The sequence below is a fragment of the Sphingomonas sp. GW821-FHT03E12 genome, from assembly GCF_059420685.1.
In genome coordinates, this window is record NZ_JBWKUF010000005.1 from 221339 (window position 1) to 276883 (window position 55545).

Here is a 55545-nt window from a genome sequence, read left to right on the forward strand (position 1 = left end):
CCGCACCAGCGCGGAGTTGGAGCGGACCGCGACGGTAGCCGGTGCCGGAGCCGGGTTCCCGCTGAGCAGCGGGCGGCCCTCGGCCTTCCACTTGGCCAGCCCGCCGTCGAGGATCGCGGCCTCGATCCCGAAGCTGCGAAGCATCCACCAGGCGCGCGTCGCGGTATGATGCGGGGCGTTATCGTAGAGCACGACCTGGTTCCCGGTCGCGACGCCGAGCGCACCCAGCTGCGCGGCGAACTGTTCCGCCGACGGCAGCATCGTCGGGAGCGGACTCGTCTGGTCGGCGATCGCGTTGATGTCGAAGAAGACCGCGCCCTGGATATGCCCCGCCACGAATTCCGCATGTGCGTCGCGGCCCTCGGCGGGCAGGAACCATGTGGCGTCGAGAATGCGGAGATCGGGGGCGGAGAGCTCGCCTGCGAGCCATTGCGTGGTAACCAGAGCGTCCATTTCCCCTTGGTAATCCGCCGTCTTTGCCGCGTCGAGTGGGGTAGGCGGGTCCCGCGGCCGGTTCGGCTTTGCCGAACCCGCCTCAAATCCCTAAATGGCGCGCATGAACCCCAAGCATCTAGGCCAGCAGAGCGCGCTCCCCGCTTCTCCCGAGGAAGCCGCGCTCGACTATGTCCCCAATCCGCGCACGGGCACCGACTATCTGGTGCGCTTCGCCGCGCCCGAATTCACCTCGCTCTGCCCGATCACCGGTGCGCCCGATTTCGCGCATCTGGTGATCGACTATGTGCCGGGCGAGACGATCGTCGAATCCAAGTCGCTCAAGCTGTTCCTCGGCAGCTTCCGCAACCACGGCGCCTTCCATGAGGATTGCACCGTCGGCATCGGTCAGCGGCTGTTCGACGAGATGAAGCCCAAATGGCTGCGCATCGGCGGATACTGGTATCCGCGCGGCGGCATCCCGATCGACGTGTTCTGGCAGTCCGGACCGGCACCTGAGGGTGTGTGGATCCCCGCGCAAGACGTGCCGGGCTACCGCGGACGCGGCTGAACGTTCGATCAGTCCGGTTCATCGCCGACTCGTCACGTTGCATTGCAACATGACTGCAACCATATTGAAATCCTGACGTTGGGGAGAACAGACAGGCGCCACCCGCGCCTATCCAATGTTGCTCATGCGAAGGATTTTGGGATGGCATCAGGCACGGACCTGCCGGCTCGAATCGATCACGTCGCGCTCATTGGTAACTTCCTTCCTCGCAAATGCGGCATCGCCACCTACACGACCGATACTCATGCCGCGCTCAGGGCGCGCTTTCCCGGTCTCAAGGTCGATGTCTGGGCGATGGACGATCATCCCGGCCGCTATGCCTATCCGCCGGAGGTCACCGGATCGATCCCCCAGCATGAGCGCAGCGCATATCTCGACGCGGCGGGCAAGATCGAGGATTCGGGCGCTCAAGCGATCTGGGTCCAGCATGAATACGGTATCTATGGCGGCGCGGCGGGTGAGCATCTGATCACCTTGCTCGATCGGACGACGCTGCCCGTCATCGTCACGCTCCACACCGTGCTCGAGACTCCTGACGACGATCAGCGCCGGGTGATGGATGCACTGCTGCGCCGCGCCGCGCGGATCATCGTGATGGCGGGCAAGGGGCACGAGATCCTGCGCCGCGTGCACGAAGTCGATCCGCGCAAGGTGGCGATGATCCCGCATGGCGTGCCCGACCGGCCGTTTGCTGCCCCTGCCGCGCTCAAGCCGCGCTTCGGCTGGGAGGGGCGCGAGGTGATCCTGACCTTTGGCCTGCTTGCGCCCAGCAAGGGGATTGAGACGGTAATCGCCGCGATGCCCGTGATCGTCGCGCGGCACCCGGACGCACTCTACGTCGTGCTCGGCGCGACCCACCCCAATCTCGTCGAGCGTGAGGGCGAGGCTTATCGCGACCGGCTTCATGCCCTCGCCGCGGAGTTGGGCGTCGAGCGCAATGTGGCCTTTATCGACGGTTTTGTCGCGCAGGAGGATCTGCTCGACTATCTCCAGGCAGCTGACATCTACGTCACGCCCTATCCCAATCTGGCGCAGATCACGTCGGGCACGCTGTCCTATGCGATCGCAGTGGGCAAACCGGTGGTCTCGACCCCCTATGTCCATGCGACCGAAATCCTTGCCGACGACCACGGCGTGCTGGTCGCGGCAGGCGACAGCGCGGGTTTCGCTCAGGCGATTACCGGCTTGCTCGACGACGATGACCGGCGCGGTTCGCTCGCCCGCCGCGCCTATGCGCGGGGCCGGACGATGATCTGGCCACGGCTTGTCGAAGCGGCGGTGGAGCAGATCGCCGGAGCCCTGCTCGCCCGGCCGAAGCGGATTGCCGCGGTCACCCCCGCGCCCGTCTTCGAGCAGCTCAAGCCCGATTTCCGCGCGGTCGAGCGGATGAGCGACACGACGGGGATGTTCCAGCATTCGATCCTGTCGGTGCCCGACCGGCATCATGGCTATTGCATCGACGACAATGTGCGCGCGCTGATCCTGATGCATCGCATCGACCCGCTCGACGCGAACCGGCGCGATTATTGGACCAGCGTCTATGCCGCCTTCGTCCAATATGCCTGGAACCCCGAGCGGCGGCGCTTCCGCAACTTCATGACCTTCGAGCGCAGCTGGTGCGAGGAAGCGGGGTCGGAGGATTCGAACGGCCGGACGCTCTGGGCGCTGGGCGTCACCGCGTCCGAGGCGCGCGAGGCGAAGTATCGCGAGTGGGCGCGGATGCTGTTCGATCAGGCCGCGGCGATCAGCTTCGAATTCGGCAGCCCGCGCGCACTCGCCTTTGCGATGCTCGGCGCCGCGGCGATGCTGGAGGCGCATCCCGGGCACACGCTGTCACGCGAGATTCTCGACCGGTTCGGCGGCGAGCTGATGGCGTTGCTTGCCGACTCGCGCCGCCCCGAATGGGAATGGTTCGAAATCGTGCTCGCCTATGACAATGCCCGGCTGCCCGAGGCGCTGATCCGCGGGGGGCAGGCGGTCGGCCGCAAGGACCTGTTGGCGTGCGGGCTCAGGACGCTCGAGTGGATCAACGCGCGCCAGACCGCGCCCGATGGCGCGTTCCGCGCGGTCGGTACCGACAGTTTCGGCCGGGCCTATGCCGACCCGCTGCCGTTCGACCAGCAGCCGCTGGAGGCACAGGCGACGATCGACGCCTGTATCGCCGCATGGGAAGCGACCGGGGCACAGCGCTGGGCGGACGCCGCGCTACGCGCCTATCGCTGGTATCTGGGGCAGAACGACCTTGGCCTGCCGCTTGCCACTGCGCGCGACGGCGGCTGTTTCGACGGGCTGACGCCGGGCGGGCTCAACCGCAATCAGGGGGCTGAGTCGATCCTGGCGCTCCAGCTGGCCAATTGCGCCATTTGCGCACTTTCAAAGCGCGCTGAAATCGTGGCAGGACCGCAAAAGGCAGTCGCGTAAGGACTGACGCGGCGCGTTTGAGCCGGGGGAACGATGCTCGACCTGTTCCAACACCCGTTACGGCTTCATGCGGACCCTTCGCGCGTGGTGGTGCGTCCCTTCCACATCGCCTGGGCTGCCGCGGCGAACGGCGCGCCGAGCCGGACCGAACGGCTGGTGAAGGCCGTGCTCGACATGTCGCCGGGCGAGGCGCGCGCGCAGCTGGAGACGGTGCTCAAGGATTTCGAGGCGCGCCACTGGCAGACGCGGCGCGTGTTCATGACCCGCTATGACGAGGTGGAAGTGCAGCTGGGGCTCGATGGCAGCACCATCGGGGACGAGAAGCGCCAGTTGATCGGCGCCTATTTCTGCCACGAATACAGCTATGCCGCCGCCGCGCTGATGAACCCCAGCGCGGTGCCGCACCACGATCAGAGCGGCATGCCCAAGGGGGCCTTGCGCATCCTGATGAGCCTGCGTGCGGTGGGGGAGGGGCATATCTCCTCGGTCGCGTTCCGCGAGGGGATCATCACCGACCGCAACGAGCTGACGCTGGCGCCCGAGCCGCCATTCTGCACCGCCGCCGATGCCGAGGGCGACGAGTTCGAGATGCCCGAAGGACAGGTGACCGTCTATCGCCACCGCGACTCGACATTGTCCGGCACATTGCTGTTCCCAATCACCCGCGCGCAATCGAACGGGCTGGAGGATATGCGGCTGACGCATTTCCGGCACGACGACGGCAGCGAGGAGTGGCTGGGCACCTATACCGCCTATAACGGGTCGCAGATCCAGTCGGAGATGCTGCGTACCCGCGACTGGCGCGAATTCGACCTGGTGCCGATGACCGGCAGCGCCGCGCGCAACAAGGGCATGGGCCTGTTTCCGCGCAAGGTCGGCGGCCGCTACATGATGATCGGCCGGCAGGACGGCGAGAATATCTATCTGATCGAGTCGGACCGGCTGACCCATTGGGACGGGGGGGAGAAGCTGATTACCCCCAAATATCCCTGGGAGCTGGTGCAGATGGGCAATTGCGGCCCGCCGATCGAGCTGGATGAGGGCTGGCTGATGCTGACCCATGGCGTCGGCGCGATGCGCAAATATTCGATCGGCGCGGCGCTGCTCGACAAGGACGATCCGTCAAAGGTGATCGGGCGGACGCGCGAGCCGATCCTGGCCGCGGCCGACCAGGATCGCGAGGGCTATGTCCCCAATGTCGTCTATTCGTGCGGCGCGCTGCGGCACGGGGACAGGATCTTCATCCCCTATGGCGTCGCGGACAGCTCGGTCGCCTTCGCGTTCGTGCCGATCAAGTCGTTGCTGGCAGTGATGTAGGCTGCCGTCATCCCGGCCCTGTGCCGGGATTCACGGTTTCGCATCGTCTGCGATCGAGCCTCTTGCGCAGCGCCCGCGTCCCGGTGGACCCCGGCACAAGGCCGGGGCTGACGACGATTTCGATTGTGCCGGTTACCCCTTGAACAGCCCGCCCAAGATCCCCCGCACGATTCCGCCGACGATGCCCGCGCCGGCGCCCGACTTCTTGCCGAAGATCGCCTTCGACACCTCGCCCGCGACGGCGCGGCCGGCGGCGGTGGAGGCGGACTGGGTGGCGGACTTGATTGCGCGGTTCCACGGATTGTTCGCTGCCTCGCGCTCGGCCGCACGCTGCGCCTGCGCGTCGAGCCGGGCCTGGCGATCGGCGTCGCGCTGCGCGGCGAGGCGCGCGCGTTCAGCCTCCTTGGCGAGGCGGGCGTCCTCCTTGGCCTGCGCCGCGGCGGCCTTTTCGGCATCGGTGGTCGCCTTGGCTTCGGCAGCAGCGGCGGCGGCTTCGCTCGCCTTGGCGGTCAGCAGCTCGTGCGCGGATTCGCGGTTGAGGAGCGTGTCATACTTGCTGCCGACGATGTCGGTATCGATCAGCACCTTGCGCTCTTCCGGCGTGACCGGGCCGACGCGCGAGCAGGGCGGCTTGATCAGCGTGCGCTCGACCGGCGAGGGCGCGCCGTCGGCCATGAGCAGCGAGACCAAGGCTTCGCCGACCTTCAATTCGGTGATCGCGGTCTCGACATTGACCCCCGGGTTGGCACGGAAGGTTTCGGCGGCGGACTTGATCGCCTTCTGCTCGCGCGGGGTGAAGGCGCGCAGCGCATGCTGGACGCGGTTGCCGAGCTGGCCGGCGACGTCCTCGGGAATGTCGATCGGGTTCTGGGTGACGAAATAGACACCGACGCCCTTGGAGCGGATCAGGCGGACGACCTGTTCGACCTTGTCGAGCAGCGCCTTGGGGGCCTCCTCGAACAGCAGATGCGCCTCGTCGAAGAAGAAGACGAGCTTGGGCTTGTCGGGGTCGCCGACCTCGGGAAGCGTCTCGAACAGCTCGGACAGCAGCCAGAGCAGGAAGGTGGCGTAGAGCCGCGGCGAGGCCATCAGCTTGTCCGCGGCGAGCACGTTGACCACGCCATGGCCATTGTCGTCGAGCTTGATGAAGTCGTTGATGTCGAGTGCGGGCTCGCCGAAGAAATGCGTGGCGCCTTCGCTGCGCAGCTGGAGCAGCTGCCGCTGGATCGCACCGACCGAGGTCTTGGCGACATTGCCGTATTTCGCGGTCAGCTCGTCCGCGCGTTCGGCGCAATGGACCAGCATCGACTGGAGATCGTCGAGGTCGAGCAGCAGCAGGCCGTCGTCATCGGCGACCTGGAAGGCGATGGCGAGCACGCCTTCCTGCGTGTCGTTGAGGCCCATCAGGCGCGACAGCAGCAGCGGCCCCATTTCGGAGACGGTGGTACGGACCGGATGGCCCTGCTCGCCGAACAGGTCCCAGAACTGGACCGGGGCGGCGGCGTATTTCCATTCGGTGTCGCCGATCTCGGCGGCGCGGGCGGCGAACGCCTCGTGCGGCTTGGCGGTAGCGGAACCGGCCATGCCGAGGCCGGAGAGGTCGCCCTTCACATCGGCGGCGAAGACCGGGACGCCGGCGCGACTGAAGCTTTCGGCCAGGCCCTGAAGGGTCACCGTCTTGCCGGTGCCGGTCGCACCCGCGATCAGCCCGTGGCGATTGGCCCGCTTGAGCACGAGCGACTGGCGCTGCCCGCCGCCCGCACCGGCTCCGATGAAAAGCTCCGTCTCACCCGTCATGCCGAACTCCCGAATTTCAGGAACCCAGCATAACGGGCAGAGACGCGCAGGTCAGCGCAAAATCAGTTAGAAATATCCACGGTAACATAACCACCGGCACCGCCGCGGCGGGTGACGTAGAGCAGCACCTGCGCGGCGCGCGACGTCTTGGCCTGACCGACGGCGGCGTTGAATTCCGCCGGGGTCGTCACTGGGGTGCGGTTGACCGATACGATCACATCGGCGCGCCGCACCTTCTGCGCCGCGTCGCTCGCCGGATCGACGCCGACGATCACGACGCCCTTGGTCGCCGGATCAACGCCGATGCTGCGTGCGATCTGCGGGGTCAGCGCAGTGACGTTGATGCCGGTCGAGGCAGCAGCGCTCTGCGTGCCCTGATCGTTGCCCTGCGCGCCGCCTTCTTCCGCATCCGGATCGAAGCCAGCGAGCTGCTCTTCAGGCGGACGGGTGCCGACGGTGAGCTGGACGGTCATCGGCTTGCCGTCACGCACCAGCTCGACCGGCACGCGGGTGCCCGGCCGCACGTTCGCCGCCAGGTACGACAGCGTCGTGTCCGGCGTGACGTCCTTGCCGTCGACCTTGGTGATGATATCGCCCTGCTTGATGCCTGCCTTGGCGGCGGCTTCACCGGGCTCGACGCGGGAGATCAGCTCGCCCTTGCCCTTGGGCACGCCGAACGACTTGGCGAGATCCTCGTCGAGCGGCTGGATGCCGACGCCGAGATAGCCGCGCTGGACGGTCGCGCCCTTCATCAGCGTATCGATGATCGGCTTCGCCTCGGTCGCGGGGATCGCGAAGCCGATGCCGACATTGCCGCCGGTGGGCGAGAGGATCTGCGAGTTGATGCCGATCACGTTGCCGTTGAGATCGAACATCGGGCCGCCCGAATTGCCGCGGTTGATCGAGGCGTCGGTCTGGATGAAGCGGTCGAGCGGGCCGCCCTGGCCGGTCACGCGATGCATCGCCGAGATGATGCCCGCGGTCACCGATCCGCCAAGGCCGAACGGGTTGCCGATCGCGACCACCCAGTCGCCGACGCGCGCGCGGTCCGAATCGCCGAACTTGACGAAGGGCAGGTTGCTCCCCTCGATCTTGAGCACGGCGAGGTCGGTCGCGGGATCGCGGCCGATCAGCTTGGCAGTGAATTCGCGGCGGTCGGGCAGCGTCACCTTGATCGATTCGACCACGGCGCCGCGCTGGCCGGCCGAGATCACATGGTTGTTGGTGACGACATAGCCGTCGGCCGAGACGATGAAGCCCGAGCCGAGCGATTCGGCCTGGCGCGTCACCGGACGGCCGCCCTGCTGACCGCCGAACAGCTCGCCGAACGGTGTCCCTGCGAACGGGTTGGTCTGCACCTGTACCCGCTGGGTGGTCGAGATGTTCACGACCGCGGGCTGGAGCTTGGATACCATCTCCGCGAAGCTCATCGGCGCACCACCGCGGGGTGCCGCGGCCTGGATCGCGCCCGGCTCGTTCTGCGCGGTCTGCGCGCCTGCAGGGTTCTGCAGGACGAGTGCCGCGCTCGCGCCGCCGATCAGCAGCGCGGAGGTGATCGCATATGCGTAGCGCACGGGGGAGGTTCCTTTGATTTTGCTTGGGGTCATCGGGCCTTTGCCGGGCTGGAGGTCAGTCATGTGTGTTACTCGCCTAGAATAGCTGAACGGCGATTGAATATGAACGAACCGAAAGGCGCCGGGGTCCATGGGATCCCGGCGCCTTCAGATTTCAGCGGCTGCGCCCTCGGAACTCGCGCAGATAGTCATTGTCGGGCGACAGGATGATCGAGGTTTCACCCTGTTTCTGGCGGGGATCGCCGATGAATGTCGTGCGGTACGACTGCATCGCGCGCCAGAAATCGTAGAATTGCGGATCCTTGTTGAAGCTCGCCGCGTAGATCTGCGCGGCGCGGGCATCGGACTCGGCGCGGATGATCTGGGCGTCCTTCTGCCCGTTGGCGCGGATCGTCGTCGCTTCCTGCTCGCGCGCGGTGCGCATCCGCGCAAGCGCCGAGTCGAGCGGGCTCCCGCTGGGAAGATCGGCATGCTTGATGCGCACGTCGACGATCTGGACGCCATATTGGCTGGCATAGCGCTGAAGGCCGACCTGGATATTGTCCATCACCGCGGTCCGCTCAGGGCTGAGCAGCGATGCGAAGGTCCGCTTGCCGAGTTCGGCGCGCAGTGCCGAGCTGAACAGCGGCTCGAGCTGATCAGCGACACGGGTTTCGGTGCCTGCGGTCACGACCATGCGCAGCGGATCGACGACGCGGAAGCGGGCGAAGGCGTCCACTTCGAGCCGCAGCTGGTCGGTCGAAAGCACCGGCTGGTTCTCAAGCTCGATGTCGAGCACGCGCTTGTCGACCCAGACGATGCGTTCCATCAGCGGCCAGCGGGCGATCAGCCCCGCGCCGGTGGTGCGGCCGAACTGCTCGCCCGGCTGCCACTGATTGATGGTCCGCACCGGCTGTTCGAAGCGCAGGATCACCGCCTGTTTGGTCTCGGGCACGATCGCGACCGTGCTGAGCAGCAGGAAGAGAATGACGAGGGCAAGGCCGCCGAGCAGGACGGGCCGGTTCAGGACACCGTTCATTGGGCGCCTCCCTGCTGCTGGGCTTGCTGGGCCGGCTGCTGAACCTGCGGCTGGGGAGTGCCGGCGCGCGCGGCGGGAAGTGGCAGATAGGGGGTCACGCCCTGCGCCTCGACGATGGTCTTGTTCGACTTGGCCAGCACGGCCTCCATGGTTTCATAGTAAAGGCGCCGGCGTGTGACTTCGGGCGCTACCTTGTACTGCTCGTAGATCTTGTCGAACTGTGCGGCTTCACCCTGCGCCAGCGCGATGATCTGCTGCGCATAGGCACGGGCCTGGTTACGCGCGCCTTCGGATTCCTGTTGCGCGGCGGTGACCTGCTTGAACGCTTCGTCGACCGCGCTCGGCGCGGCGGCGCCGCGGATCGAGACGCCCTGGATCCGGATGCCCGAATTATATTCGTCGAGGATCGCCTGGGTCGCCTGCTGCACGCGCGCCTCGATCACGGTACGGCCCGGGCCGATCGCGTCGTTGAGCGTCACCCCGGCGACCGCCGCACGCATCGCACTTTCGGCGGTGGCGCGCACGGTCTGTTCCGGCTTGGCGATCTGGAAGACATAGTCTTCGGGATTCTGGATGTCCCAGCGCACCGAATAGGCCAGATCGACGATGTTCTGATCCTGAGTCAGCATGAGATTCTCGCCGCTGGTTGCGGGGAAATTCTCGGTGCGGATCTGCTGGACGTTGAGCTTTCGCACGCTCGCGATCGGCGCGGGGAGGGTGAAACGAACACCGGGTTCGAGCGTCGAGGAATATTTGCCGAAGAAGGCGACCACGCCGCGCTGTTCGGGTGCGATGACGTGGAAACTGGTGAAGGCGATCCACAGCAGGAACAGGATGGCGATTCCGCCAAAGATCACCGGCTTGCCCGGCACGCCGCCGGGGAAGCCGCCGCCACGGCCGCCGCCACCGCCCTTGCGGGCGCGCTTCAGGAAATCGTCGAGGCTGGTGACGCTGCCGCGTCCGCCGCGCTTGCCCTCGGGCGGGAAGGCCCAGGGGTTGCGCGGACCGCCGCCGGCATCGTCGCCGCCGCCGCTTCCGCCGCCCTTGCCGGCGTCGCCGCCGTCATTGCCGCCCTTGCCACCGCCCCACGGACCCTGGGGGCCTTTGCTCTCGTTCGACAGCACACCCCAAAGGCCAGGGGCGCGCGCGATCCAACCGATCAGTTTCGCCATGACAGTCTTTATAAGGGCCGATCCGCGGATTTACAGTGGCAGGAAGCTTGTTTGATGCGGAATCGGCACCAGCCAGTGTGGGGTGAACAGCGCCCCGCGCTGTTCAGGCCATGCCGGGGGGCATGGCTGACCCCAACACTCCCCACCCGGCCTCCCAAAGCATATCCTGACTGGGTGGCCGGGTGGGGGAGCGGGCTGGTGCGGCTTTCGTTCGCCGCAAACTCGCCCTATCTGCGCGGCCATGACCGAAAAAGCCGAGCTTGAAGCCGTCCTTGCCCCCGTCGCCGCCGGGCGCGCCACCGTCAGGGTGGAGGGCGCGCGGGCGAGCATCATCCTCGACGTGACCGGGCTGCCCGAAGGTGCGCAGGATGCGCTCGAGGCGGATATCCGCAAGGCGGCGGCACTGCCGGGGATCGACGAGGTGCGAATCGCGCGGACTGCGCAGCGGCTGAATCGCAAGCTGATCGCGGTGGCGAGCGGCAAGGGCGGGGTGGGCAAGTCCACCGTCTCGGCCAACCTTGCGATCGGCCTCGCACGGCTGGGGCGGCGCGTGGGGCTGGTCGATGCGGACATCTATGGCCCCTCCCAGCCCAAGATCATGGGGATTGAGGGCCGCAAGCCCGAAGCGCACGACAAGAAGCTGGTGCCGCTCGCGACCCCCTTTGGCGTGCCGATGCTGTCGATGGGCGGGCTGGTGGCCGACGGCCAGGCGATCGCCTGGCGCGGGCCGATGATCGCTGGCGCGCTGACCCAGCTGGTCGATGCCAATTGGGGTGCGGCGGAGGCGCTGCTGATCGACCTGCCGCCGGGTACCGGCGACGTGCAGCTGACGATGATCCAGAAGCACCGGCCCGCGGGCGCGGTGATCGTCTCGACCCCGCAGGACCTTGCGCTGATCGACGCGACGCGCGCGATCGACCTGTTCGCCAAGGCCGGAATCCCGGTGATCGGCCTGATCGAGAATATGGCGGGCTATGCCTGCCCGCATTGTGGCGAGGTTTCCGATCCCTTCGGGCAGGGCGGCGCCGAGGCGGCGGCGGCGAAGCTGGGTGTGCCGTTCCTGGGGCGCATTCCGCTCGACATCGCGATCCGCACCGCGTCGGATGCGGGCACGCCACCGGTAGCGGGGAACGGCCCGGAGGCGGCGGCGTTCACTGAAATAGCCGGCCGGGTGAATGACTGGCTTGGCGCCAATAGTTGAAACGGCACCGGCCCGCTCCCCCACCCGGCCACCCATAGGATGCTGGCGCTGGGTGGCCGGGTGGGGGAGCGGGCCGGTGCCGGAACCGATGGAGACTGAACATGCCGCTCACGCGCGACGAGGATATCAAGGCGCTGCTCGAAGGCGCGCGGACGATCGCAATGGTCGGCGCCTCCGACCGGCCCGACCGGCCGAGTTATGGCGTGATGAAGTTCCTGCAGGGGCGCGGATACCGGGTGATCCCGGTCAACCCGCAGATCGTTGGCGAGCATATCCACGGCGAATATGTGTTCGGCGCGCTGGCCGATATCGGCGAGCCGATCGACATCGTCGATATCTTCCGCCGGCCACTGGCTGCGGGCGAAGCCGTGGACGAGGCGATCGCTGCCGGCGCCAAGGCGGTGTGGATGCAGCTCCAGATCGTCAATGAGGAGGCGGCCGAGCGCGCCGAGGCGGCGGGGCTCAAGGTGGTGATGAACCGCTGCCCCGCGATCGAGATTCCGCGGCTAGGCGTCGCCAAGGTCGGCTAGCACGCCGAGCAGCCGCTTCACGTCGCGTTCGTCGTGATAGAGGCCGAAGCCGATGCGCAGCACGTCGCCGCGGACGTCGGTGACGATGTCGTGGCCCTCGAGCGCGGCCTTCCATGCCGACGCCCTGGGTGAGCGCAGCGCGAGGAAGCGGGCGCGGGGATCACCGCCGGGGTTGAGCAATTGGGCCTCTGACAAGGGCGTGGCGGCGAGGCCGGCGATCAGTTGCTCCCGCAGCGGCGCGATATGCGCGTTGACGGTGGCGGTCGTGATTCCTTCGGCGGCGAGCATGTCGCGCACCGCGACGAAACGGTAGAGGCCGGAGGGGTCGAAGGTCGAGCCCATGAAGCGCATCGCGTCGGCCGAATAGCCGATCCTGCCCGGCGCCTTTTCCAGATCGGCGAACTCGGCATACCAGCCGGTGATCTCGGGCCGCGGGCCGAAGCCGGGCGGACAGTGGAGGAAGGCGGCGCCTTCGCCTGCCATCGCATATTTATAGCCGCCGGCGACATAGAAGAGGCGGTCGGCGACCGCGGACAGGTCGTTCTCGATCGCCATGAAGCCGTGATAGCCGTCGATCACCACCCAGGGGCCGTCGGGGCGGGCGAGCGCGGCGAGCTCGGAGAGGGCGGTGAAGACGGCGCCAGTCTCGAACATCACCTGGCTGACGAAGATCAGGCCGTGGTTGCCGGCGCGCGCGGCGGCGAGGAAACGGCCAGCGAAATCCGGGCCGTTCGGGACGATGTCGAGGACCACGCGCCCCGATTCGAGCCAGCGCTGCGACTGGCGGCGGAAGCTGTGGAACTCGCCGTCGCTGGTGAGGATGCGGACCGGATGTTCCGTGCGAGCGGAGATGATGCGGAGCAGCAGATCGTGCGTGTTGCCCGCAAAGACGATCGTAGAGGGATCGGGCAGGCGAAGCTCGGCGGCGGCCTCAGCCTGTGCGGCGGGGTAGATCTCGCCCATCACCCGGCCCCATTTATGGTCGGCGAGGCGCGCGGCGTCTTCCCACGCCGCCTGATGGCCGAGCCACGAGGCGTCGGGCCACAGGCTGTGGCTGTGCGCGGCGAAGTGAAGCCGGTCGGGCGCGGCGGCCAGCGCGCGCTGGAAGAGGTGTTTGTAGGTCACAGAAGCGTCCGCAAGCTCCACAGCTCGGGGAAGGCGCGCTTGGCCACCGTGGACTGAAGGTAAGGCACGCCGGGGGTGCCGCCGGTGCCGGGCTTCATCCCGATCACGCGGCTGACGGTGAGGACATGCTTGTGCCGCCAGGTGGCGAGCGCGTCGTCGATATCGACCAGCTTCTCGGCAAGCTGGTAGAGTTCCCACCAGCGATGCGGGTCGCGATAGACCTCTGCCCAGGCGGCCTCGACCTCAGGGCTTGGCTGATAGGGTTTCGACCAGTCGCGGGCGAGCGCGCTTTCGGGCAGGTTGAACCCGGCGCGGGCGAGTGCGGCATTGGCCTCGTCCCACAGGCTGGGGATTGCGCCGAATTGGGTGGTGAGCGGTCCCGGCACCCCGCCGCCGCGCAGGCCGAGCAGGGTTTCGACCGCGCGAAACTGGTCCGACTGGAAGCCGCTGGACGAACCGAGCACGTTGCGGAAGGCGCTATAGTCGCTCGGCGTCATCGTGGTCAGCACCTCCCACGACAGCGTCATCACCGCCTGGATCCGGCTGACGCGGGCGAGGCCCTTATAGGCTTCGACCAGCTTGTCGTTGCGGACGAGATCGAGTGCGATCTGAAGCTCGGCGATGGCCTGTTTCAGCCACAGCTCCTTGGTCTGGTGGATGACGATGAACAGCAGCTCGTCATGCTCGTCCGAGATCGGGTGCTGCGCAGTGAGCAACTGGTCGAGCGCGAGGTAGCGCCCATAGGTCATGTCATCGCTCATCGGACACCTCGCGGTGAAAAGTCCCAAAAGTCACATTGCCACGCGCGCGAGGCGTGGAACTGGCGGGATCGAAAGAAGGGCTGCATGCGGCGACCTTAGAGCCGCATTTTCATATTGGAAAGTTTCCTTGGCGATGATTTTCGGCGGATCGCCGGTGGGGAGACCAGCGATCCGCCGAGTGCCGAGCCGGCTAGACCGTGACGACGATCTTCCCGATCTGGCCGTTCGCTTCGAGATGGCGGTGCGCATCGGCGATCTGCGCGAAGGGAAAGATGCGGTCGATGCGCGGGCGCAGCGTGCCGCTGGCGAGGCCGTCGAGGACGAACGCCTTGGCGGTTGCGAGCTTTGCATCGTCCTGGGTCGCTTCGTAGATCAGATAGCCGCGGACGGTGAGGCTGCGGCCGAGGACGTCGCCGACGGGCAGCGGGGTCGCGCGCGGATCGAGCGCGCCATAGACGATGAGTGTGCCGCGTTCGGCGGTGACGGCGGCGAGCTTTGCGAAATCCGGGCCGCCCACCGGATCGAACACGACGCGCGCGCCGGTGCCTGCGGTAATGCGGCGGACTTCGCTCGCGAGATCGGTTGTGTCCGTGACGATGACATGGGCGGCGCCGGCTTCGCGCAGCAGATCTGCCTTGGCGGCGGTGCGGGTGAGCGCGACCGGGACGGCGCCGATGGCGTTGGCGACCTGGATCGCGGCGAGGCCGACGCTGCTCGAGGCGGCGGGGATCAGGACGGTCTCACCCGCCTTGAGCCCTGCGGTGTCGATCAGCGCGCCCCAGGCGGTGACATAGGCCATCCACACCGCCGCCGCGTCGGTCCAGCTCAGGTCATCGGGCAGCTTTACCGTGGCGCGGGCGGGGGCGAGGACGAGGTCGCCGTAGAGGCCATAATCGTGATAGCTGAACGCCGGGACCACCGCCACGCGATCCCCCGGGGCGAGGCCGGTGACGTCGGGACCGACCGCATCGATCACCCCTGCAGCCTCCGACCCGAGCCGGGCGGGGAAGATGGGGTCGATGATGTAGCTGCCCGAGCGGTACATGCTCTCCGCCCGGTTGAGGCCGAGCGCCTTGACCGCGATGCGGACTTCACCGGGCCCGGGCGCGGGGACATCGACCTCGACAATCTGCAGGACTTCGGGGCCGCCGACCCGATCGAACCGAATTTGTTTCGCCATCTTCCACTCCATGATGAATGCCGGGCCGGAGATCGGCGCGGCGGGAGCGGGGGAGATGTGGGCGGGCGCGGAATTGAAAATACGGTAATCGGATTCACATAGTGAACCGGATGTAACCACCCCGGGAACCGAGATGCAGAAGCTGCAGGATTACGATTTGGTGCCGGGTTGCACCCTCTATGCCGCGCTCAACCTGATCAGCGGCAAGTGGAAGGGGATGATCCTCTATCACCTGTTGCGCGGCGAGCGGCGGTTCAACGCGCTGCAGCGCGAGCTCAAGGGCTGCTCGCAACGGATGCTGATCAAGCAACTGCGCGAACTGGAGGAGGACGGGCTGGTCGAGCGGACCGTCTTTGCGGTGGTTCCGCCGCGGGTCGATTATGCGATCACCGAAGAGGGCCGCGCGCTGGAGCCGATCCTGCTCGCCCTGCGCGACTGGGGCCATGACTGGCTGAACCGACGCGGCCTGACCCAGCGCGACGATCATCTGGCGGCCTGACCGGTCAGGCGATCCGGCTGCAGGCCATCATCTGCCGCGCCAGCGCCTGTGCGGGGCAGGGTGCGGTACCGCCGAGCCACAGGCGCAGCATCGCGATCTGGGCCGCGGCGATCGCGGCGGCCCGCATCGCGGCCGGGACGGGCGCGTCGTCGAGGCCTGTGGCGATCATGCCGGCGAGGTGGTGCTGGAGCTTCGCGCCGGCGGATGACGCGAGGAGGATCCGGCCGACGAAGCGCTGCTGCCAGACATGATCGAGCGTGGCGCGCAGATGCGCCTCGACCGGGCGGCCGAGCGCGGCGCGCGCCATCGGATCAAGGATCGGCTCCATCGCCGCGAGCAGCACATCGTCCTTGCCGCGGAAATGCTCGTAAAAGGTGGCGCGGCCGATCCCCGCGGCGGCGATCAGGTCGGTGACGCGGATCGTGTCGTAGCGGCGTTCGAGCGCGAGCTGGCGAAATGCTGCCAGGATCGCCTCGCGCGTGCGGCCGGTTCGCGGGTCTTCCATGTGCGGAGACTAGCCCGGCGTCGGCGCGGCGGGGAGACGGGATTCGCCGCGCGGTTCCGGACATGTCGGGGCGCCTGTCCGGAAACGGGTGTCCCACGCGCTTTGCCTCTCGCCCGGACCGCCAAAGCTGCGCATGACGGTGCCGGACAAGGAGTGAGACGATGAGCGAAGACCATCGCGTCGTGGCGATCGTGCCGAGCAGCGACCTCGACGCCAGCGAGGCCTTTTACCGGCGGCTAGGGTTCGAGCCGGTCAGCGACTGGGGGCATTACCGCATCCTCGCCGACGGGCGCGGCTGGCATCTGCACCTCAACCGCATGCCCGGCTGGCCGAAGCGGATCGAGGACAATCCGTTCGGCCTGTACCTCTATGTCGAGGATGTCGACGCCATCGCCGATCGCGTGCGCGATCTGATCATCGAGCCGGGCACGCCGAGCCTCAAGCCCTGGGGCTGCTACGAGTTCGCGGTGAGCGACCCGAGCGGGGTGCTGGTGCGGATCGGGCGCATCGCCCAAGGTTAGTCGCGCAGCAGCTCGTTGATGCCGGTCTTGCTGCGGGTCTGGGCGTCGACGGTCTTGACGATCACCGCGCAATAGAGGCCGGGGCCGCCGTCCTTGCCCGGCAGCGTGCCGGGTACGACGACGGAGTAGGGCGGGACGAAGCCGCGATGGATTTCGCCGGTCGCGCGGTCGACGATCTTGGTGCTGGCGCCGAGATAGACGCCCATCGACAGCACCGCACCCTCGCCGACACGGACGCCCTCCGCCACCTCGGCACGCGCGCCGATAAAGGCGCCGTCGCCGATGATGACGGGATCGGCCTGGAGCGGTTCGAGCACGCCGCCGATGCCGACGCCGCCCGAAAGGTGGACGTTCTTGCCGATCTGCGCGCAGCTGCCGACGGTGGCCCAGCCATCGACCATCGAGCCTTCACCAACATAGGCGCCGATGTTCACGAAGCTGGGCATCAGCACGACATTCTTGGAGATGTGCGCGCCGTGGCGGACGACGCTGCCCGGCACCTGGCGGAAGCCCGCGGCGCGGAAGCGCGCCTCGTCCCAGCCGGCGGTCTTGAGCGGCACCTTGTCGAAGCCCCAGTCGCCATTTTCGGTGCCGATCACGGCGTTGTCGTTGAGGCGGAAGGAGAGGAGCACCGCCTTCTTCAGCCACTGGTTGACCTGCCAGCCGTCTGCCACCGGCTCCGCCACGCGGGCTTCACCGCTGTCGAGCAGGTTGAGCGCCTCGGCCACCGCTTCGCGCACCGCGCCGGTGGTGGCAAGGGAGATGTTCGCGCGGTCTTCCCAGGCGGCGTCGATCGTGGCGGCGAGGTCGGTCATGCGTGCTCCAGGATGGTTTCGAGCCAGTGGCTGATGTCGTGGGTGGTGTGGTCGATATAGCTGCGATCGGAATCGGGCGCCTGTTCGGAGCCGTTGTCGACCCAGATGGTGGTCATGCCGATCGCCTTGGCCGGGGCGAGGTTGCGGGCCATGTCCTCGACGAACGCGGCGGTCGCGGGATCGATGTTCCACGCCTCGCACACGCTGCGATAGGCGTCGGGATGCGGCTTGGGCGCATAGTTGCTGGCGTGGACGTCATGGATCGCCTCGAAGCTCTCGGCGAGGCCGAGGCGGCCGAGCACTTTCTGCGCATAGGGCGCGTCGGCGTTGGTGAAGACGATCTTGCGGCCCGGCAGCTTGGCGATCGCGGCGGCGAGCGGGGCGTTATGCTCAAGCACGTCCATTTCGATATCGTGGACGTCCGCCAGATATGCGTGCGGGTCGACGCCATGCTCGGCCATCAGGCCCGCAAGCGTGGTGCCGTGCGAGATGAACCACTCCTTCTGCACGCGGCGCGCCTCTACGGAATCGAGGTTCAGCAGCCGCGCGACATAGGCGCCGATCCGCGCGTCGATCCGGGTGAACAGGTCCGCGCTCTTGGGATAGAGCGTGTTGTCGAGATCGAACAACCAGGCGTCGATATGGGCGAGATCGGGGCGCATCGTGCAGCGGCGTTTAGGAGGGAAGCGCGCGGAGGGGAAGGATAGGATTGCTTTGCGGGTATTCATTCCTCCCCCAGCTTGCTGGGGGAGGGGGACCGCCGAAGGCGGTGGAGGGGCCGCCCCGAAGAGAGCGGTATGCGAGGTGAGGTTTCCGCCGTCTGCGCGGCGGTCCCTCCGTCATCGCTTCGCGATGCCACCTCCCCTGCGAGCAGGGGAGGAATTGGTTTTCTGAACTCAAGCCATCCTTGCCTAGCGGCGGCGCGGATGGCTTCCCATCTGGCCGGGCATGACAGCCTATTCCCTGCTCGATCTCGTCCCGATCCTTGAGGGCGGCAACGCCAGCCGGTCCTTCGCCAACGCCGCCGATCTGGCGCAGCATGCGGAGGCGGAGGGCTTCAGCCGATATTGGGTGGCCGAGCATCACGGCATGCCGGGGATCGCGAGCGCGGCGACGTCGGTGGTGATCGCGCATGTCGGGGCGGCGACCTCGACGATCCGGGTCGGCGCGGGCGGGATCATGCTGCCCAACCATGCGCCGTTGGTGATCGCCGAGCAGTTCGGCACACTCGACGCGCTGTTTCCGGGGCGGATCGACCTGGGCCTCGGCCGCGCGCCGGGGAGCGACCAGCGCGTGGCGCGGGCGATGCGGCGAAACCTCGAGACCAGTTCGGACGCCTTCCCGCAGGACATCGTCGAGCTGCAGAGCTATTTCGCCGACGACGGCCAGACCGGCATCCATGCGGTGCCGGGCGGCGGGGCGCGGCCCGAGCTGTGGATCCTGGGGTCGAGCCTCTATGGCGCGCAACTCGCCGCGGCGCTTGGGCTGCCCTACGCCTTTGCCTCGCACTTCGCGCCGGGATCGCTCGACGAGGCGCTCGATGTCTATCGCCGGCACTTCCGGCCCTCGGCGGTGCTCGACAAGCCGCACGCAATGGCGGGTTTCAACGTGTTCGCGGCGGACACTGACGATGAGGCCGCGCTGCTCGCCACCTCGATGCAGCAGGCGTTTGTCGCGCTGCGCACCACCGGCACCGGGATCAAGCTGCCGCCGCCGGTGCCGGGCTATCTCGACACGATCCCGGGGCAGGCGCGCGCGATGCTCGACCATGTCCTGTCGTGCACCGCGATCGGCGGGCCGGAGGCGGTGCGTGAGGGACTCGCGAAGTTCATCGCGCGGACGGGCGTGGATGAGGTGATGCTGGTCAGTTCGATCTATGATCACCAGGCGCGCAAGAAGAGCCTTTCGATCGCGGCGGAGGCGATGCGCGGGCTTTGAATTCGCCATTTCGGGTTGGTGCCGCATTCTATCAAATGCTTGCCCGAAAGCTGCCTTGATCGAGGGGCACCAACCACGCTGACAGGGACCGTTCAGGGGGCTGAACGAGGAGCAGACAGCGATGTCAGCGCCAATGGCTGCCACGAAGAAGGTCGGAATCCGCTGCCATATCGGCGTCCACCGGCCCCGTCGCCGCGATCGCCCCGGCCGCGGCGAGTTCGAGACCAAATGCCGCGATTGCGGCTGCGATCTGGTGCTGAGTCCGGTGACGGGACGGTGGCGCTTTTCCGGCGTGATGGGGTAGATCGGCCCGATATTCCGCCCATGCGCGCCTGGACGGAGTATCGAGCCGATCTACGCGCCTAGCCCGCCACCAATTCTTCCGTCATGCTGAACTTGTTTCAGCATCCACCGTGCAACCAGCGGCTCAGTCGCCTGCGGAGAAATGGACCCTGAAACAAGTTCAGGGTGACGGCGAAGGGGAAGGGTGTTTGGCGTATCAGCCCGCCGCCGGCAGTCTGAGCCTCACCAGCAACCCACCCAGATCCTCGCTCTCCTCAAGCGTGACCGTGCCGTCATAGATCTCCGCCACGTCGCGGACGATGGCGAGGCCGAGGCCGGTGCCAGGCTTGCCGGTGTCGAGCCGGACGCCGCGATCGAAGATGCGGATGCGGTCCGCCTCGGGGATGCCGGCTCCGTCATCCTCGATCATGATCTCGACGAAGCCGGCCTGCACGCTCACCGTGATGAAGACGCTGCCGCCGCCGTACTTGGCGGCATTCTCGACCAGATTGCCCATGATCTCGTCGAGGTCCTGGCGCTCGATATGCGCGACCAGATCCTTGGGACCGTCGGTGTCGATTCGGACATGGGGATAGAGGCGCGCGACGGCGCGCTCGACCGATTCGACGCTGGGCCAGACCGGCGCGCGGCTGTGCGCCGATCCGCGGCGGCCGACTGCGCGGGCGCGGGCAAGGTGATGATCGACCTGCCGGCGCATCGTCCGCGCCTCGCGCACCACTGTCGACGGCAGATCATCCGACTGGGCGGTCGCGGCATTCATGATGACGGTCAGTGGCGTCTTGAGTGCGTGCGCGAGGTTGCCGGCGTGGCGGCGCGCTTCCTCGGCCTGCTTGTCGTTGTGCGCGACAAGGGCGTTGAGTTCCTCGACCATCGGCGCGACTTCGGCGGGCATCGCGCCCTCGATCCGCGGCGCTTCGCCGGTGCGCAGCTGCTGGATGCCGCGGCGCAGCTTGCGCAGCGGAAGCAGGCCGTACCAGGTCTGCAGCGCGGCCATGACGATCAGCCCGGCGGCGAGCAGCAGGAAGCTGCGGACCAGCGTCCTGCGCAGCGCCTCGATCTGCGCGTCGAGCATGTCGCGGGTCTGCGCGACCTGGAAGCGCCAGCGCACGGGCGAACCCGGCAGAACGATGTCGCGCTCCACGACGCGCAGGCGGTGGTCGGTGAACTGGTTCGAATCGTAGGTGTGGACGTCCTGATCCTGATGCTTCTCGTCGGTGCGCAGCTGGCGATCCCAGAGCGAGCGCGAGGGGAAGGGCTCATACCCCTTGCCGGTAACCTGCCAGTAGAGGCCCGAATAGGGCTCGAGGAAACGCTGGTCGGAAAGCTGGCGGTTGAATGCGATCTCGCCCTCCGGCCCGATCTCCGCGGAGACGACGAGCGAAGTGAGCAGATATTCGAGCCCGTCGTCGAAATTGCGCGTGATCGCACCGGTCAGCACACGATCAAGCGCGAAGCCGCCGCCGGTGAGCAGCAGGGTGATCCACGCCGCCGCGATCAGGATCATGCGGCGGCTGAGCGATCCGGTCGTGCGGACGTAGGGCCGCGGCGCGGGGTCGCCGGGCTGAAGCACGAGCTCCGCCGAAGCGTCGCTCTCCGCGCGGCGGATGAACGGGAAGCGGCGGCCGAGCGTCAGTCCGAAGGGGAGATCAGCCACCGGCCTCCGCCGGCTCTTCGAGGCTGTAGCCCAGGCCGCGGATCGTGGTGATCACGTCGGGGCCGAGCTTCTTGCGGATGCGCGTCACGAACACCTCGATCGTGTTCGAATCGCGGTCGAAATCCTGATCGTAGATATGCTCGATCAGCTCGGTGCGGCTGACCACCTTGCCCTTGTGATGGAGCAGGTAGGAGAGGAGCTTGTACTCCTGCGCGGTGAGCTTGACCGGGTCGCCGCCCTTGGTGACCTTGCCCGAACGGGTGTCGAGACGGATGTCGCCCGCGATCAGCTCGGCCGAGGCGTTGCCCGAGGCGCGGCGGATCAGCGCGCGCAGGCGGGCGATCAGTTCCTCCGACTGGAAGGGCTTCGCGACATAGTCGTCGGCGCCGGCATCGAGCCCGGCGACCTTGTCCGACCAGCTGTCGCGCGCGGTGAGCACGAGCACCGGGGTGGTCTTGCCTTCCTTGCGCCAGCGGTCGAGCACGGTCAGGCCGTCGACTTCGGGCAGGCCGAGGTCGAGGACGATCGCGTCGTAATTCTCGGTCGAGCCGAGATAATGGCCTTCCTCGCCATCGCCGGCGGTATCGACCGCATAGCCCGCGCCTTCGAGGGTCGCCTGAAGCTGGTTGCGGAGATTGGGTTCGTCCTCGACGATCAGAACGCGCATCGTTTTTCCTTCTTGTTCCCGTCAGCGGCCCGACTGGCCGACGATCTGACCCGAACGGCCATCGACGTCGATCCAGATGACCGATCCATTACGCAGGAACTTTAGCGTGTAAATCATCGTCCCCGAATCGAAATCGAAGCCGAGATACTGCGCGCCCTTGCGCGTCATTGCAGGAACGACCCGCGATTCGATGTCGCGGAGCGGGAGCAGGCGGCCCTGCGCGCGGCCTTCGCGCGCGGCTTCCTGATCGCCGCGCACCTGCGGCGAGGCATGCGCAGGAAGCGCAGCGGCGGCAAGCGAGGCGCCGAGACAGAGAAAGCCGAACATCTTCATGCGGCTTGGCATAGGTGCGAACCGTTGAACAGCCGGTGAATATGCCAGTAAGCCTGCCGTAAGCCCGCGAACCGCCCCGGACTTGCTCCGGAGAGCGCGTCCGCCTACCTGCGCGGCGCTATGGCTGCTCCTGTCCTCTCTTATGAAAAACTCGGTCTGGTCCAGGGATCTGGCTGGCTGTTCCGCGATCTCGACATCTATATCGGCGCCCGCGACCGGCTGGCGCTGATCGGGCGCAACGGCGCGGGCAAGACCACGTTGCTCAAGCTGCTGGCCGGACAGGTCGACGCGGACGAGGGGCGGCGGACGATCCAGCCGGGCACGCGCGTGGTGATGCTGGAGCAGGAGCCGCGCATGGCCGGCTGCACGACGCTGATGGACTATGTCCTGTCGGGCGATGACGCGCCGCAGCGGCACGAGGCCGAGGCGATCGCTGACCAACTCGGCATCGACCTTTCCCGCGAGGCGGCGACCGCGAGCGGGGGCGAGCGGCGGCGTGCGGGTATCGCGCGGGCGCTGGCACAGGACCCCGATGTGCTGCTGCTCGACGAGCCGACCAACCATCTCGACATCCATGCGATCGAGTGGCTGGAAGAATGGCTCAACCGCTATCGCGGCGCGTTCGTGGTGATCAGCCACGACCGTACCTTCCTGACGCGCCTGACGCGGCAGACGCTGTGGCTCGACCGCGGATCGATCCGGCGCGCCGAGATCGGCTTTGGCGGTTTCGATAGCTGGACCGAACAGGTCTATGCCGAGGAACAGCGCGCGGCGGAGAAGCTGGACGCGCGGCTCAAGCTCGAGGAGCATTGGCTGCAGCGCGGCGTCACCGGCCGGCGGCGGCGCAACCAGGGGCGGCTGACCAAGCTGCTCGAGATGCGCGCCGAGCGGGCGGCAATGACCGGGCCAGCGGGCGCGGCCAACCTGGCCACCGCGTCGGATGACTCGAAGACCAAGGTGGTGATCGACGCCAAGGCTGCGTCCAAATCCTATGGCGACCGCACGATCATCCGCGACCTGACCTTGCGCGTGACGCGCGGCGACCGAATCGGCATCGTCGGCAAGAACGGCGCGGGCAAGTCGACGCTGCTGAAGCTGCTGACGGGAGAGATCGCGCCGGACACGGGGAGCGTGAAGCTCGCCAAGACGCTCGACCCCGTGATCATCGACCAGCAGCGCAGCCGGATGCAGCCGGAGAAGACGGTGCGTGAGGTGGTCGCCGACGGCGGCGAGTGGATCGATGTGCTCGGCACGCGCAAGCACATCCACGGCTACCTCAAGGAGTTCCTGTTCGAGCCGAACATGGTCGAGGCCAAGGTCGGCACGCTGTCGGGTGGCGAGCGTTCGCGCCTGCTGCTGGCGCGTGAATTCGCCCAGCCGTCGAACCTGATGGTGCTCGACGAGCCGACCAACGACCTCGATCTCGAGACGCTCGACCTGCTGCAGGAAGTGATCGCGGACTATGACGGCACCGTGCTGATCGTCAGCCACGACCGCGACTTCCTCGACCGCACGGTGACGATGACGATCGGGCTCGACGGGTCGGGCACGGTCGACATGGTGGTCGGCGGCTATGCCGACTGGGAGGCGAAGCGGAAGGTTCGGCCCGAAGCGAAGAAGGCGGCGGCAAAGGCCGCGCCGGTTGCCGAAGCGCCCAAGGTGAAGACCAAGCTCAGCTACAAGGACCAGCGCGACTATGATTTGCTGCCCAAGCGGATCGAGGAGCTCGATGCGGCGATCGCGAAGGACGAGGCGGCGCTGGCCGACCCGGACCTCTATGCGAAGAACCCGGGCAAGTTCGACACGCTGATGGCCGGTATCGCCAAGGCGCGTGACGAGAAAGATGCGGCCGAGCTGCGCTGGCTGGAGCTGGCAGAGGTGGTCGAAGGGCTGGGGTAAACTACTCGCCCTTGTAGAAAGCGCGACCGTACCGACGTCTCAGCAGAAGCCAAATAGGAACGACCTCGATCTCCTCATGCTCGAAGGAGATAGAAATCAAGCTGTCCTGAACGGCGCTCCACTTCCGTTCGATGAGCTTGCGTTCCAGCTTCTGTGCCCGATGGAATGCATCGGCAGGATTTCTCGCGAGCACATAGCGTAGGACAACGTAACCTCGATGCTGCTCCTCGCCGCCCTTAAGCAGGAAGTGGTGGGTCAGCTTTGCGTCCAGAAGAACCGAGTAGCAGGGCATGAACGGCTTCTGCGTTGCGAGATGACAACGTTCAAGGCCGTCAAACCGTGCCGACACCATTACGTCAGCATTGGGATAAGCGGGCCTATTGGTCGTCCCGGTGGACATAGACGAATGCATCGCGCCCTGACGTCAGCGTCACCGCGATCCGCACATAATCATCGACCTCATAGCGATCCGCGCGTTCCAGATCGGCGCCGGTGACCGCGAGCGCCGAGCCGCTCACCGCATCGCCGCCGCCGCCGCGGCGGAGGACGGGGTGCTCGTCCGAGCCGCTCAGCGCGATCACATCGGGGTCGGTGATTCGCAGCCGTTCGATCCGGAAGGCCGGCAGGCTGTCTTCCACGGTTTCAAGCGTGCGGCCGAACAACTCGATCTGAACCTCGGGCTGGCGCAGCGTGCCGTAGGAGAAAAGCCACTGGGTTGAGCGCATCACCTGATCTCCGTTCGTGGCTTCTACGCAGGCCATTAGTCGTTGGGCACCACCACGTCGATCGCCCGTTCGGCCACGCGCACCGTTACCGGCGTCCGTGCCAGCACCTCGCCGTCGATCGAGATTCGGTGGTGCGGGCGGGTGTCGAGCTTCAATTCGGCGCCGCGGAATTCGCTGACGGTCTGGTCTCGCGAACGCAGGCGGAAGAAGCGGGCATACCAGTCCCAGGCCAGGCGCCAGCGGTTGCGGCCGGTGACGACCTGAATCACCATCTCGCCGCTCTGGATGCAGGCATTGTCGCTCATCTCGACGCCGCCATGGAACTTGCCGTTGAGGATGCGGACTTCGCTGCCCCACATGCGGTGGGTCTTCACGCCGTCATCGACGAAGACGCGGAACGGGCGGAAGCGGGCGAAGCACCACATTGCCCAGGTCAGATAGCCGACGCGCCCGAGATATTTCTTGAGATTGTGGGGCACGCTTTCGCCGATCATCGGGGAGAGGCCCATTGCGGCGGCATTGGCGAAATAGTCGTGGTCGATCATGCCGAGATCGACGCGGCGGCGCTTGCCGGTAGCGATCGCCTTGATCGCGCCGTCGAGGTCGAGCGGAAGCCCCAGCGTGCGCGCGAAGCTGTTGGCGGTGCCGAGCGGAAGCACGGCGAAGACCACGTCCTTGCCGACGACATCGTCGACCACGCCCGACAGCGACCCGTCGCCGCCACCCACGATCACCATCTTCGCGCCCGAACGGACCGCGCCGCGCACCGCATCGTTGAGGCGGGAGGGATCGCGGATCGGATAGGCGGCGGTCAGGTGGATACCCGCTGCCTCGAACTTGCGCCGGGCCTGTTCGAACAACGCTGCCCCGCGGCGCGAGCGCGCGTTGACGATGAGCACGGCTTCGCGCGGGACGGGGAGGGGCGTCGTCACGGCGTCACAACGTCCGGAAGCGGTAGCGGTTCAGAGCCGCTTTCCGTTCCGGCCCGCGAGATCGACGACATATTGCCAGGCGACGCGGCCCGAGCGGCTGCCACGCCGGGTCGCCCAGTTGATCGCTTCGGCCGCGTCGAAGGGCAGGCCGTGATCCTCCGCATAGGTGCGCACGATCGCGACATAAGTGTCCTGGTCGATCGCGTGGAAACCGAGCGACAGGCCGAACCGGTCGGCGAGCGCAAGGTTATCGTCGATGCTGTCGCGCGGATTGATCGCGCTCGACTGCTCGGCGATGTCGCGCGGGATCAAATGGCGGCGGTTCGACGTGACGAACAGGCGCGCATTGGCGGGCCGCGCCTCGGCCCCGCCTTCGAGCAGCGAACGCAGCGCGCGGCCGTCCGAGGCGGCGTCGAAGCCGAGATCGTCGAGGAAGATGACGAAGGCGCGCGGGCTGGCTGCGATCAGCGCGAACAGCTGGGGCAGCGTGTCGAGCGTATCGGCCTGCGCCTCGATCAGGGCGACGGCACCACCCTCGGCCTGAACCGTTGCGACCGCAGCCTTGCTCAGCGCCGACTTGCCGGTGCCGCGCGCACCCCATAGCAGCACATCGTGCGCGGGGAGGCCATCGGCGAGGCGGCGGACATTCTCGAGCAGGGTCGCTTTCTGCGCATCGATCCCGACCAGTTCGGCGAGCGGCAGCGGGGCGAAGGCGCGCGCGGGCTGGAGAAAACCGCGGTGCCAGACATAGGCCGGGTGCGCGGCAAGATCGGGCACCGGCGGAGGCGGCGGGGCGAGCCGTTCGAGGGCGGCGGCGATACGGTCCAGCGGGTCGCTCATGCGGTGCTGGCTAGGCGGTGGGGCGGGGGAAGGCAATGATAGGATAGGTCAGCCCGGCGAAAGCTGGGGTGACGGCCGGTTTCCCCATTTCCTCCATCCAGCGTTCAGGCAGCCTATTAATCGTCATCCCGGCCTTGTGCCGGGTTCCACGGCGTCCCGCGCAATACGCCGGAGCCTCTTGCTGCCCGTTCGCCTCCCGGTGGATCCCGGCACAGGGCCGGGATGACAGTGATGGGCAGATGTCGGCCTCCGGATGGGCGGCCGAACGGCGGGGCACAACGAGCGCGGAGAACTGCCCTGGCTTCTGGGCAAGACGCGGCTCACCTCGCCCAAAGACGCCCGATCGGATAAATGATAGCGGCGAGAACGAGCGGCAAGAGCAGCACTTCCGCGGCAAACAAGATCAACATGCCATATGCCATATCGATGCTGCGATCGCGGTCGGGGAGAGCCATGGCTCTCTCAATGAGCACATAGAATACAGTGAAGCCTAAAAGCATGGCTGCGCCAAGCATGAGCAATAGCCGGCCCCTTCCTGTCCACGCGATCCATATGAACAGCGCGAGCCAGGCAGCATTAGGTCCCCAAAACAGGAAAAGGTCCAATGCCTGTGGCTCCCGTGCCTTGTTAGCGGGGAAAGAATGCAAGCATGCATCTTGCGAAGCAACATCCGTTTAGGCCAGCTTCTCGATCAGCGCCTCCGCCGCGCTGCGGTCGGTGAAGCCGGGGATGGCGATTGCGGCCTGGGCCTGCGCCCTGGCGTCGGCGTTGCGACCTGCCTCGGCATAGGCTTGCGCAAGCTGCCAGCGCAGCATGGGATGGCGCGGGGCGAGCGCGACCGCCTTTTGCAGCAGCTCGATCCCGCCTTCGATGTCGCCGCTCTCGGTTAGCGTCCAGCCCATCGCGCCCGCAACCGCGGGGTTGGACGGGGCGAGGCGATAGGCGGCTTCGGCGTAGGCCGTCGCGCGGTCGGGCTCGTCCGCGCCAGCATAGGCAAGGGCAAGTTCGGCGAGCAGCGCGGCGTCGCGATTGCCGGTGCGCAGGCGGACCGCCTCGAGCGAATCGATCGCGGCGTCATAGTCGCCCGCGGCCACCTGCCAGCTGGCCGACAGGCGGAGCGCGGCGAGGTTGAGCGGGTTCTGCGAAAGGAACAGCGCGAGCGTGGTCGAGGCTTCCTGCCGCTGGCCCGACCGGTCGAGCGCCTCGACCAGGCGGAGCATCGCGGCTTCGTCGAAGCGGATGCTCGCGGCGTCCTTGTAGTAGCGTACGGCGTCGCCGGGGCGGCCGAGCAGCATCAGCGTATCGCCGACCAGCGTGTGCGCGGCGGGGGCGCCGGGGTTGTTGGCCGCGATTTCCTGGGCTGCGGCAAGCGCGCCGGCCTTGTTGCCGCCGTCGATCAGCCCGCGGATCATCGGGACCGTGGCGCGCGGATCGTCGACCGGCGCCTTCTGCACCGCCGCGGTGAGGCTGGGCAGCGCCTCGTCCGAGCTGAACCAGGCGGAGCCGTCGCGGACCGGGGAGGCGGCGCGGTCGAAATAGGCTGCGGCGGTCTGGCGCTGGCCGATGCGCTCATAGCCGCGGGCGACGAGGCTGAGCGCGTAGGAATCGGCGTCGCCACGCGCGACCACGGGCAGGAGCAGCTCGATCCCGTTCTTCGATGCGTCCGAGCGCAGCAGCGCGGTGGCGAGCAGTTTGCGCGCGGTGAGGTTCATCGGCTGGGCGTTGACCAGGTTGCGCAATTTCTCGACCGCGCGTTCGTAACGGCCCTGCTCGATGTCGAGCGTGCCGCCGAGCAGCATCCCGCCGGGAAGCGCGGCGATGCCGCTGCCCGCGCGCTGAAGCAGTTCGCTGGCGAGATCGAATTGTTCGGCGCGCGCGGCGAGCACCGCCTGGAGGTAGAAGGCCTGGGGGCTGCGCGGACGGACTTCCATGGCGCGCCGGGTGGCCGCGAGCATCTCGCGCGTGCGGCCGGTATCGCCGAGGGTGGAGGCGTATTGGATCAGCGTCGAATGGCGGTAGGGATCGCGCTTGAGCGCGGCCTCGAACCAGGGGAGCGCGGCGACCAAACCATATTGGCTGCGGACCAGTTCGCCGCGCAGGACCAGCGCGTCGGTATTGCCGCTGTCGAGCTGGGTGGCCTTGCCCGCGGCCTCGATCGCGCCGACGACATCGCCCGCGTTGAGGCGGAAACGGCCGAGATCGGTCCAGGCACTGGCGTCATTGGGGGCGAGACGGACGGCCGCCAGCGCCGCCTGTTGCCCGGCGGCGAGATTGCCGCCTGCGGCATAAGCGCGGGTGCGGACGCGCAGGACGTAGAGGCGGTCGGCTTCCGGGGCCCTGTCGGCCTCGACCAATGCCCGGCGCGGATCGCCCTGCAGCAGGATCGCGTGCGCCATCAGGGCGTGGGTGCGCTTGGGATCGACGCCGCTGTCGATCGCGCGGCGCAGCGACGCCTCGGCGGCGATTCCTTCGTCGAGCGCGAGCGCGGCGCGGGCGAGGGCAAGGTGCGCCTCACCCCAGTTCGGATCGGCGCGGACGGCGCCAAAGGCCTGCGACCGTGCGGCGGACGCGTTGCTCGCCTTGAGATACTCCTGGCTGCGTGCAACCGCCGCGCGCGCCGCCTCGGGATCGACGCGGTTGGCGACGACCGAGCGGAAGGCGAGCAGGGCGACGCCGAACGCGCCGATGCACAGCGCGAACACGACGATGCGGCGCAGATTGACGCGGCGCTTGCCCGCCGCGCGGCTGCTGTCGCTGCGCCAGGTGCGCCGCCGGTGGGTCTCAGGGCTGGAGGTCATAGGCCTTCATCAGATCATAGAGGGTGGGGCGGCTGATCCCGAGCAGGCGCGCGGTGCCGGAGATATTGCCGTCGGTGCGTGACAGGGCCTGGATGATCGCGCGGCGGTCCGCGGCCTCGCGAACGGCTTTCAGATTGACCGGGCCGGCATCCTCGGGCGCGGCGAGGTCCAGATCGGCGGCGGTGACGAGCTTGCCGTCGGCCATGATCGCGGCGCGTTTCACCCGGTTCTCGAGCTCGCGGACATTGCCCGGCCAGTGCCAGGCGTCGAGCGCGTCGAGCGCGTCGGGCGCGAAGCTCTTGGATCCGAGCTTCATCGCGGTGGCGTGCTTGTGGAGCAGATGGCGCGCGAGCAGGCCGGCGTCGCCCGGACGCTCGGAAAGGCTCGGGATGCGCACGACGATCTCGGCGAGGCGGTAATAGAGGTCGTCGCGGAAGGTGCCCGCCGCGATCATCGCGTCAATGTCCTGATGCGTCGCGCAGACCACGCGGGTATCGACCGCGATCGGCTTGCGCCCGCCGATCCGCTCTATCACGCGTTCCTGGAGGAACCGGAGCAGCTTGACCTGGAGTGCGAGCGGAACGTCGCCGATCTCGTCGAGGAACAGGGTACCGCCCTGCGCCTGCTCGATCTTGCCCTCGGTCGTCTTGACCGCGCCGGTGAAGGCGCCCTTCTCGTGCCCGAACAATTCGGATTCGAGCAGGGTTTCGGGGATCGCGGCGCAGTTGATTGCGACGAACTCGCCCTTGCGGCGGCTGGCGTCGTGGAGACCGCGGGCGAGCAGTTCCTTGCCGGTGCCGCTGGCGCCGAGCAGCATCACCGAGACGTCCGCCGGGGCGACGCGCTCGATCGTGCGCGTGACCTTGAGCATCTCCGGCGATCCGGTGAGGATGCCGCCCAGTGCAGTGCCGCTTTCGGCGCGTGCGGCGAGGCGGCGGTTCTCGGCTTCGAGCGCGTGGACGTGGAAGGCGCGCGCGACGATCAGGCCGAGCGCGTCGATGTCGATCGGCTTCTGGTAGAAATCCCATGCGCCCATCGCGATGGCGCGCAGCATCGATTCGCGCTCGCCATGGCCGGAGGCGACGATGACACGGGTGTCGGGCTTGAGCGCGAGGATGGTTTCGAGGACGGCGAAGCCTTCGGATGTGCCGTCGGGGTCGGGCGGAAGGCCAAGGTCGAGGGTGACCACGGCGGGTTCCTCGGCACGCAGCATCGCGATCGCGCTCTCGCGGTCGCCCGCGGTCAGGATCTCATAGCCCTCATAGGCCCAGCGCAGCTGGCGCTGGAGTCCGGCATCGTCCTCGACGACAAGCAGCTTTGGGAGGGTCTTGGGTTTGTCGCTCATGCTGCCTGCTCAACTGTGTTACCGGCGCCGCCTGCTGCGCGCAGCACAACGCGAAATCGTGACCCCTTGCCCTCGCTGCTCTTCACCTCGATCCGTCCGCCCATCTCGGCGGCGAGTTTCTGTGCCTCGAAGGCGCCGATGCCGAAGCCGCCGGGCTTGGAAGAGACGAAGGGTTTGAACAATTTGTCGCGGATGAAGGCGGGCGACATGCCGGTGCCGCGATCGATCACGTCGATCCGCGCTTCATTCTTCTCGGTACGCACTTCGATCCGTACCGGCGCATCTGCCGCACTGGCCTCGATCGCGTTCTGGATGAGGTGGCCGAGCAGCGTTTCGAGCATTGTCGGATCGGCGATGGCGAGCGGGTCGCCGCTGCTCGACACTTCGACCGGGTGCTGCGCGCGCCGCGCCTTGGCGACGCGCCGGGCGAGCGGCGCGAGCGGCACCGCGACCGGCGCGTCGGTGCGTGCGCGGTGATGCTGCGAAAGGCGCGCGAGCATGTCGTTCATTCGCCCGGCCGAATCCTGAAGCGTCGCGACCATATCCGCGCGGAAAGCGGGATTGTCGGCATGGCGTTCGGCATTGCGCGCGACCAGGGTGAGCTGGCTGACCAGATTCTTGATGTCGTGCATGATGAAGGCGAAGCGGCGGTTGAATTCCTCGAACCGTTCGGCCTCGGCCAGTGCCTCGATCGCGCGTTCCTCGGCCAGATAGCTGGCGAGCTGGCGGCCGGCGGCCTTGAGCAGGTCGAAATCCTCCCAGTCGAGTTCGCGCGCAACGGGCGGACGGGCGAGCACGATCGCACCGGCGAGATGCGCGTGATGCGGCAGCGGCACCACCACCCAGGCCTGATCCCAGCCGCGGATCGAGGGCGGCGCCGAATCGGCGCCTGCCGCGGTATCGAGCTCCAGGACCAGCGTCGGATCGATCCGGTCGAGATGCCAGCTTTCGCCATAGCTGGCGGGAAGCACTGCGCGATCGATGTTCCACGCCGCGCCGACGCCCAGCGCGTCGGCCTGCGGCACCAGCAACACCCCGGCCGGTGAATCGGTAAGGTCGGCGAGCGCCTTGACGATGCGCTCGTCAAGCGGGGCGCTGCCTTCGGGCTCGCCCAGCGTCTCGGTGAAGCGCATCCATTCGGCGCGATAGTCATAGCGGTGACGGAAGAAATGCTTGGCGAGCTTCACCTTGGTCCAGGCGCGCAGCCAGGGGCTCGACACCAAAGTGAGGATCGCCGCGGTCGAGCCGAAGACGAAGGCGGTCTGGAGCAGCCGGGCATTGTCGCCGCCAATTGCGGCCAGCGCCGAAGTGGCGAGCGCCAGGAGCGCGAAATAGAGGCCGATCGCGACCAGCGACAGCGATTGATAGGCGACGGTGCGCGATAGCTGCATCGGCCATTCGCCGCGCCGCTGGAGTCCCATCGCGATCGCTGCTGCAATCAGCGCCATCGCGCCGCCGCGTACCGCGACCAGCTGATGCGGCCACCCCATCGTCAGCCAGGCGACGCTGAGCACATTGACGTCGACCAGCCACATCGCGCCAATCGCGAGCACGACCGGGCGCATGCCGGCGGTGCCCGGCGCGGTGATTGCGCTGTGCAGGCTCTGGACGAGGACCAGCGCACCGACCGCGGCCATCATGCGCAGCAGCAGCGCGGCCTGAGTCACTTCGGGAGCGACCTGGGGCGCGGTCGTGGCGACGACGTGGAGCCCGAGCGCGATCAGGATGACGAGGGCGACGACGCCATAGACAGTGCCGATCGCGGCGGGCGGCCGTTCCGATCCGTTACGGCGGTGAAGCGCGATCATGAAGGCGAGCCAGGCGAGATTGCGCCCGCTTTCGGCAACGCGCGTGGTGAGATCGGTCTCGCCGATTCCCGCGACCGCGAGCGCCCAGAGCGCGGTCATCATCAGCGCGATGGCGAGCGGATTGCGCGGCACCCCGGCCTCCGCGCTGCGCAGCGTCCAGAGACCCAGTGCGCCGAACAGCAGCGCCGCGAGCGCATGGCCCCAGAGGATCAGCGCCGGAACCATTAGTGGGCTTCGCCAGAAGAGCGGCACCGGCCCGCTCCCCCGCCCGGCCACCCACTGCGTATCCTGACTGGGTGGCCGGGCGGGGGAGCGGGCCGGTGCCGCAGCGCGAATGCGCCAGGCATCAGCGCGCGCCGTCCGGGAAGAGCACCACCCGGAGCGTCTGGAGCAGGATCAGCACGTCGAGAAAGGGAGAATAGTTCTTCGCGTAATAGAGGTCGTATTCGAGCTTCTGGCGGCTGTCCTCGATCGACGCGCCATAGGGGTAGTTGATCTGCGCCCAGCCGGTGATGCCGGGCTTCACCATATGGCGTTCGGCATAATAGGGCAGCTTGGCCTCGAGATCCTCGACGAACTGGGGCCGTTCGGGGCGCGGGCCGACGAAGCTCATCTCGCCCTTCAGCACCGACCAGCATTGCGGCAGCTCGTCGATCCGCACCTTGCGGATGAAGCGGCCGACGCGGGTGATGCGCGGATCGTCCTTTTCGGCCCAGACCGCCTTGCCGCCGGCTTCCGCATCGACGCGCATGGAGCGCAGCTTGATGATGTCGAACCCCTGTCCGTAGAGACCGACGCGGCGCTGGCGGTAGAAGGCAGGGCCCCGGCTTTCAAGTTTCACCGCGAGCGCGCCGAGCAGGATCAGCGGTAGCGTCAGAAAGAGCAGGATCAGGCTGGCGACGATGTCGAAGAAGCGCTTGAACATGCTCGACAGCATCCGGCCCGAGGAGAAGCCGTCGGAGAAGATCAGCCAGCTGGGGTTGACCGACTGGAGATCGACCCGGCCGGTCTCGCGTTCAAGGAAGGTCGAGGTGTCGTTGACATGGACGCCAGTGGTCTTGATCCGCAGCAGATCCTTGAGCGGGAGCGCGTTGCGGCGTTCCTCGAGCGCGAGGACGACTTCGCTGGCGTTGAGCAGCACGACATGGTCGGCGAGATTGTAGATCGCGTCGCGCGCGATCGCTTCGGGGATGGTGCGGTTCGCCTCGCTCATCGCGACATAGCCGACGACGACGAAACCGGCGCCGGGCTTCTTGGAAAGCGCCTTGAGCCGCTCTGCGCGCGCGCCCGCGCCGAGTACGACCACGCGGCGCTTGAAGATCTGGCTGCCCAGCGTCTTGCCGAGCAACAGGCGCAACAGGAACAGCATCACCGCCGCGGCGAGCATCGCGTAGAGCAGGTTCGAGCGCCAGAAGGTCAGCGCCGGGACCACGAAGAACACGACCGAGAGGAAGATCGTCCCGAGCGAGACCGCGACCAGCAACCGCGCGGCCGCGACGCGGATCGACTGGAGCGCGTCCGCTCCATAGACGCCGACCGCGATCATCGCGAGCTCCAGGCATGTCGCGAAGCTGCTCATCTGGAGGATGCGGGTGTGGATCGGCTCCACCTTCATCCCGATCTGCCAGGCGCGGTAGATCCAGCCGAATTCGGCAGCCGCGAACAGCAGCATGACGTCGAACAGCGCGAGCAGCAGCACCGCATTCGGGATATAGTGTTTGAACAGGCGGATCATGACGGCCCAACCCCTATCCGGAAACTGTAAACAAATCCGACACTGTAAGGCACCTGTCGGCAAAATTGACGAAAAAATGCGAAACGCCGGGAAGCCCGGGCCGCGATAAGTATTTGGCGGCGCGCGCAGGCAAGGCTAGATCGCGGGCGATGAGGAGCATGATGACCGACCCCAAGCCGATCGTCCCTGTGATCCTGTCGGGCGGGTCGGGCACCCGGTTATGGCCGATGTCGCGGCCGGAGCTGCCCAAGCAGATGCTGGCGCTGACCGCGGGAGAGACGATGCTGCAGCTGACCGCGCGGCGCACGCCGGCGGGTGAGCGTTTCGCGGCGCCGGTGATCGTCGCCAATGCGCTGCACGCCGACATGGTCGAGGAACAGCTGGGCGCGGTCGAAGCGCGCGCGCAGGCGCTGATCCTGGAGCCGATGGGCCGCAACACCGCGCCCGCGATCGCCCTTGCGGCGCTGGCCATGGGCGGTGGCAGCGACCCGCTGCTGGTGATGCCGTCGGATCATGTGATTGGTGACGTGGCGGCGTTCCATGCGGCGATCGACGCAGCGCTCCCGCTGGTCGAGGACGGATGGCTGGTGACCTTTGGCATCGCACCCGAGGCACCCGAGACCGGCTATGGCTATATCCAGGTCGGCGACGCGATCGGGGCGGGGGTACACAAGGTCGAGCGCTTCGTCGAGAAGCCGAAGCTGGAGCTGGCCGAGGCGATGATCGCGGCGGGCGACCATGCCTGGAACGGGGGAATCTTCCTGTTCAGGGCCGACGCCTATCTGGATGCACTGGCCGCGTTCGCGCCGGAGATGCTGGCGGCGACGCGCGCGGCGATGGCGCGCGCGGTGCGTGAGGGGACGCGGATCCTGCCTGATCAGACAGAGTTCGCGAAATCGCCCTCCGATTCGATCGACTATGCGGTGATGGAGAAGGCCGAGCGCGTCGCGGTGGTGCCGGTGGCGATGAACTGGTCCGATGTCGGAAGCTGGGATGCGTTGCATGCGATCAGTGATTGCGACGGGGCGGGCAATGCCTGTGGCGGCGACGTTATCGCGATCGACACCGCCGATTGCCTGGTGCGCGCCGGGCCGGGCAAGCGCGTCGCGCTGGTCGGCGTTTCGGACCTGATTGTGGTTGCCGACGGCGACGACGTCCTCATCCTGCCGCGCGGGCGCAGTCAGGACGTCAAACGCATCATCGAGGCGATGAAGCGGTAGCGTTCTGCTCCGCTTACGCGGAGGCGGTGCCGGCCCGCTCCCCCACCCGGCCACCCAACGGCAGTATGATATGGGTGGCCGGGTGGGGGAGCGGGCAGGTGCCGCAACCCAATCACCGCTCGAACAGGATGGTGATTCCGTCAAGCGGGCGCGCGTGCGTCATCAGCGGGGGCGGGATCGGTTCGCCGTCGATCAGGATGTAGAGCCGGCCCGGCACGATCTGGCCCCCGCGAAAGGCGTGGGCTTCCTCAGCCAGCCGCGCACTGCTGGCGAGCGAGGGACGGGCAGCATAGACGGCGCGGACCGGCACCTTGGCCTTGGCCGCACGCCAGGCGACCTCCTGGAAGACGTCGAGACCCTTGGTGACGTCGCCCGGGATGAACGCGATATCCTTGGCCTGCGCGACCAGCTGGTCCCATTCGGGCGAGCGGGTGCGGACGTAAAGCGGGGCGCCGCGTGCTTCGGCGGTGTACGCGCGGATCGATCTTGCCATCGGCGCGAGATCGGCGGTCTGCACCACCGCGAGCGCAGCGAGGACAAGGCCCGCGCGGCTTGGCTTGAGCCGGAAAAGGATGCGGATGCCGGCAAAGACCAGGACATAGGCGGCCGGCCAGAACAGCCGGCCCGAGGCGCGCACCGCATCGAGCGCGACCGCAACGCGATCGGGCAGGGCGAAGCGCGGCAGCCGGTGTCCGGCGAAATCGGGATAGGTGGAGATCGCGAGCAGGGCGAGGACGATGAGCGCGGGCACCAGCCATTTGAGCCGCGCAAGGCTGTCCGGCGCGTCCCTCGCGGGGCGGGGCAGGCGGCGGGCGAGGACCGCGGCGAGGGGAAGCAGGATCAGCAGGCCCAGGCCGAGATACTGGAAGCCTTCGAACCCGCGGCCGGGGCGCTGCTCGATCGCGGGAAGGAAGGTCGAATAGGTATCGATCGCCGGATTCCAAAGCGCGTCGAGCGGCATCGCGAAGACGCCGTAGCTGCCCGACGGCCAGTGCGGTTCGAACACGCCGAGGCTCCAGGCGATGGCGACGACCAGGGCAAGGATCGCGGCGCATTCGGCGATGAGGCGCGGCACGGCGTTGCGCCAGTCCGCTCTGGTGTTCCACAGCCGTTCGAGCATCGCACTTGCCCAGATCGCGCCGACCATCACCAGCAGATAGGAGTGGACGAACGCGGTGACCGCGATCAGCACGGCCCAGCCCTTGTTCGATCCCGAACATCGGGGGTCCAGGAAGCGCAACAGCGCCCATAGGATCAGCCAATGCGCCATCAGATTCACATGGACGATGCGGTTGAACAGCGTCGGTAGCGCAGCAAGCAGCAGCACGCCGCACCATAGAGCCAGCTCATTGGGCGCGTGGCGGCGAAGCAGCAGCCAGGCGAAGAGCAGTTGGAGGAACATGCAGATGAGCAGCCACCAGCCGATCACTTGCGCATCGGCCGGGAGCAGGCCGCGGAACGGAAAAACCAGCGCTGAGAGGAATGGATTGCTGTCGGTGAACAGCAGGCCGGTACCCTCCGGTGCGTTGAGCAGGCTGGTGCGCACAAAGCCAGGTGCGGGATCGTGCAGCCAAGCGTGGAGTCCCAGCGCGTTTTCGCCATTGTCGCTGCCGCGCAGCAGCCAGGCGACGTTGGAAATGTCGAGAATCTGCCAGTGGAAGAAGGTGGCGAACAGCGCGAGCGCCAGCATGGTGAGCATGGCGTATGGCGCGGCCTGGTCGCGCATCATGACAGGATTCCCCCTCATTTCTTCCCCTCAAACCACCTTGAGGCCCAGCTGGTCCAGTAGCAGCGCGGCCTGATCGCGCGAGATGACCGCGCCGCGGAACCGGGCGGCGTCGGCCAGCCGCAGCCCGCCAAGGTCAGCGCCCCGCAGATCGGTACCTTCGAATCGCGCACCGTCGAGGGTCGCCTCGCGCAGGCTGGACTCCTCGAACCGAGCGAGGCGGAAGTCGCATTCGCGCAGATCCGCCTGCGACAGATCGACCCGCACGAACTTCGCCTTGCGGAACCCGTGTCTTCTCAGCCTCGCGCCGATCAGCAGCGTCTCCTCGAAATGCACCTCGACCGCCTTGAGGTCGATGAGATCGGCACCGGTGAGCTTGCAGCCCGAGAAGCGCGCGCCTTCCACGCTGGCGCGCCGGAACGACGCATTGTTGAAGTCGCTCGCCGTGAAGGTCGCGTCGTTGAGGTTGCTTCCGGCGAAGTCCGCAAAGGCGCCGCGACAGGATTGCCACCGCGTCCGCTCAAGCTTCGCGCCGTTCAGACTGGTGCGGCGCAGGTTGCAGCGCTCGAACCTCCAGCTGGATAGATCGAGCTGCGAGAGATCTGCTTCCTCGAGATCGCAATCGATCAGCGCGGTGCCGGCCGGCAGCCTCTCGACATCAATGCGGGCGAGCGCGCGATCACGAACCGGCGGGGTATCGGAAGGCACGCGCATCACCCGTTGTTAGCGGCGGCCCGCGGATTGGACCAGTGTCCAGGAAAAACATCAATTCACCTATTGTGTAATGTTACATCATATCCTAATCGGCCTCACATTAGAGCGTGAAAGGGGTAAAAGCGTGCGTCATCATCTTCTTCTCTGCACCGCGTCGGTGGTCGCGATCCTGCCGGGTGCGGCCTACGCGAACAGCAGCGCCAACGCGGCGGGCCAGGCCGGAAGCCATGCCGAGAGCGAGGTGGTCATCACCGCATCGCCGCTGCAACAGACTGCAGACGAGACCGCGACCCCGGTGATCACGCTGAGCGGCGACGAACTGGTCCATCGCCGCGCGGCGACGATCGGCGAGACGCTGGCGGGGCAGCCCGGCATCAATTTCGAGAGTTTCGGCGGCGGTGCGAGCCGTCCGGTGATCCGTGGCCAGACCGCGCCACGCGTCCAGGCCCTGACCGACGGCGTCGGGATCCAGGATGCGTCGGCGATCTCGCCCGACCATAATATCTCCGCCGAGCCGCTCTTGCTGCGCGGGATCGAGGTACTGCGTGGCCCGGCGACCCTGCTGTATGGTAGCGGCGCCAGCGGTGGCGCGATCAACCTGCTCGACGAGAAGGTGCCGACAGCGATCCCCGAAGGCGGGATCACCGGCGCGGTCGAAGGCCGGCTGGGCACGGGCGACGACGAGCGTGCAGTGGTCGGCGGCGTGACCGCGGGCGTCGGCCCGTTCGCGCTCCGCCTCGAGGGCGTGAAGCGCAAGTCGAACGACTATCGCGTGCCCGGCAAGTTCGGCGAGGATCATGTCGCGGGATCGTACAACGACACCGACACGCTGAGCGCGGGTGCGTCATGGATCGGCGACAACGGTTATCTGGGCGTCGCCTATACCCGCCAGCGCAGCACCTATGGCCTGCCGGGCCACAGCCATGAATATGAGGACTGCCACCCGCACGGCACCAGCCTGCATTGCGGCGGACACAGCCATGACGACGGCGATCACGACCATGATCATGGACACGATCATGAGGACCCGCCGCAGGTGAAGCTGCGCAGCGACCGGTTCGACATCCGCAGCGACTGGCGCGATCCGCTGCCCGGGTTCGAACGCGTGCGGTTCCGCATGTCGTTCACCGATTACGAGCATGACGAACTGGACGAAGGCGAGGTCGCCACGACGTTCAAGAACAAGGCGACCGATGTCCGGCTGGAGCTGGCGCACAAGCCGATCGGCGGGCTGCGCGGCGTGTTCGGCGTGCAGCATATGGAAAGCGATTTCTCAGCCACCGGCGCCGAGGCGTTCCTGATCAACACCAAGACCAAGAACACCGCGCTGTTCCTGATGGAATCGCTCCAGCTCGGCCCGGTGCGGCTGGAAGGCGCGGTGAGGCAGGAATGGCAGGACGTGAAATCGCACGTCGCGCGCTATCCCTCGATCAGCCACAGCCCGTTCTCGGCATCGGCCGCGGCGGTGTGGAACCTCGACGACAGCTATTCGGTGGCGCTGTCCTTCGCCCATGCCGAGCGTGCGCCGTCGGTACAGGAACTCTACGCCTATGGCGTTCACCTTGCGACCAACACGTTCGAGATCGGCATGGTCACGGGCAACACAAGATTGCGCGATAAGGTGCCGCTCGATGTCGAGAAGTCCAACTCGGTCAACCTGACGCTGCGCAAGACCAAGGGCGCGGCGACCTTCACCATCGGTGCGTACCATCAGGACTTCGCCAACTACATCTACGGCGACACGATCGACCGGTTCGAGGATTTCCGCCTGATCCGCTATGTCGGGCGCGGCGCGACCTTCACCGGGATCGACGGCGAAATGCGGTACGAGTTCAGCCCGCAGTTCGCCGCGTCGCTGTTCGGCGACTATGTCCGGGCCAAGTTCAAGGACGGCCAGGGCAATCTACCGCGCATCCCGGCCGGCCGACTGGGCGCGCGCGCCGATGCGCATTTCGGGCCGTTCACGGCGGACGCCGAATATTACCACGTCTTCGAACAGGGGAAGGTCGCGTCGTACGAGACGCGTACCCCGGGCTACGACATGGTCAACGCGACCATCGCCTACAAGCTGGAGCTGGGCGCCAACCGCAGCGCCGAACTGTTCGTGCGCGGGACCAACCTGACCAACGACCTGGCGTTCAACCACGCGTCCTTCATCAAGAACGCGGCGCCGCTGCGCGGGCGCAACATCGTGTTCGGCCTGCGGGCAGCGTTCTGAGCGGGCTCCTCTCCGCCCGTGCAGGGGCAGTGCGGACGCGACAGCCGTCCGCACTGTTCCGCCATATCGAGGCGCTTCAGGGCGAGCTGCCCTGGGGCGCGGTGCTCGACGCGGGGACGGGCACCAATTCGATCGGCTGGGTGACGTCGATTCCGACCGAGCGCTGGGTTGCAGTGAGCGGCGCGGTGGCGCATGCGGCACAGGTGCGCGACGTCGCCGAGCGGGTGCGGCGGCCGCAGGACCGCATCATCGTCGGCAATTGGGCCGACCCCAAGCTGCTGGCAGGCGAGCGGTTCGATACGGTGCTGGCCGATTATCTGATCGGCGCAGTCGAGGGTTTCGCCCCCTATTTCCAGGAGCGGATGTTCGCGCGACTGCATGGGGTGACGGCGGGGCGGCTCTATCTGGTCGGGCTGGAACCCTATGTCAGCCAGGATCCTGGGAGCGAGGCGGGGCGGATCATCTGGGAGATCGGGCGGTATCGCGACGCGGTCCTGTTGTTGTCTGCCGAGCGGCCCTATCGCGAGTTTCCACTGGAGTGGGTGGTGGAACGGCTGGAGACCAATGGCTGGCGGGTGATCGACGTCGAGCGTTTCCCGATCCGCTATGGCGCGCGGTTTGTGAACAGCCAGATCGACATGTGTCTGCGCCGGCTGGAATCGATGCCCGACCGGGTGCTGGCAGCGGCTTTGCGAGATCGGGGCGAGGTTATTCGCGAGCGTGCCCTGGCCGCCGATTCGCGCCTGGACGGCCTCCGCCACGGATTTGACTATACAATTGCGGCGGAGCCGCTCTGAGTTGGTTTGGAATGCGCCTTTCGGCGCATTGCGGTACCAGCCCGCTCCCCCACCCGGCCACCCAGCGGTAGCATGATATGGGTGGCCGGGTGGGGGAGCGGGCTGGTGCCGTCTCGAAATGCGCATCTGCGCATTTCCAAGCCAGTTCTCAGCCGGTGATGCGGCGGAGCGCGGCGCGGGCGGCGCGGCTCACGCCCTGGGACAGCCCGCCGACGCTGCGCAGGTTGAACAGGCGCAGGCGGAAACGCTCGCGCCGCGTGTCCATCCACTCGGCTTTATAGGGCTCGTCGCCATTGCCATAGTCGATCACCGCGGGGCGATCATGATCGAGGACGTGGCGGAACATCGCGACCGACAACAGGGTGCCTGGCGAGTGCTCGCGTTCGCTTTCGAGATAGGCGAGCTTGTGAATCGTGGCGTGACCGTTCTCGACCGTCCAGAATTGCGCGGCGACGGGAACGCCGTCGCGCCGGGCGATGCCGAGGCGGAGCGTGCCGGCGGCGCCTTCGGCCGCTGCGGCAGCGCGGAGGAAGGCAGGGCAGCCTTCCTCGGGCTTCCAGCTCTGCGCATAGACAGACTCGTACGCGTCCCAGGCGGCATCGTCGAACCGATCGAGCACGTCGGCGGTGAAGGGCGAATTCTTGGTGCGGCGGCGGACGGTGTTGCGCAGCTTCGAGGGGCGATTGGCCCAATAGGCGTCGAAATCGAGGCCGGCGGTGTCGGCGACCCAATTGGCGGTCTCGAACTGCAGGCGCGGCAGCCAGCCCTGTGCGCGGAACGCGGCCTGAAGCTGCACGGCGACATCGGCTTCGAGCGGCCAGAGACTGAGCGTATCGAAGCGGCGGCGCAGGAGGCGGGCCAGTTCGCCGAGCAGGCGCGAGCGCGTGTCGGGATCGGTGCCCGGCGTGAAGAGCGGGGCGAAGGCGAGCGTGTACCAGCTGGCGAGGCCGCGGCCATGTCCGCCCCCGCAATCGCGCAGCGGGAGCCAGGCGGTGGCGTCGCCCTCATGCGCGCTGGCGATGGCGAGCGGATCGCCGGAATAGATGTGCGCACGGGTGAGCGCGAGCCAGTCGTGGCGATCATAGAAGCCGGGTTGCGCTGCCCGGGCCGCATCGCGCGCGAGGCCGTCGAGCGACTGATGGAGTCGCACGGCGTCGTGGCTGGCGGTCAGGGGCAGAGCGGCGCTCATTGCGGGTCGGGGTTCCCGGTCAGGCGCTTCGCCTTGGCGAGTGCGCGCCAAGCATAGGCCTTGAGCATGTTCTGGCGCGGATAGCGGGCGGGCATCGATGGGCTGAGGCCCGCGCCGCGCAGCAACCGGTTGAAGGCATGGGCATCGGCCTCGCGATAGCTCCATTCGGAGCGCCAGGTGACCGACAGCGAGACCGAGGTGGCCGAGCCGTTCTGTACCCAGTGCGGCGCCTTGACCGGGACGTACAGCCCTTCGCCCGGGGTAAGGCTGATCGGCTGGCCCTTGGGGGCGAACTCGTCGCGGAAGGGGAGGTTGCGGTGGGCACCGCGGTGGAATTCCTCCTGCAGCGCGCCTGGGGTCAGCTCGGGATCGGCGGCGGGGAAGAGCGTCATCGTCTTCTCGCCCCGGAGCTGCAGCAGGATGTTGTGCTCCGGATCCATGTGAAACGGGGTGACGGCGCCGGGCGAGGAGACGAAGATGAATGCCTCGCGCTTGATCATCGCACCGGTACGGGCGGTGATTACAGGTTCGAGCTCGTCGAGGATCTCGTCGAGCAGCTGGCGGTAGACCGCGTCCTGATCAACGAATTTGAGCACCATCCACGAGCCGTTCTGCTCGATCGAGCGGATCGAGTCGGCGACCGACAGGCCGTTATGCTGCACCGCGGACGGGTCGACCTCGATCGGGAGATTGGCGAGATTCTGCTCGACATCGACCGGGCGAATGCGCTGCGACAGCTCGACCAGCGACTCCAGCTCGAACAGCTTATGCCCGGAGAGCTGGTGGGCGATCTTGCCCGGCTGTTCGGGATAGAGGGTGGCGAAACGGGCGCGGGCGTCGCTGTCGAACACGGTCGCGGGCGCGAGGCGGGTGGCGGTCATTCTTCGGTCTCCGGAGGCGCTTGCGGGCGCGTGCGGCGGTTGCGGATGGCTTGCGCGGCGCGCTCGACGGCGCGGGCGGCGTTGAACAGCGCGCGGCTGCGCCAGCCGGCGAGGGGCAAGGTGACGCGGACGATGGCCCGGCGCTCGCCCCACAGGCTGTCGATCATCGGGTGATCGGCGGCGGCGCAGCTGTCCATCCAGGCGATGGCTGGGTTGTCGAGGATGGCGAGATTGTCGAGCTGGATCAGCACGCCGGGGGAGTAGCGGGAGAACTCCTCGTCGAACGCGGTCTTGAACGAGAAAGAGCCGGGCGCGGTGAGGAAATTGACCAGCATCGCCAGCGGTTTGCCGTCGAGGTCGAGGCGGAGGAGCTCAAGCTTGCCCGCGTCGAACGCGCCGGTGAGCGCGTCGCGGAAGAAGGCGGCGGTGTGTGGCTCGCTGGCGAGCGCGGAACCGGCGCGGCCCTTCCACCCGGATTGCTCGAGCGCGAGATAGGTGTCGATCCAGGCGGGGAGGTCGGCGCGATCGGTGAGGCGCGTGGTGGTGACCGCGCCCAGCTCGGCGAGGCGCGACTGGAGGCGCTTGATCTCCTTGCGCTTCTTCTTGCGCACCGTCGCTTCATAATAGGCGGTGGGTGAGAGGGTGCTTTCGAGCAGCGCGCGCTCGATGCGATGGACGGTGTCGCAGGGGCGGTTCGCGGTCGCGAGCAGGGCGCAGTGGACGGGGCCGCCCTCGACGAGTCCGGTCAGGTGGAGCAGGCCGCGGGATTGCGGATCGGCATCGAGCGCGTCGAGAATCGCGGTCCAGGCGGCCGCTTCATGGCCGCGGCGGAGCAGTGGGCCGCCGAGGAAGCAATGATAGTGAAGCCAGTTCTCGACATGCGCGATCGGCAGGCGGCCATAGCGCGGCTCGGTCGCGAGCGGGAGCAGGCCGATCAGCTGGTCGCCGGCACGGATCGCGAGCAGGCGGCCATGCCGGGGCGCGAGGTGCGCGGCGCCGGCGGTGACGAACCAGCGCTCCATGAAGGCATTGGGTTCGGACGCATCGGCGGCGAGATCGTCCCACTCGGAGGCGAGGGCGGGATCGATCAGGCCGAGTGGAAGAAAGTCGGCGGATACGGCGGCGGGCGCGAGGTGCAGCACGGATGCCGCCTCACGGACAGTCGATCGATCAATGGCCTTTGCCGCGTTCATGCCGCTCCTGAACCCCCTGATCCGGCGATAGCGGTGAAGCGTTAAATTTCGGGAAGCGATACCATGAATCGCGTGCCGGTGGGTGCCCGAAACGGGTTGACCTTGCCGGCGGGGAGGCGCAGACGCCCGGCCGCGCCCAATCCGGGGCGCGGGAATCGCAACCTGAGGAACCATGGACAGCGACTCTAGTAGCAACGCGGCGACGGGCATGACCGCCGCCGCATCGGAACCGAGGAACGCGCCCGGCACGGATCGCCGGGCGAGCGCCGGCCGCTAGTCGCGTCCCCGCTCGCCCCTAGGCCCGTGACGGGCCGATGGAGGTGAGCATGACCAATCTGAACAATCGCCGTTTCACGCTGGCGCCCGGCCGTCTGGCCGCGTGCGTCTATCGCCTGCCCGTGCGGGCGACCCCTGTCGTTATGCGGCTTGCGCCGCTGCGGCTGGACTGGTCGCGCGACCCGGGGACGGGCACGCCCGTCGCATGCTGGGTCCGCGACGAAGGGGAGGTGGCGCCGCGATGCGTGTCACCCCGCCGCGTCTTCCGTCTCGCCGCCTGACACGGGAGGGTTGAGCCATGCGCAAGCGCAGGAACTCGTCCGCCGATCTGGAGCGGGAGGTGATCCTTTCGGTGATCATCCTCTACGTCCTGATCTGCGCCGCGATGATCGGGATTCACTATCTGCAGCCGGGCGGGACGGCGACGGTGACGTCGTCCTCCTCGCCCTCGCACGCCGGCCGCGCCGGAAAGGAATAGGCGATGGCACAGTATAATCAGGCGGGGCTCGGCCCCGAACAGGCGAGCCTTGCCCCGGTGTGGCGGCGGCTGCGCAGCGACGATGTGGTCGGACTTGGCCGCGCGGCGGCCGATCTCGGCTGCCGCTTTCCGCCGCCCGAGGAAGGCTATGAGGAGGATGCGGCGTTCATCTATCTGCCCGTCAGCGTGCTCGTGCGCGAGGGGCACGAGATCAGGCAGGACCAGATCGCCTTCGCGCTGGGCGACGCGGCGCTGGTAACGTGCGAGCCGGCGAACGGCTTCGTGCCGTTCGACCGTGCGCTGACGATCCTGCGAAGGCGGCCGGGCATTCCGCGTACTGCGCACGGCGTCATGTATGCGCTGCTTCAGGCCGCGAATTCGGCGTCGAACCAGATTCTGGAGCTCGCCAGCGCGGCGCTTGAGGGGATGAACCGCAAGATCCGCCAGATCGCCGAGGGCTATGACGATGCGGGGCGCGAGCTTACCACCGACGATATCGGCGAGACGATGGCCGAGCTCAACGATCGCGAGGAACTGGTCTCGCGCATCCTGGAAAGCCAGTTGCTGCTGGCACGCGCGGCGCGGTATCTGCGGGCGGAAGTCGAGGATGCCGAGCTACGCGGGCTGGTCGAGACGCTGATCTCCGACATCCAGAGCATCAAGGAGCATGCCGGGTTCGAGCACGACAAGGTCCGCTATCTCCAGCAATCGGTGATGACGAGCCTGAACGTGCGGCAGAACCAGGTGGTGAAGGTGTTCACGATCATCACCGCGGTGTTCCTGCCGCCGACGCTGATCGCGACCTTTTACGGCATGAACTTCGCGGTGATGCCCGAGCTGTCGTGGGAATGGGGGTTCACCGCCACGATCCTGCTGACGCTGCTCGCGGCGCTGCTGCCGCTCTGGTACATCAAGCGCAAGGGGTGGCTGCGTTAGGCCGGACGAAGAAAGGGCCGGCGGATCGCTCCGCCGGCCCTTTGCTTGTTCCAGCCGAGTGGCCGGGTGACAGGACTTAGAAGTCCATCCCACCCATGCCGCCCATGCCGCCGCCCATGGCGGGCATTGCGGGCTTGTCTTCCGGCAGCTCGCTCACCGCCGCTTCGGTGGTGATGAGCAGGCCGGCGACCGAGGCCGCGTTCTGCAGCGCGGTGCGGACGACCTTGGTCGGATCGATCACGCCGGCAGCCACGAGGTTCTCGTAGGTGTCGGTCGCGGCGTTAAAGCCGAACGACGTGTCGGTCTGGTCGAGCAGCTTGCCCGAGACGACCGCGCCGTCATGGCCCGCGTTGCTGGCGATCTGGCGAACCAGCGCGGTCAGCGACTTGCGGACGATGTCCACGCCGCGGGTCTGGTCTTCGTTGGCGCCTTCGAGGCCGTCGATCGACTTGGTCGCGTAGAGCAGCGCGGTGCCGCCACCGGGGACGATGCCTTCTTCAACGGCCGCGCGCGTTGCGTGAAGCGCGTCGTCGACGCGGTCCTTGCGCTCCTTCACTTCGACTTCCGAAGCGCCGCCGACCTTGATCACGGCCACGCCGCCGGCGAGCTTGGCGAGACGCTCCTGGAGCTTCTCGCGGTCGTAATCGCTGGTGGTGACTTCGATCTGCTGACGGATCGCGTCGGTGCGGCCCTTGATCGCATCGGCTTCACCCGCACCGTCGACGATGGTGGTGTTGTCCTTGTCGATCGTGACGCGCTTGGCGGTGCCGAGCATGCCGAGGGTAACCGACTCGAGCTTGATGCCGAGGTCTTCGCTGATGACTTCGCCCTTGGTCAGGATCGCGATGTCCTCGAGCATCGCCTTGCGGCGATCGCCGAAGCCCGGTGCCTTGACCGCTGCGACCTTGAGGCCGCCGCGCAGCTTGTTTACGACGAGCGTGGCGAGCGCCTCACCCTCGATGTCCTCGGCGATGATCAGCAGCGGACGACCCGACTGCACAACCGCCTCGAGGATCGGCAGCATCGCCTGCAGCGACGACAGCTTCTTCTCGTGGATGAGGATGAACGGATCCGCCAGTTCGACGGCCATCTTCTCGGGGTTGGTGATGAAGTAGGGCGACAGATAGCCGCGGTCGAACTGCATGCCCTCGACGACGTCCAGCTCGAATTCGAGACCCTTCGCCTCTTCGACGGTGATCACGCCTTCCTTGCCGACCTTTTCCATGGCTTCGGCGATCTTCTCGCCGACTTCACGGTCGCCATTGGCCGAGATGATGCCGACCTGGGCGATCTCGTTCGAACCGGCAACGGCCTTCGAGCGCGACTGGAGGTCAGCGACCACCTTGCCGACGGCGAGGTCGATGCCGCGCTTCAGGTCCATCGGGTTCATGCCGGCCGCGACCGACTTCATGCCTTCGCGCACGATCGCCTGGGCGAGAACGGTCGCGGTGGTGGTGCCGTCGCCGGCGACGTCGTTGGTCTTCGAGGCCACTTCGCGCACCATCTGGGCGCCCATGTTCTCGAACTTGTCCTTGAGTTCGATTTCCTTCGCAACCGACACACCGTCCTTGGTGATGCGCGGCGCGCCGAAGCTCTTGTCGATGACGACGTTGCGGCCCTTCGGCCCCAGCGTGACCTTCACCGCATCGGCGAGGATGTCGACGCCGCGCAGGATGCGCTCACGCGCGTCGCGGCCGAATTTTACGTCCTTGGCTGCCATGGTGGCTACCCTTTCAAAATCTGGAAAGTCTCAAAAGTCACACTGCCACGCGTGCGCGAGGCGGTGCGGTGAATGAGGTCAGGCGATGATCCCGAGGATATCGCTTTCCTTCATGATCAGCAGGTCTTCGCCGTTGACCTTGACCTCGGTGCCCGACCACTTGCCGAACAGGATGCGGTCACCCGCCTTGACGTCGAGCGGGGTCACTTCGCCCTTCTCGTTCTTGGCGCCCGAACCGGCGGCGACGACTTCGCCTTCCTGCGGCTTTTCCTGGGCGGTGTCGGGGATGATGATGCCGCCGGCGGTCTTGGCTTCTGCCTCGACGCGACGGACGAGCACGCGGTCGTGCAGCGGACGAAAGTTCATGGAGCTCTCCTGAACGCGGGTTGAAATTGTTGGCACTCCCCTGAAGCGAGTGCCAGCGGCCGGCATATGGATGTGGGGTCGGGCATCGTCAACCGCAGGCGCGGCGAGTCCGGAAAAGAATCCGACGGGCAGAGGAACCTTTCGTCCGGCAGTAAAGTGAAAGTATGCCGAAAATAAACAATTCAGTAACTACGAATTATTCCAATATGATGGAACTCTATGACGCGAATAGAATTCTGCCGGATTATCGATGCGTGAAAGTATCGATTAGAACAGGAGATGCGTCATGACTGGAAGGACGGCCATTTGGCCGGCGCTGGTGTTCGCCTCCACGGCGGCGCTGGCACTGGCAGCTTGCGAGAGTTCGGGAAATTATCGGGTCGGCTGGGTGGGCGACAGTCCGCCGCCGTCGAGTTCGAGCAGTTCGGGCGGAAGCAGCTCGAGCGGATCGAGCGGTTCTTCGGGCGGGTCGAGCAGCTCGTCCGGCGGAACGAGCAGTTCCTCGGGCGGTACCGGCAGTTCGGGCGGCGCAACCGGGCTGGTCGGCAATCTGATCGTCACCGCCGGCAACACGGTAATCGGCGTCGCCGGCAAGCATGATCAGCTGGCGCAGGTGGTGAACGGCAAGCTTCCCGCGACCGGGATCGTCACGGGTACCGTCACCCGCGTGCTCGACGCGACCGGCCAGACGCTGGTCAATCTGGGCGAAGGCAGCGGTACCGGCGGGCTGATCCTCGACGGCGTCGGCGGCAAGCTCGGCGCGCTGGTCGCGATCGATCTGGGCAAGGGGCAGGTGATCGCGGCGCCCGAGGGCTCGACGCCGCTGATCGGCCTCAACGTGCTGGCGCAGAGCCCGACGACGGGGTCGCTGGCGACCGTAGGCGCGGGGACGGGCGGGCAGTTGCTCGCGCTCGACGTCAACGGGACGGCCGGCGGGCTGCTGGGCGGCACGACCAACGGGCTGGTTGGAACCACCAAGGGCGTGGTGCAGACCGCCACCGGCACGGTCGGCACTGTGCTGGGTGCCAATGGCCAGAATAATGGCCTGCTCGGCGGTCTCAGGCCCAAGAAGAACAACTGACGCCAGTGCCCGCGCCCCGTGCGCGGGCATTTTTCCATGGCGAGGATGGACTCATGATGCTGGCAGCCATGATGGCGCTGGCCGCTGCCGCGGACCCGCAGGACGGCGCGCGGCTGATCGACCGCAACCGGATCGACCGGCCGCGCACCCCGGCACCGCAGCTCAAGCCCGCACCCGAAATCGATCGCGCGAAGATCAAGGCCAGCGGCACCGGCCGCCCGATCCGCGGCATCCGCTTTCGCGGTGCGGAGGCGCCGCGGCCGGTGGCACGCGCGGCGGAAGGCTTTCTGGGCCGGCCGATGACCGGCGAGGCGCTGGCCGAGCTCGCGGGGAGCCTGTCGCGCGCCTATGGCAAGAGCAATGTCGCGCTCTACACGATTGCGATCCCGGAACAGGATTTCGCCAATGACGTGGTCGAAGTGCTGCTGACCGAAGGGCGGATCGTCACGATCGAGATGAAGGCGCCGCGCGGCAGGCATCGGCTGCTTGCGGCGCGCGCGGGCCGGATGACCACCGAAGACCCGCTGACCCGCGCGACCTTTGAACGGCAGTTCACGCTGATGCGGGCGATCCCCGGCCTGACGTTCACGCCCGAGTTCAGCGACCCGCGGAACGACGGCGCGCTCAAGCTGGCGCTGACCCCGAAGCAGAAGCGGCGCAGGATCACCGCGGGGTTCAGCAACCGCGGCGTCGATCTGACCGGGGACGGCCAGTTCGACCTCAACGCCGAATTCTATAGCCTGGCCGGAGAGGGCGACCAGCTGACGCTGGGCCTTTCCGCGGCGAGCGACTTCAAACGCTATCGCTATGCCGCGGCCGGCTATCAGGCGCCGCTGACGCCCAATGGGCTGACGCTCTCCGCCAACCTGGCGTGGCTGGAGACACGGCCGCGCGGCTTTGCGGGCAAGGGCACCGCAAAGCTCGCCGGCGCGACCTTGTCCTATCCGCTGGTGCGCCGCTTCAACCGGGCAGTGGATCTGAGCCTGGGCGTGGACGGGATCAACAGCGACAATGCGGTGCTGGGCAATCTGATCGCGACCGAGCGGACGCGTGCGGTACGCGCCGCCGCCGGGATCGTGGATGCGCGCGAGAAACGCTCCTGGTCGGTGAGCGCGGCGGTGTCGCAGGGGCTGGATGTCCTTGGGGCGCGGGTGATCGAGCCCTATGCCGAGAAGGGGTTCCGCAAGGTCAATGGCGCGGCGAGCGTGACGCAGGCACTGGGCAAGCGCGTGAGCGCGCGGCTCAACCTGTCGGGGCAGTATAGCGGTGACCGGCTGCCCGCGGCGGAACGCTTTTCGGTCGGCGGCGAGGCGCTGGGCCGGGCGTTCGACACGGCCTTCCTCACCGCGGACAAGGGCGCGGGGGCGCTTGGCGAACTGGCAGTACGGCCAGTGAAGGGCGGGGCGTTCGCGGCGAGCGAGCTCTATGCCTTTGCCGACCGCGCCTGGATCGGCCTGGCAGCACGCGGGATCGATCCGGGGATCGACCTGTCGATGGCCTCGGCCGGGTTTGGCGGGCGGATCAAGTTCAAGGAAAAAGCGGAACTGGGGCTGGAGGCGGCGGCCGCGATCGACGAGCCCTATCCCGCCTTCGACAAGGACTGGCGCATCTCCGTGATGTGGCGGCTGTCGCTCTAGGCGATCCGAAACCTGCCTTCGTCACCCAGGCCTCGTGCCGGGGTGACGGATGAGAAGGCGAGAAGCCATCTGTATTGCGTCCTTAACACAGTCTCGTTATCGCTTGCCCCAAAGTCTCACCTGTGCGTCAAGAGGCGCGGGGCATCCTGAGGAGCTGAAGACGTGAAACTGGTACGCGGCGCATGGAAGCTGCTGGTCGGGATCAAGGACGCATTGGTCCTGCTGTTCATGCTGCTGTTCTTCATCGGCCTGTTCGCGATCCTCTCGGCGCGGCCCAACCCGGCGGCGGTCAAGGACGGCGCGCTGGTGTTCAACATCGACGGCATGATCGTCGAACAGCCTTCGGAGACCGATCCGTTCGCGGCGTTCGGCGGCGGCGAAACGGTCAAGGAATACCGGACGCGCGACCTGGTCCGCGCGCTCGACGCGGCGAAGACCGATGCCCGCGTCAAGGCAGTGGTGCTTGACCTCGACCGGTTCATGGGCGGCTACCCCGCCGCGGTGGCCGAAGTCGCGCAGGCGGTGGCGCGGGTGCGCGCCGCGGGCAAGCCGGTGCTTGCCTATGCCACCGGCTATACCGACAGCGGCTATCTGCTCGCGGCCAATGCCAGCGAAGTCTGGGTCAACCCGATGGGCGGCACGCTGTTCAGCGGGCCGGGCGGTTCGCGCCTCTATTACAAGGGGCTGATCGACAAGCTCGGCGTCACCGCGCATGTCTACAAGGTCGGCAAGTTCAAGTCGGCGGTCGAGCCCTATATCCTGACCGGCCAGTCGCCCGAGGCAAAGGCGGCGAACGAAGCGCTCTATGGCACGATCTTCGGCCAGTGGCAGGAAGCGGTGGCGAAGGCGCGGCCCAAGGCGAAGCTCGGCCAGATGATCGCGCAGCCCGACCTGGTGGTCGCGGCGGCGAACGGGGACATCGCCAAGGCCAATCTCGACACGGGGCTGGTCGACAAGCTTGGCGACCGGCTGGCATTCGGCAAGCGCATCGCCGAGATTGCAGGCGCGGACGCAAACAAGCCTGCGGGCAACTACAAGTCGATCAAGCTCGCCAACTGGCTGGAGGCCAATCCGGCGAAGAAGGATGGCGACGCGATCGGCGTGATCACCGTCGCGGGTGAGATCATCGACGGCAAGGCCGGACCGGGAACCGCGGGCGGCGACACCGTCTCGGGACTGCTGCTCAAGGGACTGGCCGAGAAGAAGCTGAAGGCGCTGGTGGTGCGCGTCGACTCGCCGGGCGGATCGGCACTCGCGTCCGAGCGGATCCGTCAGGCGATCCTGCAGGCTAAGGCGCAGAAGCTGCCGGTGGTGGTGTCGATGGGCAGCCTGGCCGCGTCGGGCGGTTACTGGGTCTCGACCCCGGGCGACGTGATCTTCGCCGAGCCGAACACGATCACCGGATCGATCGGCATCTTCGGCATCATCCCGAGCTTCGAAAACACCCTCGCCAAGATCGGCGTGACCAGCGACGGGGTGAAGACCACGCCGCTGACCGGCCAGCCCGATCTCTATGCCGGCATCAACGAGCCGACCGGCCGCATCCTGCAATCGGGGATCGAGCAGGGCTATCGCCGCTTCATCGGCCTGGTGTCGCAGTCGCGCAAGCTGACGCCGCAGCGGGTGGACGAGATCGGCCAGGGCCGCGTCTGGGACGGCGGCACTGCGCGCCAGCTGGGGCTGGTCGACCGGTTCGGCAATCTCGGCGATGCGGTCGCCGAGGCCGCGAAGCGCGCCAACCTTGATCCCGCCAAGGTGCATGCACTCTATCTCGAGAAAGAGCCGAGCTGGTTCGAACAGCTCGTCGCCGGATTCGCGATGAGCGGCGGCGAGGAGGACGAGGAGGCGACGCCGGAAAGCGGCGGCGACATCTATGCCCGCATCGGGGCCGAGCGGCGCGCGGTGTTCGGGCAGGCGCTGGGCGACGCGAAGCGGCTGGCGATGGGATCGTCGATGCAGGCACGCTGCCTGGAATGCGGGGCGTTCGGGCCGGCCGCGACGACAATGCGCGCGGATGCCCGGCTGATCGACCTCATTCTCGCGAGGGTCGGCCTGTGATCCAGCTCCGTCCCGCCGAGCCCGGCGATGCCGCGGCGATCGCCGCCATCTATGCGCCCTATGTGCTGACCGGCACGGTGAGCTTCGAGTTCGATCCGCCCGACGCGCGGCAGATGCGCAACCGGATGGAGGCCTCGCAGGGTCTGTATCCGTGGATCGTTGCGACCAATGGCGAGGGCAAGGGCGTGCTGGGCTATGCCTATGCGACGCGCTTCCGCGAGCGTGCGGCCTATCGCTATGTCGTCGAGACTTCGGTCTATATCGCTGGCGCAGTGCAGGGGCAGGGGATCGGGCGGCTGCTGTACGAGGCGCTGATCGACACGTTGCGCGCACAGGGCTTCACTCAGGCGATCGGTGTGATCTCGCTGCCCAACGACAATTCGATCCGCACGCACGAGCAGGTCGGCTTCCGCCGCGCCGGGCAGTTGCGCGAGATCGGGTTCAAGGAAGGCCGCTGGGTCGATATCGGCATCTGGCAGTGCGAGCTCAACGACGCGACGACCCCGCCGGTCGAGCCCAGACCGTTCAGCGAAACCGGCCTGGTGCGCGACTAGGCGAAAAATTCGTCATATTATTGACGCGTTAAGAATGACTTGGCGGCTGCTTTACGTTAGAGCGCAGCCGCCATGCACGCTCCGTTGACGCACAGGCTGGAGGTCGATCGCCCGCGTAAGCTGGTGATCCTGGAGATTCGCGAGATGCTGGCCCCCGAGGATGCGGCCTGGGTGGGTGAGGAGCTGCGCGCCGCGGTCCGTTCGTTCGGCGATGCGGTGGGCCAGCATGTCACGCTCTATGACGGGAGTGCGGTCCCCAGCCTGCCGACCGCGACGGTCGACATGCTTCAGCAGACTTTCGACAACCCGGCAGTGCGCGCGATCTGGGCGCGCAAGGTCGCGTTCGTGGTGAAGACCGCGACCGCCCGGATGCAGGTCAAGCGGTTGCAGCAGGTGCGCCCCGACTTCGGCATGTTCGACGATCGCGACGCGGCGATCGCCTGGCTGATGGAGCCTTGAGGGGGATTCAGCTTCGCTGAATGGCGGCACCAGCCCGCTCCCCCACCCGGCCACCCATAGGATACTGGCGTTGGGTGGCCGGGTTGGGGAGCGGGCTGGTGCCGCAATGAGTCACCGCTTGCCGCGATAGGCGGGCAGCTTGATCTTCCAGGCAATGGCGGCGGCGCGGAGTGCGAAACCGGCGATGGCGGCGATCACTGCGGCCACGAGCAGCGGCAGCCCGGCGAGCATCAGCAGCACATAGAGGCACGAGGCGAGCGCTGCGGCGGTGACGTAGAGTTCGGGGCGCATCAGGATCGACGGCTCGCCGGCCAGAACGTCGCGGATGATGCCGCCGCAACAGGCGGTGAGCACGCCCATCAGGGCAGCGGGAACCGGCGGGATACCGAAGCTCAGCGATTTGGCTGCGCCGAACACCGCATAGGCGGCAAGGCCGAGTGCATCGAGCCAGTCGAGTGCCGCGCCGTCCCACCATCGCTGTGGCGTCATCCAGATCAGCAGCGCGACGCCGAGGCAGAGCGCAGAAACGAAGGAGTGGTGAACCCACCAGACCGGGGCGCCGATCAGAAGGTCGCGGATCGTGCCGCCGCCGACTCCGGTGATGAGCGCGAAGAAGGCGGCCGTGACCAGCGTCTGCCCGTGGCGCGCCGCTGCCAGTGCGCCGGTGGCGGCGAACAGGGCAATGCCGAGCAGATCGAGCAACGGCAGCACGGTACCAAGCTGGGCAAAGGCAGGTGGTGTCATCCGTTCCCTGTCTCACTGCCGGGGCGACGGATCAATCCCGGCTGTGCGCCGGCATTTACCCGGCATTTGCCTTTGCCCGTCTAACTGAGACGCAATGGATGTCCCGGCCCTCCTCGACGATCTGAAGCACCATTACATCGCCTGGGGCGCGGTGTTCGGCATCCTCACCTGTTTCGAGGTGCTCAATCCACGCGAGGACCACCGGCTGCGAACCCGGCTGCTGGGTACCGGTTTCTGGATGGTGTCGCTGCTGATCTCCTTCGTGGCGACCGTGATGCTGGCGCTGGCTTGGCAGAAGCTGGGCGTGCGGCCGCTGTTCACGATCCCCAGCGTGCTTGCAGTCGTCGGCGGACCGATTGTGGGAGGAATTCTCGCCGCGCTGATTGGCGCGATCGCCCATGACTTCTTCTTCTACTGGTTCCATCGCATTCAACATCGCTGGCTGTGGCGCTGGCACGCCGTGCACCATTCGATCGAAGAGCTGAACGCGGTGAACAGCTATCACCATCCCAGCGAGGCGATGATCTCGCTGATCGTGATGCAGATCCCGATGTCGCTCCTGATCGGGATGCACGGGCCGATCTCACCGATCATCAATCTGGTGCTGTGGTGCCATATCGTATGGATCCACTCGCCGACGCGGATCACGCTGGGGCCGCTGCGCACGCTGATTGTCGACAACCGCTTCCACCGCATCCATCATTCGGTGGAAGAGCAGCATTTCGACAAGAATTTCGGTGCTTTCACCACCCTGTGGGACCGGCTGTTCGGCACCTGCCACATGCCGGCGCGCGACGAATGGCCTGTGGTCGGAATCGCCGAGGCGCGCCAGCCGCGCGGCTTCGGCGACTGGGTGCGGATGCCCTGGCGCCTTGGTCCTGC

At 67.2% G+C, this 55545-nt stretch carries 53 protein-coding genes (2 of these 53 only partly in view); 22 read left to right on the top strand and 31 right to left on the bottom strand.

The window, feature by feature from the left end:
- Positions 1-453, bottom strand: the 5' portion of a protein-coding gene (gene sseA / locus AC07TU_RS17710) for a 3-mercaptopyruvate sulfurtransferase (RefSeq protein WP_495189242.1). 384 nt of this gene lie to the left of the window's left edge; 453 of the gene's 837 nt are visible here — the first part of the coding sequence; it begins with the start codon at positions 451-453; its stop codon lies beyond the left edge, outside the window.
- 103 nt (positions 454-556) lie between these two features.
- Between sseA and queF the strand changes: the two genes are divergently transcribed.
- The 3 genes from queF to AC07TU_RS17725 all read left to right on the top strand — a co-directional run bounded on the left by queF (position 557) and on the right by AC07TU_RS17725 (position 4741).
- Complete coding sequence (gene queF, locus AC07TU_RS17715; protein WP_495189243.1) at positions 557-1003, top strand: preQ(1) synthase; 447 nt, start codon at positions 557-559, stop codon at positions 1001-1003.
- Between the two features lie 141 nt (positions 1004-1144).
- Positions 1145-3424, top strand: a complete 2280-nt coding sequence (locus AC07TU_RS17720) for a glycosyltransferase family 4 protein (RefSeq protein ID WP_495189244.1) — start codon at positions 1145-1147, stop codon at positions 3422-3424.
- Positions 3425-3457: 33 nt separating this feature from the next.
- On the top strand, positions 3458-4741 hold the full coding sequence (locus tag AC07TU_RS17725; protein ID WP_495189245.1) for a glycoside hydrolase family 130 protein: 1284 nt from the start codon (positions 3458-3460) through the stop codon (positions 4739-4741).
- A gap of 132 nt (positions 4742-4873) precedes the next feature.
- Here AC07TU_RS17725 and AC07TU_RS17730 read toward each other — a convergent pair whose 3' ends face one another.
- The 4 genes from AC07TU_RS17730 to hflK all read right to left on the bottom strand — a co-directional run bounded on the left by AC07TU_RS17730 (position 4874) and on the right by hflK (position 10302).
- Entirely contained in the window at positions 4874-6538 is a 1665-nt protein-coding gene (locus AC07TU_RS17730) for a helicase HerA-like domain-containing protein (protein WP_495189246.1), read from the bottom strand.
- A gap of 62 nt (positions 6539-6600) precedes the next feature.
- Positions 6601-8112, bottom strand: coding sequence for a Do family serine endopeptidase (locus AC07TU_RS17735; RefSeq protein ID WP_495189247.1), 1512 nt, complete (start codon positions 8110-8112; stop codon positions 6601-6603).
- A 154-nt stretch (positions 8113-8266) separates the two neighbouring features.
- Positions 8267-9130, bottom strand: coding sequence for a protease modulator HflC (gene hflC, locus AC07TU_RS17740; protein WP_495189248.1), 864 nt, complete (start codon positions 9128-9130; stop codon positions 8267-8269).
- Positions 9127-10302 (bottom strand): protease modulator HflK, encoded by a 1176-nt coding sequence (gene hflK, locus AC07TU_RS17745; protein WP_495189249.1) that lies wholly within the window; start codon positions 10300-10302, stop codon positions 9127-9129. The genes hflC and hflK overlap by 4 nt, the downstream gene beginning before the upstream one ends.
- Before the next feature lie 241 nt (positions 10303-10543).
- Between hflK and AC07TU_RS17750 the strand changes: the two genes are divergently transcribed.
- Positions 10544-11503, top strand: a complete 960-nt coding sequence (locus AC07TU_RS17750) for an Mrp/NBP35 family ATP-binding protein (protein ID WP_495189250.1) — start codon at positions 10544-10546, stop codon at positions 11501-11503.
- A 101-nt stretch (positions 11504-11604) separates the two neighbouring features.
- Positions 11605-12033 carry a CoA-binding protein gene (locus AC07TU_RS17755; RefSeq protein ID WP_495189251.1) on the top strand — a complete coding sequence of 143 codons (429 nt, stop codon included), beginning with the start codon at positions 11605-11607 and terminating at the stop codon, positions 12031-12033.
- On the opposite strand, the gene AC07TU_RS17760 is transcribed toward AC07TU_RS17755, so the two are convergent.
- The 3 genes from AC07TU_RS17760 to AC07TU_RS17770 form a co-directional block, all read right to left on the bottom strand.
- Complete coding sequence (locus AC07TU_RS17760; RefSeq protein ID WP_495189252.1) at positions 12010-13158, bottom strand: aminotransferase class V-fold PLP-dependent enzyme; 1149 nt, start codon at positions 13156-13158, stop codon at positions 12010-12012. The two genes, AC07TU_RS17755 and AC07TU_RS17760, sit on opposite strands and share 24 nt — an antisense overlap.
- On the bottom strand, positions 13155-13919 hold the full coding sequence (locus AC07TU_RS17765) for a tryptophan 2,3-dioxygenase (protein WP_495189253.1): 765 nt from the start codon (positions 13917-13919) through the stop codon (positions 13155-13157). Before AC07TU_RS17765 ends, AC07TU_RS17760 begins: the two co-directional genes overlap by 4 nt.
- Before the next feature lie 190 nt (positions 13920-14109).
- Positions 14110-15099 (bottom strand): zinc-dependent alcohol dehydrogenase family protein, encoded by a 990-nt coding sequence (locus AC07TU_RS17770; protein WP_495189254.1) that lies wholly within the window; start codon positions 15097-15099, stop codon positions 14110-14112.
- A 133-nt stretch (positions 15100-15232) separates the two neighbouring features.
- Between AC07TU_RS17770 and AC07TU_RS17775 the strand changes: the two genes are divergently transcribed.
- Positions 15233-15598 carry a winged helix-turn-helix transcriptional regulator gene (locus tag AC07TU_RS17775; protein ID WP_495189255.1) on the top strand — a complete coding sequence of 122 codons (366 nt, stop codon included), beginning with the start codon at positions 15233-15235 and terminating at the stop codon, positions 15596-15598.
- Positions 15599-15602: 4 nt separating this feature from the next.
- Here the strand turns inward: AC07TU_RS17775 and AC07TU_RS17780 are convergent, their stop codons facing one another.
- Positions 15603-16103 carry a TetR/AcrR family transcriptional regulator gene (locus AC07TU_RS17780; protein ID WP_495189256.1) on the bottom strand — a complete coding sequence of 167 codons (501 nt, stop codon included), beginning with the start codon at positions 16101-16103 and terminating at the stop codon, positions 15603-15605.
- Positions 16104-16264: 161 nt separating this feature from the next.
- Between AC07TU_RS17780 and AC07TU_RS17785 the strand changes: the two genes are divergently transcribed.
- Complete coding sequence (locus AC07TU_RS17785) at positions 16265-16624, top strand: VOC family protein (RefSeq protein ID WP_495189257.1); 360 nt, start codon at positions 16265-16267, stop codon at positions 16622-16624.
- On the opposite strand, the gene dapD is transcribed toward AC07TU_RS17785, so the two are convergent.
- Complete coding sequence (gene dapD / locus AC07TU_RS17790) at positions 16621-17439, bottom strand: 2,3,4,5-tetrahydropyridine-2,6-dicarboxylate N-succinyltransferase (protein ID WP_495189258.1); 819 nt, start codon at positions 17437-17439, stop codon at positions 16621-16623. The two genes, AC07TU_RS17785 and dapD, sit on opposite strands and share 4 nt — an antisense overlap.
- Positions 17436-18101, bottom strand: a complete 666-nt coding sequence (locus tag AC07TU_RS17795; RefSeq protein ID WP_495189259.1) for a pyrimidine 5'-nucleotidase — start codon at positions 18099-18101, stop codon at positions 17436-17438. The genes dapD and AC07TU_RS17795 overlap by 4 nt, the downstream gene beginning before the upstream one ends.
- A gap of 286 nt (positions 18102-18387) precedes the next feature.
- Here AC07TU_RS17795 and AC07TU_RS17800 point away from each other — a divergent pair, with 286 nt between their 5' ends.
- Together AC07TU_RS17800 and AC07TU_RS17805 are read left to right on the top strand one after the other, a co-directional pair.
- Complete coding sequence (locus tag AC07TU_RS17800) at positions 18388-19377, top strand: LLM class flavin-dependent oxidoreductase (protein ID WP_495189260.1); 990 nt, start codon at positions 18388-18390, stop codon at positions 19375-19377.
- Positions 19378-19510: 133 nt separating this feature from the next.
- Entirely contained in the window at positions 19511-19681 is a 171-nt protein-coding gene (locus AC07TU_RS17805) for a hypothetical protein (RefSeq protein ID WP_495189261.1), read from the top strand.
- Positions 19682-19876: 195 nt separating this feature from the next.
- Here the strand turns inward: AC07TU_RS17805 and AC07TU_RS17810 are convergent, their stop codons facing one another.
- The 3 genes from AC07TU_RS17810 to AC07TU_RS17820 form a co-directional block, all read right to left on the bottom strand.
- Positions 19877-21184 carry a sensor histidine kinase gene (locus AC07TU_RS17810; protein ID WP_495189332.1) on the bottom strand — a complete coding sequence of 436 codons (1308 nt, stop codon included), beginning with the start codon at positions 21182-21184 and terminating at the stop codon, positions 19877-19879.
- Between the two features lie 142 nt (positions 21185-21326).
- A complete protein-coding gene (locus tag AC07TU_RS17815; RefSeq protein WP_066579560.1) occupies positions 21327-22001 on the bottom strand; it encodes a response regulator transcription factor in 675 nt (224 codons plus the stop codon).
- A 21-nt stretch (positions 22002-22022) separates the two neighbouring features.
- Entirely contained in the window at positions 22023-22334 is a 312-nt protein-coding gene (locus AC07TU_RS17820; RefSeq protein WP_495189262.1) for a hypothetical protein, read from the bottom strand.
- A 120-nt stretch (positions 22335-22454) separates the two neighbouring features.
- Between AC07TU_RS17820 and AC07TU_RS17825 the strand changes: the two genes are divergently transcribed.
- Positions 22455-24233: an ABC-F family ATP-binding cassette domain-containing protein gene (locus tag AC07TU_RS17825; RefSeq protein ID WP_495189263.1), complete on the top strand. Its 1779-nt coding sequence runs from the start codon at positions 22455-22457 to the stop codon at positions 24231-24233.
- Between the two features lies 1 nt (position 24234).
- On the opposite strand, the gene AC07TU_RS17830 is transcribed toward AC07TU_RS17825, so the two are convergent.
- The 9 genes from AC07TU_RS17830 to AC07TU_RS17870 form a co-directional block, all read right to left on the bottom strand.
- Positions 24235-24585, bottom strand: coding sequence for a hypothetical protein (locus AC07TU_RS17830; RefSeq protein ID WP_495189264.1), 351 nt, complete (start codon positions 24583-24585; stop codon positions 24235-24237).
- A gap of 25 nt (positions 24586-24610) precedes the next feature.
- Positions 24611-24958: a gamma-glutamylcyclotransferase family protein gene (locus AC07TU_RS17835; RefSeq protein WP_495189265.1), complete on the bottom strand. Its 348-nt coding sequence runs from the start codon at positions 24956-24958 to the stop codon at positions 24611-24613.
- A gap of 35 nt (positions 24959-24993) precedes the next feature.
- Complete coding sequence (locus tag AC07TU_RS17840) at positions 24994-25890, bottom strand: diacylglycerol/lipid kinase family protein (RefSeq protein ID WP_495189266.1); 897 nt, start codon at positions 25888-25890, stop codon at positions 24994-24996.
- Between the two features lie 30 nt (positions 25891-25920).
- Positions 25921-26730 carry an ATP-binding protein gene (locus AC07TU_RS17845; RefSeq protein WP_495189267.1) on the bottom strand — a complete coding sequence of 270 codons (810 nt, stop codon included), beginning with the start codon at positions 26728-26730 and terminating at the stop codon, positions 25921-25923.
- A 320-nt stretch (positions 26731-27050) separates the two neighbouring features.
- A complete protein-coding gene (locus AC07TU_RS17850; protein WP_495189268.1) occupies positions 27051-27335 on the bottom strand; it encodes a hypothetical protein in 285 nt (94 codons plus the stop codon).
- Between the two features lie 69 nt (positions 27336-27404).
- On the bottom strand, positions 27405-29528 hold the full coding sequence (locus AC07TU_RS17855; RefSeq protein WP_495189269.1) for a tetratricopeptide repeat protein: 2124 nt from the start codon (positions 29526-29528) through the stop codon (positions 27405-27407).
- Positions 29512-30873 (bottom strand): PEP-CTERM-box response regulator transcription factor, encoded by a 1362-nt coding sequence (gene prsR, locus AC07TU_RS17860; protein ID WP_495189270.1) that lies wholly within the window; start codon positions 30871-30873, stop codon positions 29512-29514. Before prsR ends, AC07TU_RS17855 begins: the two co-directional genes overlap by 17 nt.
- Positions 30870-32906 carry an XrtA/PEP-CTERM system histidine kinase PrsK gene (gene prsK, locus AC07TU_RS17865; RefSeq protein WP_495189271.1) on the bottom strand — a complete coding sequence of 679 codons (2037 nt, stop codon included), beginning with the start codon at positions 32904-32906 and terminating at the stop codon, positions 30870-30872. Before prsK ends, prsR begins: the two co-directional genes overlap by 4 nt.
- Before the next feature lie 121 nt (positions 32907-33027).
- Positions 33028-34416, bottom strand: a complete 1389-nt coding sequence (locus AC07TU_RS17870) for a TIGR03013 family XrtA/PEP-CTERM system glycosyltransferase (protein ID WP_495189272.1) — start codon at positions 34414-34416, stop codon at positions 33028-33030.
- Positions 34417-34574: 158 nt separating this feature from the next.
- Between AC07TU_RS17870 and AC07TU_RS17875 the strand changes: the two genes are divergently transcribed.
- A complete protein-coding gene (locus tag AC07TU_RS17875; RefSeq protein ID WP_495189333.1) occupies positions 34575-35636 on the top strand; it encodes a mannose-1-phosphate guanylyltransferase/mannose-6-phosphate isomerase in 1062 nt (353 codons plus the stop codon).
- 112 nt (positions 35637-35748) lie between these two features.
- Here the strand turns inward: AC07TU_RS17875 and AC07TU_RS17880 are convergent, their stop codons facing one another.
- Together AC07TU_RS17880 and AC07TU_RS17885 are read right to left on the bottom strand one after the other, a co-directional pair.
- Positions 35749-37365, bottom strand: coding sequence for a DUF6311 domain-containing protein (locus AC07TU_RS17880; RefSeq protein ID WP_495189273.1), 1617 nt, complete (start codon positions 37363-37365; stop codon positions 35749-35751).
- Between the two features lie 27 nt (positions 37366-37392).
- Positions 37393-38076 (bottom strand): pentapeptide repeat-containing protein, encoded by a 684-nt coding sequence (locus AC07TU_RS17885; RefSeq protein ID WP_495189274.1) that lies wholly within the window; start codon positions 38074-38076, stop codon positions 37393-37395.
- A gap of 124 nt (positions 38077-38200) precedes the next feature.
- Here AC07TU_RS17885 and AC07TU_RS17890 point away from each other — a divergent pair, with 124 nt between their 5' ends.
- Together AC07TU_RS17890 and AC07TU_RS17895 are read left to right on the top strand one after the other, a co-directional pair.
- The gene (locus tag AC07TU_RS17890; protein WP_495189275.1) at positions 38201-40294 is read left to right on the top strand and encodes a TonB-dependent receptor domain-containing protein; all 2094 of its coding nucleotides are present in this window, start codon (positions 38201-38203) and stop codon (positions 40292-40294) included.
- 29 nt (positions 40295-40323) lie between these two features.
- The gene (locus AC07TU_RS17895; protein WP_495189276.1) at positions 40324-41091 is read left to right on the top strand and encodes a hypothetical protein; all 768 of its coding nucleotides are present in this window, start codon (positions 40324-40326) and stop codon (positions 41089-41091) included.
- Between the two features lie 148 nt (positions 41092-41239).
- Here the strand turns inward: AC07TU_RS17895 and AC07TU_RS17900 are convergent, their stop codons facing one another.
- The 3 genes from AC07TU_RS17900 to AC07TU_RS17910 are packed head-to-tail and all read right to left on the bottom strand — an operon-like array spanning position 41240 to position 44354.
- A complete protein-coding gene (locus AC07TU_RS17900; protein WP_495189277.1) occupies positions 41240-42280 on the bottom strand; it encodes a GNAT family N-acetyltransferase in 1041 nt (346 codons plus the stop codon).
- Positions 42277-43161 carry a cupin-like domain-containing protein gene (locus tag AC07TU_RS17905; protein WP_495189278.1) on the bottom strand — a complete coding sequence of 295 codons (885 nt, stop codon included), beginning with the start codon at positions 43159-43161 and terminating at the stop codon, positions 42277-42279. The genes AC07TU_RS17900 and AC07TU_RS17905 overlap by 4 nt, the downstream gene beginning before the upstream one ends.
- Complete coding sequence (locus tag AC07TU_RS17910) at positions 43158-44354, bottom strand: GNAT family N-acetyltransferase (protein WP_495189279.1); 1197 nt, start codon at positions 44352-44354, stop codon at positions 43158-43160. The genes AC07TU_RS17905 and AC07TU_RS17910 overlap by 4 nt, the downstream gene beginning before the upstream one ends.
- A 326-nt stretch (positions 44355-44680) precedes the next feature.
- Here AC07TU_RS17910 and AC07TU_RS17915 point away from each other — a divergent pair, with 326 nt between their 5' ends.
- Genes AC07TU_RS17915 through AC07TU_RS17925 form a run of 3 tightly spaced genes read left to right on the top strand, consistent with a single transcriptional unit; the run spans position 44681 to position 46044 of the window.
- Positions 44681-44911, top strand: coding sequence for a hypothetical protein (locus AC07TU_RS17915; RefSeq protein ID WP_495189280.1), 231 nt, complete (start codon positions 44681-44683; stop codon positions 44909-44911).
- Positions 44912-44928: 17 nt separating this feature from the next.
- A complete protein-coding gene (locus tag AC07TU_RS17920) occupies positions 44929-45108 on the top strand; it encodes a hypothetical protein (protein ID WP_495189281.1) in 180 nt (59 codons plus the stop codon).
- Positions 45109-45111: 3 nt separating this feature from the next.
- Positions 45112-46044, top strand: coding sequence for a CorA family divalent cation transporter (locus tag AC07TU_RS17925; RefSeq protein ID WP_495189282.1), 933 nt, complete (start codon positions 45112-45114; stop codon positions 46042-46044).
- A 76-nt stretch (positions 46045-46120) separates the two neighbouring features.
- Here AC07TU_RS17925 and groL read toward each other — a convergent pair whose 3' ends face one another.
- Together groL and groES are read right to left on the bottom strand one after the other, a co-directional pair.
- Positions 46121-47764 (bottom strand): chaperonin GroEL, encoded by a 1644-nt coding sequence (gene groL / locus AC07TU_RS17930; RefSeq protein WP_495189283.1) that lies wholly within the window; start codon positions 47762-47764, stop codon positions 46121-46123.
- A gap of 78 nt (positions 47765-47842) precedes the next feature.
- Positions 47843-48130, bottom strand: a complete 288-nt coding sequence (gene groES / locus AC07TU_RS17935; protein ID WP_066579595.1) for a co-chaperone GroES — start codon at positions 48128-48130, stop codon at positions 47843-47845.
- Positions 48131-48416: 286 nt separating this feature from the next.
- On the opposite strand from groES, the gene AC07TU_RS17940 reads away from it, so the two are divergent.
- The 5 genes from AC07TU_RS17940 (at position 48417) to AC07TU_RS17960 (ending at position 53919) form a co-directional block, all read left to right on the top strand.
- Complete coding sequence (locus AC07TU_RS17940) at positions 48417-49211, top strand: hypothetical protein (RefSeq protein ID WP_495189284.1); 795 nt, start codon at positions 48417-48419, stop codon at positions 49209-49211.
- 53 nt (positions 49212-49264) lie between these two features.
- Positions 49265-50848, top strand: a complete 1584-nt coding sequence (locus AC07TU_RS17945; protein ID WP_495189285.1) for a ShlB/FhaC/HecB family hemolysin secretion/activation protein — start codon at positions 49265-49267, stop codon at positions 50846-50848.
- Positions 50849-51010: 162 nt separating this feature from the next.
- Positions 51011-52906 carry a signal peptide peptidase SppA gene (gene sppA, locus AC07TU_RS17950; RefSeq protein WP_495189286.1) on the top strand — a complete coding sequence of 632 codons (1896 nt, stop codon included), beginning with the start codon at positions 51011-51013 and terminating at the stop codon, positions 52904-52906.
- Complete coding sequence (locus tag AC07TU_RS17955) at positions 52903-53460, top strand: GNAT family N-acetyltransferase (protein WP_495189287.1); 558 nt, start codon at positions 52903-52905, stop codon at positions 53458-53460. Before sppA ends, AC07TU_RS17955 begins: the two co-directional genes overlap by 4 nt.
- Before the next feature lie 72 nt (positions 53461-53532).
- The gene (locus AC07TU_RS17960; RefSeq protein WP_495189288.1) at positions 53533-53919 is read left to right on the top strand and encodes a hypothetical protein; all 387 of its coding nucleotides are present in this window, start codon (positions 53533-53535) and stop codon (positions 53917-53919) included.
- 111 nt (positions 53920-54030) lie between these two features.
- On the opposite strand, the gene AC07TU_RS17965 is transcribed toward AC07TU_RS17960, so the two are convergent.
- Positions 54031-54663 carry a trimeric intracellular cation channel family protein gene (locus AC07TU_RS17965; protein WP_495189289.1) on the bottom strand — a complete coding sequence of 211 codons (633 nt, stop codon included), beginning with the start codon at positions 54661-54663 and terminating at the stop codon, positions 54031-54033.
- A 94-nt stretch (positions 54664-54757) separates the two neighbouring features.
- Between AC07TU_RS17965 and AC07TU_RS17970 the strand changes: the two genes are divergently transcribed.
- A protein-coding gene (locus tag AC07TU_RS17970) for a sterol desaturase family protein (protein ID WP_495189290.1) crosses the window boundary here: on the top strand, positions 54758-55545 show its 5' portion. 79 nt of this gene lie beyond the right edge of the window; the window shows 788 of its 867 coding nt (coding positions 1-788); the start codon lies at positions 54758-54760; its stop codon lies beyond the right edge, outside the window.

Excerpts from the sequence above, each read along its gene's own strand:
- AC07TU_RS17815 (WP_066579560.1), bottom strand. The coding sequence starts at position 22,001 with ATGCGCGTTCTGATCGTCGAGGACGAACCCAATCTCCGCAACCAGCTT.
- AC07TU_RS17785 (WP_495189257.1), top strand. The coding sequence starts at position 16,265 with ATGAGCGAAGACCATCGCGTCGTGGCGATCGTGCCGAGCAGCGACCTC.
- AC07TU_RS17905 (WP_495189278.1), bottom strand. The coding sequence starts at position 43,161 with ATGACCGCCACCCGCCTCGCGCCCGCGACCGTGTTCGACAGCGACGCC.
- AC07TU_RS17900 (WP_495189277.1), bottom strand. The coding sequence starts at position 42,280 with ATGAGCGCCGCTCTGCCCCTGACCGCCAGCCACGACGCCGTGCGACTC.
- AC07TU_RS17725 (WP_495189245.1), top strand. The coding sequence starts at position 3,458 with ATGCTCGACCTGTTCCAACACCCGTTACGGCTTCATGCGGACCCTTCG.
- prsR (WP_495189270.1), bottom strand. The coding sequence starts at position 30,873 with ATGAGCGACAAACCCAAGACCCTCCCAAAGCTGCTTGTCGTCGAGGAC.
- AC07TU_RS17945 (WP_495189285.1), top strand. The coding sequence starts at position 49,265 with ATGATGCTGGCAGCCATGATGGCGCTGGCCGCTGCCGCGGACCCGCAG.
- AC07TU_RS17750 (WP_495189250.1), top strand. The coding sequence starts at position 10,544 with ATGACCGAAAAAGCCGAGCTTGAAGCCGTCCTTGCCCCCGTCGCCGCC.
- dapD (WP_495189258.1), bottom strand. The coding sequence starts at position 17,439 with ATGACCGACCTCGCCGCCACGATCGACGCCGCCTGGGAAGACCGCGCG.
- AC07TU_RS17720 (WP_495189244.1), top strand. The coding sequence starts at position 1,145 with ATGGCATCAGGCACGGACCTGCCGGCTCGAATCGATCACGTCGCGCTC.
- AC07TU_RS17795 (WP_495189259.1), bottom strand. The coding sequence starts at position 18,101 with ATGCGCCCCGATCTCGCCCATATCGACGCCTGGTTGTTCGATCTCGAC.
- AC07TU_RS17965 (WP_495189289.1), bottom strand. The coding sequence starts at position 54,663 with ATGACACCACCTGCCTTTGCCCAGCTTGGTACCGTGCTGCCGTTGCTC.
- AC07TU_RS17755 (WP_495189251.1), top strand. The coding sequence starts at position 11,605 with ATGCCGCTCACGCGCGACGAGGATATCAAGGCGCTGCTCGAAGGCGCG.
- AC07TU_RS17800 (WP_495189260.1), top strand. The coding sequence starts at position 18,388 with ATGACAGCCTATTCCCTGCTCGATCTCGTCCCGATCCTTGAGGGCGGC.
- AC07TU_RS17910 (WP_495189279.1), bottom strand. The coding sequence starts at position 44,354 with ATGAACGCGGCAAAGGCCATTGATCGATCGACTGTCCGTGAGGCGGCA.
- AC07TU_RS17880 (WP_495189273.1), bottom strand. The coding sequence starts at position 37,365 with ATGATGCGCGACCAGGCCGCGCCATACGCCATGCTCACCATGCTGGCG.
- AC07TU_RS17810 (WP_495189332.1), bottom strand. The coding sequence starts at position 21,184 with ATGATCCTGATCGCGGCGGCGTGGATCACCCTGCTGCTCACCGGCGGC.
- AC07TU_RS17830 (WP_495189264.1), bottom strand. The coding sequence starts at position 24,585 with ATGGTGTCGGCACGGTTTGACGGCCTTGAACGTTGTCATCTCGCAACG.
- AC07TU_RS17885 (WP_495189274.1), bottom strand. The coding sequence starts at position 38,076 with ATGCGCGTGCCTTCCGATACCCCGCCGGTTCGTGATCGCGCGCTCGCC.
- AC07TU_RS17960 (WP_495189288.1), top strand. The coding sequence starts at position 53,533 with ATGCACGCTCCGTTGACGCACAGGCTGGAGGTCGATCGCCCGCGTAAG.
- groL (WP_495189283.1), bottom strand. The coding sequence starts at position 47,764 with ATGGCAGCCAAGGACGTAAAATTCGGCCGCGACGCGCGTGAGCGCATC.
- AC07TU_RS17835 (WP_495189265.1), bottom strand. The coding sequence starts at position 24,958 with ATGCGCTCAACCCAGTGGCTTTTCTCCTACGGCACGCTGCGCCAGCCC.
- prsK (WP_495189271.1), bottom strand. The coding sequence starts at position 32,906 with ATGGTTCCGGCGCTGATCCTCTGGGGCCATGCGCTCGCGGCGCTGCTG.
- AC07TU_RS17870 (WP_495189272.1), bottom strand. The coding sequence starts at position 34,416 with ATGATCCGCCTGTTCAAACACTATATCCCGAATGCGGTGCTGCTGCTC.
- AC07TU_RS17855 (WP_495189269.1), bottom strand. The coding sequence starts at position 29,528 with ATGACCTCCAGCCCTGAGACCCACCGGCGGCGCACCTGGCGCAGCGAC.
- hflK (WP_495189249.1), bottom strand. The coding sequence starts at position 10,302 with ATGGCGAAACTGATCGGTTGGATCGCGCGCGCCCCTGGCCTTTGGGGT.
- groES (WP_066579595.1), bottom strand. The coding sequence starts at position 48,130 with ATGAACTTTCGTCCGCTGCACGACCGCGTGCTCGTCCGTCGCGTCGAG.
- AC07TU_RS17925 (WP_495189282.1), top strand. The coding sequence starts at position 45,112 with ATGGCACAGTATAATCAGGCGGGGCTCGGCCCCGAACAGGCGAGCCTT.
- AC07TU_RS17770 (WP_495189254.1), bottom strand. The coding sequence starts at position 15,099 with ATGGCGAAACAAATTCGGTTCGATCGGGTCGGCGGCCCCGAAGTCCTG.
- AC07TU_RS17915 (WP_495189280.1), top strand. The coding sequence starts at position 44,681 with ATGACCAATCTGAACAATCGCCGTTTCACGCTGGCGCCCGGCCGTCTG.
- AC07TU_RS17845 (WP_495189267.1), bottom strand. The coding sequence starts at position 26,730 with ATGAGCGACCCGCTGGACCGTATCGCCGCCGCCCTCGAACGGCTCGCC.
- AC07TU_RS17775 (WP_495189255.1), top strand. The coding sequence starts at position 15,233 with ATGCAGAAGCTGCAGGATTACGATTTGGTGCCGGGTTGCACCCTCTAT.
- AC07TU_RS17825 (WP_495189263.1), top strand. The coding sequence starts at position 22,455 with ATGGCTGCTCCTGTCCTCTCTTATGAAAAACTCGGTCTGGTCCAGGGA.
- hflC (WP_495189248.1), bottom strand. The coding sequence starts at position 9,130 with ATGAACGGTGTCCTGAACCGGCCCGTCCTGCTCGGCGGCCTTGCCCTC.
- queF (WP_495189243.1), top strand. The coding sequence starts at position 557 with ATGAACCCCAAGCATCTAGGCCAGCAGAGCGCGCTCCCCGCTTCTCCC.
- AC07TU_RS17875 (WP_495189333.1), top strand. The coding sequence starts at position 34,575 with ATGATGACCGACCCCAAGCCGATCGTCCCTGTGATCCTGTCGGGCGGG.
- AC07TU_RS17780 (WP_495189256.1), bottom strand. The coding sequence starts at position 16,103 with ATGGAAGACCCGCGAACCGGCCGCACGCGCGAGGCGATCCTGGCAGCA.
- AC07TU_RS17730 (WP_495189246.1), bottom strand. The coding sequence starts at position 6,538 with ATGACGGGTGAGACGGAGCTTTTCATCGGAGCCGGTGCGGGCGGCGGG.
- AC07TU_RS17940 (WP_495189284.1), top strand. The coding sequence starts at position 48,417 with ATGACTGGAAGGACGGCCATTTGGCCGGCGCTGGTGTTCGCCTCCACG.
- AC07TU_RS17765 (WP_495189253.1), bottom strand. The coding sequence starts at position 13,919 with ATGAGCGATGACATGACCTATGGGCGCTACCTCGCGCTCGACCAGTTG.
- AC07TU_RS17920 (WP_495189281.1), top strand. The coding sequence starts at position 44,929 with ATGCGCAAGCGCAGGAACTCGTCCGCCGATCTGGAGCGGGAGGTGATC.
- AC07TU_RS17820 (WP_495189262.1), bottom strand. The coding sequence starts at position 22,334 with ATGAAGATGTTCGGCTTTCTCTGTCTCGGCGCCTCGCTTGCCGCCGCT.
- AC07TU_RS17805 (WP_495189261.1), top strand. The coding sequence starts at position 19,511 with ATGGCTGCCACGAAGAAGGTCGGAATCCGCTGCCATATCGGCGTCCAC.